The following is a 52,102-nucleotide window of genomic DNA, read 5'->3' as shown; positions in this document are numbered from 1 at the left end:
GCCTTGTCTCCGACAAGTACTTTCGTCGATTCGCTTTTACGCACAGATTTCGCCATACATAAGAATCCAAGCTACGCGGGGGCTTGGCCCCTCCCACGACCGGACTTTCACCGGATAGAAGATGCGTGCTTAGCTGGGCACGCCGAAAAACAAAAAAACCTTTCCACCGAAATAGTGAAAAGGTTCTTGTATACGCGATAATGCTTGATATTAACGTTTGGAGAATTGAGGAGCGCGACGAGCTGCTTTCAAGCCGTACTTTTTACGCTCTTTCATACGAGGGTCACGAGTCAGGAAACCTGCCTTTTTCAAGGAACCGCGCAATTCAGGATCAGCTTTCAGCAATGCACGGGAAATACCGTGACGGATTGCTCCTGCTTGTCCGGAAATACCGCCGCCGTTAGCAATAACCAAAACATCGTATTTGCCCAATGTTTCTGTCAAGTTAAGCGGTTGTTTAACGATCAACTTCAAAGTCTCAAGACCAAAATACTCATCAAGGTTACGTTTATTAATAATGATGCGTCCTTCACCTGGTACCAAACGTACACGAGCTACCGAGTGCTTACGACGACCTGTTCCATAATATTGAACTTGTGCCACAAAACAGCCCTCCCTTTAAATTAACCGCGAAGTTCCCAAACTTCAGGTTGTTGTGCTTGATGCGGATGCTCAGAACCGGCATATACTTTCAATTTTGTCTTCATGCTATCGCCAAGGCGATTTTTTGGAAGCATGCCATGAATTGCGAATTCAAGTACACGTTCTGGTTTTGTATTAAGCAAATCTTGAGCGGATGTTACTTTCAAACCGCCAGAGTACAAAGAGTGGCGATAGTACATTTTGTTTTGCAGCTTTTTACCAGTCAATCTGATTTTTTCTGCGTTAATTACGATTACGAAATCCCCAGTATCAACGTGAGGCGTAAATTGCGGTTTGTGCTTACCGCGGATAATGCTGGCAGCTTCGCTCGCAAGACGGCCCAGAGTTTTATCTGTTGCGTCAATGATGTACCATTTGCGCTCTACTTCATTTGACTTAGCCATATATGTGGTACGCATGAATAGTTCCTCCTAAACAATTGTTCACTTCGTTACTAGTTGGATGAAACGACACAGTCATGTGATGAACATGAAGACATCTGCCATTCCATCATCAATCTATCTGTATCATTCGTTTATAGTTATCGTTAAATTAAGGTTAGCCTTTTCCTTGACCCGGGGCCGTGGGATAGCCGATCAAGAAACGCCAAGTGATATTGTACTATAAAATCTGCGACAAATCAAGTAATGATTGTATCTAGATTATATAATACTTCCCAGAGCATAAGCCCATGAGGCACAGCTGTAGGTCCGGCTTTAGCCCGGTTGCGGGCTGCCAGAATGTCGCGGATCGATTCACTTGAACGTTTGCCTTCTCCCACCTGGATCAAGGTCCCTGCTACGATTCGAACCATGTTGTATAAAAAGCCGTTGCCGGTCAAATATATATGAATGGTAAACGATTGAAGCTGAGGGTCCACAGGTTCACATTCCAGCCTGGCGTCGAATAACGTTCTGACGTGGGACAATTTCGTGGATCTGACGGAGCAAAAGGATGTAAAGTCATGTGTACCGATTAACCATTTGAGCCCTTCTGCCATAGCATCCGTGTTCAAAGCAGTCGGATGGTAAAACTCCATATGACGTTTAAACAGGTCAGGATGACGGCCGCAGCGGATGGAGTAACGATACGTCTTTTGTACAGCTGATCGGGTCGCATGAAAAGATAAATCTACCTCTCTAGCGCCGCTTACGACAATATCATCCGGTAGTCTTGTATTAAGCGCCATACACCATCTCTCGATAGGAATCTTCGATTCTGTATAGAAGTTAATAACTTGACCTCTCGCATGAACCCCTGCGTCCGTCCTGCCCGACGAAGTCAATTTGACCTTTTCTCCGGTTAGAGAGTGCACGGCTTGTTCCAGCACGTCCTGAATCGTATTTAAGTTAGGCTGCGTTTGAAAACCATTGTAAGCTGTCCCGTCATAACTGACGGTCATGCATATATTCCTCACGGCCGTCCTCCATTAAACCGTTCAAGCTTAGGCTACAAAAAAAAGGGTTTCATCAGAATCAAGAGATCCCGTCCACCCTTTCCCATCCTTTTTATGCACGATCTACTAATTCTAAATATACCATTGGCGCTGCATCGCCGCGGCGAGGACCCAGCTTCAAGATTCTGGTGTAACCGCCTTGACGTTCAGCGTAACGTGGAGCCAATTCAGAGAATAGCTTCTGGATCGCGTCTTGATTTTCGTTAGCTGCTTCACGACGAACAAAGGAAGCAACTTGACGGCGAGCATGAAGATCTCCGCGTTTTGCCAACGTAATTAGTTTTTCTGCAATAGAGCGCAGCTCTTTAGCCTTAGCTTCAGTAGTTTGGATGCGCTCATGTATGAACAAGTCGGTTACCAGGTCACGAAAAAGAGCTTTACGTGCGCTGGAATCACGACCCAACTTTTGGTATGCCATTTGTGTGCAACCTCCTTCTGCTTAATTATAACCTGACGTTTTAGTCTTCCATTCGGAGACCAAGTCCAAGCTCTTCGAGCTTCTCTTGAACCTCTTCAAGGGATTTACGTCCAAGATTACGAACCTTCATCATGTCTTCTTCCGTTTTCGTAATCAATTCTTGAACCGTATTAATACCTGCGCGCTTCAGGCAGTTGTAAGAACGAACAGAAAGATCCAGCTCTTCGATCGTCATCTCGAGCACTTTTTCTTTCTTATCTTCTTCTTTTTCCACCATAATCTCGGCATCCTTAGCTTCATCGGTCAAGCCGACAAACAGCATCAAATGCTCTGTTAAAATTTTAGCGCCCAAGCTTACGGCCTCTTCAGGTCGAATACTTCCATCGGTCCAGACTTCGAGGGTTAGTTTATCATAGTTGGTAACTTGGCCGACGCGAGTGTTCTCTACGCTGTAATTCACACGGGTAATCGGAGTATAGATCGAGTCAATTGGAATTACGCCGATTGGCTGATCTTCCTTCTTGTTCTTATCCGCTTGAACGTATCCGCGTCCCCGATTAGCATGAATTCGCATGTGAAGACGTGCATCGGAGGCAAGCGTAGCAATATGCAAATCCGGATTAAGGATCTCCACATCGCTATCACCACGAATATCGCCGGCTACAACGGGCCCTTCACCTTCTGCGTCGATTTCCAACACTTTCTCCTCGTCGGAATGAATCTTCAACGATAGCCCTTTAAGGTTAAGGATAATCTCCGTAACATCTTCCATGACACCAGGTACGGTGGAGAACTCGTGCAGGACTCCGTCGATTTGAACCGAAGTCACTGCTGCCCCCGGCAAAGAGGACAACAGGATTCTGCGAAGCGAGTTCCCTAAGGTCGTTCCATAACCTCTTTCAAGAGGCTCTACAACAAACTTACCGTAAGTGCCATCCTCACTCAATGATACGGTTTCTATTTTCGGCTTTTCGATTTCGATCATTTATAACCCTCCTTCAAAACGTCGTTTCCCTCTGGATAACTTAAGACGCATAGAACGTGCAGTATGCCTATCCAAACAGTATTCACACTTATTGGATATTTATACCACTCTTTTGCAATCCTGAATTAGACACGACGACGTTTTGGAGGACGGCAACCGTTATGTGGAATTGGAGTCACGTCTTTAATCAGGTTAACTTCCAAACCTGCAGCTTGCAGCGAACGAATCGCAGCTTCACGACCAGCGCCAGGACCTTTAACCATAACTTCAACGGCTTTCATACCATGTTCCATTGCTGCTTTAGCTGCGGACTCAGCGGCCATTTGTGCAGCGAACGGTGTGCTTTTACGCGAGCCTTTAAAGCCCAGGTTACCAGCACTTGCCCAAGAAATTGCATTACCGTGCGGGTCGGTAATAGTTACAATCGTATTGTTAAACGTAGAGCGGATATGTGCCACTCCAGAGTCGATATTTTTCCGATCACGACGTTTTGTACGAACAACTTTTTTCGGTTTAGCCATTTAATTGTTAACCTCCTTTACTATTTTTTCTTGTTAGCTACAGTACGACGAGGACCTTTACGCGTACGAGCGTTAGTTTTAGTACGTTGACCACGAACAGGTAAGCCGCGGCGGTGACGAACACCACGATAGCAACCGATCTCAATCAAGCGTTTGATGTTAAGAGCGATCTCACGACGAAGGTCGCCTTCCACCTTAACGGTTTTGTCAATTGCATCGCGAAGTTTACTTACTTCGTCTTCAGTCAGGTCACGAACACGAGTCGATGCGTCAACACCAGTAGAAGCCAGAATTTTCTCGGAAGTTGTTCTGCCAATACCGAAAATGTAGGTCAAAGCAATAACTACGCGTTTGTCACGCGGCAAGTCTACACCAGCAATACGTGCCATTTATAGGAGCACCTCCTTATCCTTGTTTTTGTTTATGCTTAGGGTTTTCGCAAATTACCATTACATTGCCTTTGCGGCGAATGACTTTGCATTTTTCGCAGATCGGTTTGACCGATGGTCTTACCTTCATGTTTATTACCTCCTGTGAGTTTTCGTAAGAAAACTAACTTCGTAAGACTAACTCGTATCTATTTAAAACGATAGGTTATACGGCCTCTGGTCAAATCATAAGGGGAAAGCTCCACAGTCACTTTGTCACCAGGCAAGATCCGGATAAAGTGCATTCTGATCTTTCCGGATACATGAGCAAGTATCTTATGACCATTCTCAAGCTCCACCTTAAACATTGCATTCGGAAGAGGTTCAATCACTGTACCTTCAACTTCAATTACATCTTCTTTGGCCACAGTCATTCTCCTTTCTCATGTGCTTCTGAATTCATTGGATCCACGTACTTCTTCAGTGCGAAGCGTAACTTTCCGTTCGTCACACGACCGCTTTCTTTCAAGCTATCCACTACTTCGCTGCTGATTGTTTGCAGTAACTCGAGATGAATCAAGTTTTTCTTCTTAGGCTGGTCGAACTTCCGTTTGTCGCCGTCGGCAATCCATACGAATCGTTGGTCTTCGACGCTGATTATAACGGCGTACTTCCCGGAGTCCTTACCACGAATGATCCTAACGAGTTGTCCGAGCTGTGGAATGTTTACCGAATCCACTCTATCACCTACCGAGATTTAGTGAGTATTTCATACCCATCCGGGGTAATAGCAATGGTATGCTCGAAATGCGCGCACAGTGTGCCATCCACTGTAACGACTGTCCAGTTGTCCTCTAGGGTTTTGACGTATCGTTCCCCTACATTGACCATTGGCTCAATCGCTAATACCATACCAGGCTTCAATCGAGGTCCTCGATCAGGTAAGCCGTAATTCGGAATTTGAGGTTCTTCGTGAAGCTCTCTACCTACACCATGTCCTACATACTCTCGAACAATTGAAAAACCTTCATTCTCGACGCATTTTTGAATCGCGTGAGAGATAGTGTACAATCGCGCATCCGGTTTGGCTTCCGCAAGACCGGCATATAGAGATCTCTCGGTTACTTCCAACAACTTCTTGGCTGTATCTGAAATATTCCCTACTCCATAGGTCCAAGCAGAGTCACCATGATATCCCTTGTAGTTTGCACCGATATCAATGCTGATGATGTCGCCATCTTTAAGCTTACGCCCACTGGGTATGCCGTGAACCAATTCATCATTGACTGAAGCACAGATGCTGCCAGAAAAACCGTTATAGCCTTTAAAAGATGGGGTAGCGCCCTGACTGCGAATATATTCTTCTGCGATTTGATCCAGCTCTTTAGTTGTAATATCGGGCTGAATGGCCTTTTGCAACAAAAGATGCGTATCGGCCACTATGCGGCCGGCTTCTCTCATTAACTCCAATTCAGCTGCAGACTTACAAATGATCATTCCGCTTGCCCTCGCAATAGTGAAATGATTTGTGTAGTAACCGCACTTATTTCTTGCTCGCCGTTAACCTCACGTAAGTTTCCTTTGTTACGGTAATACGACAATAGAGGTGCTGTTTTGCTCGTGTATTCATCAAGACGGGTGCCTACTTTTTCTTCGGTATCGTCTGATCTTTGATACAATTCGCCAGAACATTTATCACACACATTTTCACGTGCTGGAGGGTTAAACAAGATATGATACGTAGCTCCGCATGCCTTGCAGATTCTTCGACCAGTCAATCTAGCCAAAAGCAGACTGCGGTCTACTTTTAAGTTGATTACATGGTCTATGCTTCTGCCCAAAGAGGCCATGATGTCATCCAGTGCTTCAGCTTGAGAAATGGTTCTTGGAAAACCATCCAGCAAGAAGCCTTTATTGCAATCCGGCTGCTGCAGACGTTCCTTTACGATACCAATGGTGATTTCATCCGGAACGAGCAAACCTTGATCCACATATTTTTTTGCTTCCAAACCAAGCGGTGTTTCCTGCTTCATTGCCAAGCGGAAAGCATCACCGGTCGAGATATGCGGGATTTGAAACTCATTAACGATTCCTTCCGCCTGTGTACCTTTTCCTGCACCAGGAGGTCCCATAAAAATCACGTTCATAATGATTTCCTCCCCATCGCATCAAACGATGCTAACAGCACAATAGGTGCCGATAGCTAATAAATAACTACCAGAACCTATTTGCTATTTATTAATGAAGCCTTTGTAATGGCGCTTGATCAATTGGGATTCGATTTGCTTCATCGTTTCCAATCCAACACCGATAACAATCAGCAAAGAAGTACCGCCGATTCTTACCGAGTTCGGCAAGCCGGCCACACTTCCGAGAAGCATTGGCAGGATAGAAACCGCGGACAGGAACAAAGCACCGGACAAAGTAATGCGAGTCATCACTTTGGTTAAGTAAACCGAAGTCGTCTTCCCTGGACGAATCCCTGGAATGTAGCCTCCGTTTTTCTTCATCTGTTCCGCCATTTGCTCAGGGTTGATCTGAACAAACGTGTAGAAGAACGTGAATCCAATGATAAGCAGCACATACAAAACCATCCCGACAGGATGTGTATAGTTCAAGTTCGTAATGATCCAGTCCGCTACCGGATTGCCTCTCCAGAAGCTTGCGAGCGTTGGAGGGAATACTAGCAGCGAAAGGGCAAAGATAACCGGAATTACGCCTGCTGCATTAACCTTTAAAGGGATATGTGTCGATTGTCCACCATACATTTTACGGCCAACAACACGTTTTGCATACTGAACCGGAATTTTACGTACACCTTGTTGAATAAAGATGACTCCGGCAATCAGTGCGATGACGACGATAGCTATAATGACCATCTTAAGGATGTTCAAGAATAGTGCATCGCCAGCTTCTGCAAACTGAGTTTTGACGATTTGCGAGATTCCGGTAGGAATCGCAGCAACAATCCCCGCAAAGATGATCATGGAAATACCATTTCCAATTCCATTTTCAGTGATTTGTTCCCCTAACCACATCAGAAATGCAGTTCCCGCTGTAAGAACGATCGCAATTAAAGCATATGTTGCGAATGTAGGATTCACAACAAGGCCAGCGTAGATTCGGTTAAATCCGATCGCCAAACCAAACGCTTGAACCAGCCCCAACACGATTGTACCATAACGGGTAATTTGCGCTAACTTCCGTCTGCCTACTTCCCCTTCTTTAGCCCACTGCGCAAACCTTGGTATCACATCCATCGATAATAGCTGAACTATGATCGAGGCTGTGATATAAGGCATAATTCCCATCGCGAAGATGGAGAATTGGAACAGGGCGCCGCCGGAAAAGGTGTTCAGCAAGCCAAATACATCACTGGAATTGGCCTGATCTTGAAGCTTCAAAATATCTGTGTTGATGTTAGGTACCGGAATGAAAGCACCAATTCTGTAGACGATTAAAACCAGTAAGGTGAAAATGATTCTTTTCCGTAAATCGTCCACTTTAAAAATATTGGATATGGTACGAAACATTAAATCACCTCGGTTTTACCGCCGGCAGCCTGAATTTTCTCTACCGCAGATTGAGAGAACTTATTAGCTTTCACGTTCAGCTGTACAGTGATTTCGCCGTTACCCAGAACTTTGATGCCGTCTCTTGCATTTTTCACAATGCCGGATTCAAGCAGCAATTCAGGAGTAACTTCCGTACCAGCAGCAAACTTGTTAAGCTCAGTCAGATTCACAATCGCGAATTCCTTACGGAATCTGTTAGTGAAACCACGCTTAGGCAAGCGACGATATAGAGGGTTTTGACCTCCTTCAAAACCTGGACGAACACCACCGCCGGAACGAGCGTTTTGCCCTTTATGTCCGCGAGTAGCTGTTTTTCCCATTCCACTTCCGATACCGCGGCCTACGCGCTTGCGTGTTTTGCGGGATCCTTCGGCAGAACTAAGTTCATGCAACTTCATCGTTTGCACCTCCTCTAATGCATTTTATTAATCGGATTTATGCTTCGATTTCTTTAACTTCTACCAAGTGACTCACTTGATTGACCATGCCGCGGATAGCAGCATTGTCTTGTTGTGTAACTGTTTGGTGCAGCTTGCGAAGTCCAAGAGTAGCAACTGTACGACGTTGTCCTTCTGGACGACCGATCAGACTGCGCTTGAGGGTAATTTGTAATTGCTTAGCCATGGTTATCCCTCCTAACCTAACAGTTCTTCAACAGTTTTGCCACGCAGTTTTGCAACTTCTTCAGCACGCTTCAGACGCTGCAAACCTTCCAATGTAGCATTAACCATGTTGATGGAGTTAGAAGAACCTAGGGATTTTGTCAAGATGTCGCCTACACCAGCAAGCTCCAATACGGCACGAACTGGACCACCGGCGATAACTCCAGTACCTTTGGATGCAGGTTTCAACAATACGCTTCCTGCGCCGAATTTTCCGATTACCAAGTGAGGAATCGTAGTGCCAACGATAGGTACATGAATCAGGTTTTTCTTGGCATCTTCAATACCTTTGCGGATTGCATCAGGTACTTCACCAGCTTTACCGATTCCTGCGCCTACCCAGCCTTTACCGTCGCCTACAACTACTAATGCGCTGAAGCTGAAACGACGTCCGCCTTTTACTACTTTAGCAACGCGATTAATGTTAACAACTTTTTCAGTTAACTCTAAAGTATTGGGATCAATACGCAAGTGACTTTACCTCCTTGTTTATGTTTTGATTAGAATTCAAGACCTGCTTCACGAGCAGCGTCAGCCAATGCTTGCACACGTCCGTGATACAAGTATCCACCACGGTCAAAAACAACTTGTTGAACACCGTTCTTTTTAGCACGCTCAGCAATCAAAGCTCCGACCTTGCGAGCTGCTTCCACGTTACCGCCGTTACCGATGCTTTCTTTCAACTCTTTATCTTGAGTGGAAGCTGCAGCAATCGTTACACCTTTCACATCGTCGATCAATTGAGCGTACATGTGCTTGGAGGAACGGAAGATATTCAAGCGTGGACGTTCAGTCGTACCTTGAATTTTCTTACGAACACGCAGGTGTCTTTTCAAACGGGCTTTATTTTTATCGCCTTTTGTAATCATTCGAGGTCACTCCTTTCAACTTGGATAAGAAATTATCGCTCTAGGCGACCTTATTTCTTCTTACCTGCTTTACCTTCTTTACGAAGAATACGCTCGCCTTCGTACTTAATACCTTTACCTTTATAAGGCTCAGGCTCACGTACGGAACGTACTTTAGCAGCCGTTGCACCGACTAACTCTTTATCGATACCTTTAACGATGATCTTAGTGTTAGAAGGAACTTCAAATTCGATGCCGTTCTCAGGCTCGATTTCTACTGGGTGGGAGTAACCTACGTTCAAAACCAGCTTGTTGCCAGTTTTGTTAGCGCGGTAACCGACACCAACCAACTCAAGAGATTTCGCGAATCCTTCGGTTACGCCATTAACCATGTTGGCAACAACACTTCTAGTCGTACCGTGTAAGGAGCGATGTAATTTATTATCAGAAGGACGCTCTACAGAAATTTCGTTTTCTGTAACAACCACCTTCATGTCTCTGTGTAATTCACGGGACAATGTTCCTTTAGGACCTTTAACAGTAATTAAAGTATTGTCCAAAGTTACATTAACTCCGCCTGGGATTGTAATTGGCTTGCGACCAATACGGGACATGGTTTGCACCTCCGTTCATTTTAATTCTGTATTACCACACGTAGCAGATAACTTCTCCGCCTGCTTTGGATTGACGAGCTTCCTTGTCGGTCATAACGCCTTTGGAAGTCGAGATAATCGCGATACCCAAACCGCCAAGTACACGAGGTACTTCTTGGCTTTGAGTGTAAACACGCAAGCCCGGCTTGCTGATTCTTTTCAGACCGGAGATAACACGTTCGTTGTTAGGACCGTATTTCAAGAAGAGACGGATAATCCCCTGCTTGTTATCCTCGATATATTCAGCATCACGGATAAAGCCTTCCTTCTTGAGGATCTCAGCGATTTCTCTCTTGATCTTCGAAGCCGGAATTTCAACTGTCTCATGACGCACTACGTTTGCATTACGAATGCGAGTAAGCATATCTGCAATTGGATCTGACATCACCATATTTGTGAACCTCCTTCCCGAAACTAGGGTTATTACCAGCTTGCCTTTTTAACGCCAGGGATCTGGCCTTTGTATGCTAATTCACGGAAACAAATTCTGCAAATTTTGAATTTCCGTAGAACGGAATGCGGACGACCACAGCGTTCGCAGCGAGTATACGCCTGCACCTTGAATTTAGGAGGGCGCTGCTGCTTCACTTTCATCGAAGTTTTTGCCACTTACTTTTACACCTCCGCTTGGTACCGTTTCGATTACTTCGTAAACGGCATTCCTAATTGGGTTAATAATTCACGGGATTCTTCGTCGGTTTTAGCTGTCGTTACGATAACGATATCCATACCACGAACTTTATCCACTTTATCGTACTCGATTTCAGGGAAAATCAATTGCTCTTTAAGACCAAGTGTGTAGTTACCGCGTCCGTCGAATGCTTTGTTGGAAACACCGCGGAAGTCACGAACACGAGGAAGTGCCACGTTGAACAATTTGTCCAAGAAGTGATACATACGCTCGCCGCGCAATGTAACCTTAACACCGATTGGCATATTTTCACGCAGTTTGAAACCTGCGATAGATTTTTTCGCCTTAGTTACTACTGGCTTTTGACCTGCAATAAGTTGAAGGTCTTGAACTGCTACATCAAGTACTTTGGAATTGGAAACCGCCTCACCAACACCCATGTTGATAACGACTTTCTCAATTTTAGGCACTTGCATAACAGTGGAATAGCTGAACTTTTGCATTAACGAAGGAGTAACTTCGTTCAGAAAACGATCTTTTAATCTTGCTGCCATGTTTCATGTACCTCCTTTCCTAACTTATACGATTAGTCGATGACTTCACCGGATTTTTTTGCTACGCGCACTTTTTTACCGTTGTCCAATACTTTGTAACCTACACGGGTAGGTTGGCCGCTCTTTGGATCAACCAGCATCACGTTAGATACGTGAATTGGCGCTTCTTGCGAAATAATACCGCCTTGTGGATTCGCTTGGGAAGGCTTAGCATGCTTCTTGATCATGTTCACACCTTCAACCAACACGCGGTTCTCACGAGGATATGCTGCGATTACACGACCTTTTTTACCTTTGTCCTTACCTGTAATCACGAACACATTGTCATCTTTTTTCACGTGCAATTTATTGTTGTAAGATTCGAGCTTCTTACCTTTGTTTGGCATCGAAATTCCACCTCCTAAGAGTTTTCTCAAGAAAACCCACATCGTAAGACATTTGCTTAGCGTTCCATGAACGCTAACTTCGTAAGTAGCCCCTCCACCGAGGGTCTTCTTTATTAGATAACTTCTGGTGCAAGAGAAACGATTTTCATGAAATCTCTGTCACGAAGTTCACGAGCAACTGGTCCAAAGATACGAGTTCCACGAGGACTCTTATCTTCTTTTACGATAACCGCTGCATTCTCATCAAAGCTGATGTAAGAACCGTCTTTACGACGAGCGCCGCTTTTCGTACGAACGATAACTGCTTTAACTACATCGCCCTTTTTGACAACGCCCCCTGGTGTTGCTTCTTTCACGGAGCAGATGATCAAATCACCGATGTGTCCTACGCGACGGCCAGTACCACCCAATACGCGGATGCACATAAGTTTCTTAGCGCCAGAGTTGTCAGCCACATTTAAACGAGATAGAGGTTGAATCATTGTCTAAACCCTCCTTCCGGAATTGATGCAATTAGCATATCTTAAACGATAATCGCTTTTTCTACAACTTCAACCAGTCTCCAGCGCTTGTCTTTGGAGATCGGACGAGTTTCCATTACTCTTACAACGTCACCGATTTGAGCTTCGTTGTTTTCGTCATGGGCTTTGAATTTCTTAGTATATTTGATTCTCTTGTGGTAAAGATCGTGCTTTTTATAAGTCTCAACAGCAACAACGATAGTTTTATCCATTTTGTTGCTAACGACTTTACCTACCTGAGTTTTACGTTCGTTACGTTCACTCATTGTGAGATCCTCCTCTCTCATTCATTAACTAATGATACCCAGTTCTCTTTCACGCAAAATAGTCTTTGCACGAGCAATCTCTTTGCGGACTTCTCGAATCTGAACTGGGTTCTCCAGTTGACCGGTAGCCAGTTGAAAACGGAGGTTAAAGAGTTGTTCCTTAAATCCGGCAACCTTTTGTTCAATCTCAGCAGTGGTTAAGTTGCGAAATTCACTAGCTTTCATTTGCTTCACCACCTACATCTTCTCTTTTAACAAACTTCGTTTTGATCGGCAGCTTGTGAGAAGCAAGACGCATTGCTTCGCGAGCAATCTCTTCACTTACGCCGGCAAGTTCGAACATGATTTTACCTGGCTTAACAACAGCAACCCATTTTTCCACGTTACCTTTACCACTACCCATCCGGACCTCAAGAGGCTTTTGAGTAATTGGCTTCGCAGGGAAAATTTTGATCCAAACTTTACCACCACGTCTGATATAACGAGTCATAGCAATACGGGCAGCTTCGATTTGACGGTTAGTTACCCAAGCTGGTTCCATAGCTTGCAAACCATATTCTCCGAAATGCACTTCCGTACCGCCTTTAGCACGGCCGCGCATGTTACCACGATGTTCTTTACGGTGTTTTACACGTTTAGGAACTAACATGATTAGTTGCCTCCTTCCGTTACAGCCTTTTTCTTAGCCGTTGGAAGAACTTCGCCACGATAGATCCATACTTTTACACCGATACGACCATAAGTAGTATGAGCTTCCGCTGTACCATAGTCGATATCCGCACGCAATGTATGAAGAGGAACTGTACCCTCGCTGTATCCTTCCGTTCTGGCGATTTCCGCTCCACCCAAACGACCGCTTACTGATGTTTTGATCCCTTTTGCTCCAGCTCTGATCGTTCTTTGGATCGCTTGTTTCATCGCACGACGGAACGAAACACGACGCTCCAACTGTTGAGCAATGCTTTCTGCAACCAAGATTGCGTCCAGCTCAGGATTTTTGATTTCAGAGATATTGATGTGGATTTTCTTACCGTTAGTCAGCTTGGAGATGTAGTTACGAATAACTTCAACCTCAGAGCCACCTTTACCGATAACCATACCAGGCTTCGCCGTATGAATAGTAACATTAACACGGTTCGCAGCACGTTCAATATCAATATGAGAAACAGCCGATTCCTTCAGCTTTTCTTTCAAATACTCGCGGATTTTCACGTCCTCAAGCAGCAGATCGCCGAAATCTTTGCCAGCGTACCACTTGGATTCCCAATCGCGGATAATACCAATTCTAAGTCCTACCGGGTTTACTTTCTGACCCACACGTTATCCCTCCTTATTTTTCAGATACCACTACAGTAATGTGGCTGGTACGTTTATTGATACGGCTCGCACGTCCCATAGCGCGAGGACGGAATCTCTTCATTGTTGGACCTTGGTTAACAAAGGTTTGGGAAATCACCAGGTTGTTAGGGTCCATAGAGTAGTTATGCTCAGCATTAGCGATAGCGGAGTTCAATACCTTCTCCACAATCGGGGATGCTGCTTTCGGCGTATGACGCAGAATCGCAATAGCTTCTCCTACTTGCTTGCCGCGGATCAAGTCGATAACCAATTGCACCTTACGAGGAGCAATACGTACGAATCTTGCAATGGATTTTGCTTCTGGCATGGAAGTACCTCCTCTCATTGACACTCATATTACCAAACGCTACGATTAGCGCTTGCCTGTTTTCTTGTCGTCATCATGACCTTTGTAAGTACGAGTTGGAGCAAACTCACCCAGTTTGTGTCCAACCATATCTTCCGTTACATACACCGGTACGTGCTTTCTGCCATCATACACCGCAAAAGTGTGACCAATGAATTGCGGGAAAATGGTAGAACGGCGAGACCAAGTTTTGATGACTTGTTTTTTCGTAGTATCACCTTGCGCTTCGACTTTCTTCAAAAGATAGTCATCCACGAAAGGACCCTTTTTTAAACTGCGACCCATGTTTCGTTCCTCCCTTCAATAATCGTGACGAGATTCATATTACTTCGTACGACGACGAACGATATATTTATCAGAAGCTTTACCTTTTTTACGAGTTTTATAACCCAGAGTCGGTTTACCCCATGGAGACATCGGGGATTTACGTCCGATTGGAGCGCGGCCTTCACCACCACCGTGAGGGTGATCGTTAGGGTTCATTACTACCCCGCGCACTTCAGGTCTTTGACCCAACCAGCGGGAACGTCCAGCTTTACCGATCTTAACCAATTCGTAGTCTTCGTTACCTACGGAACCGATTGTAGCGCGGCAAACTTTCAGTACTTTTCTTACTTCGCCGGAAGAAAGACGAACTGTTACATACTCATCTTCTTTACCAAGCAATTGAGCTTCTGTACCAGCTGCACGAACCAATTGTCCGCCTTTACCTGGCTTCAGCTCTATGTTGTGGATAACCGTACCTACAGGAATGTTCTCAAGCGGCAATGCATTACCGATTTTGATATCCGCATCTGCGCCGGAGAAAATTTGGTCTCCCACTTTCAAACCTTTAGGAGCGATGATGTAACGTTTCTCACCATCCGCATAATGAATCAAAGCGATATTAGCCGAACGGTTTGGATCATACTCGATTGTAGCAACGCGTCCAGGTATTCCGTCTTTGGTCCGTTTGAAATCGATAATCCGGTATTTACGCTTGTGGCCACCGCCTTGGTGACGAACCGTAATTTTACCTTGATTGTTGCGGCCCGCTTTCTTGCTAAGTGGAGCCAACAATGATTTCTCAGGTGTTGAAGTTGTAATTTCTTCGAATGTAGAAACCGACATAGCACGACGTGCTGGTGATGTTGGTTTATATTTCTTGATTGGCACTTGGATTCCCTCCTTACTTCAAAAAATTAGATTACGCGTTCTCGAAGAATTCGAGTTCTTTGCTGTCTGCGCTCAAGGAAACAATCGCTTTTTTCCACTCGGATGTATATCCGGAATGACGACCGTAGCGCTTAGGCTTAGCAGGCATTCTCAATGTGTTAACATTCGTTACTTTCACTTTGAAAATAGACTCAATGGCCTGTTTAATTTCCGTCTTGTTCGCACGGAGTTCCACTTCGAAGACATATTTCTTCTCGGCCATCATATCACTCGTACGTTCAGTGATCACAGGGCGCTTAATAATGTCGCGAGGGTTCTTCATTACGCAAACACCTCCTCTACCTTCTGTACCGCATCCTTAGTAATGATCAGCTTGTCATATACCATAACATCAAGCACGTTAATTCCTTCAGCCACCACAAATTTGATGCCAGGAATGTTGCGTGCGGACAATGCCACGTTTTCTTCGTAACCAGCTGTTACTACCAAAGCTTTACGATCCACTTTCAAGTTGCTAAGAATAGCTGCGAATTCTTTCGTCTTAGGTTGAGTCAATTGCAATTGATCCAACACGATGATTTCATTTCCGATTACCTTGGAAGATAATGCAGATTTAATCGCAAGACGACGTACTTTCTTCGGAAGTTTGTAAGAATAGCTGCGCGGAGTCGGACCAAATACGGTACCGCCACCTTTCCATTGAGGAGCGCGAATACTACCTTGACGAGCACGGCCTGTACCTTTTTGTTTCCAAGGCTTACGACCGCCGCCGCGAACTTCAGAACGACCTTTTACTTTATGTGTACCAAGACGAAGGGAAGCACGTTGCATCAACACTGCTTCGTTCAAAACGTGAGCGTGCGGCTCGATACCGAATACGGAATCCGACAACTCAACTTCTCCCACTTGGGAACCACTAACGTTGTATAATGCTACTTTTGGCATCTGTTAATCCTCCTTTCCTGCTTTACTTATTTCTTAACTGTAGATTTCACGCTAACGTAGCTGTTTTTAGCACCAGGGATGGAGCCTTTAACCAAGATAACGTTACGATCAATGTCTACTTTGATAACTTCAAGATTTTGCAAGGTTACTGTTTCGCTACCCATATGTCCTGGCAGGTTTTTACCTTTAGGAACGCGGTTAGCTTGGATCGAACCCATGGAACCTGGACCGCGGTGATAACGGGAACCGTGAGCCATTGGACCTGTGGATTGATTATGTCTTTTGATAACGCCTTGGAATCCTTTACCTTTGGAAGTACCTGTTACGTCAACGAACTCGCCAGTCGCGAACAAGTCAGCTTTAATTTCTTGGCCAACTTCAAATCCGGACATACCGCGAATTTCTTTTACGTAGCGCTTAGGTGTTGCGCCCGCTTTTTTCGCATGGCCCAACTCAGGCTTAATTGCGTTCTTTTCTTTTTTATCGTCGAAGCCGATTTGGATCGCTTCGTAACCGTCATTTTCAGCATCCTTCTTTTGCAGCACTGTGCAAGGACCTGCTTGGATAACCGTTACTGGAATCACCAAACCTTCTGGAGTAAACACTTGGGTCATTCCAAGTTTTTTCCCTAAGATACCTTTCATCGTTGACACCTCTTTTCCTTATATACGCTCATTTATTTATTCACAATGTGAATTATAGTTTGATTTCGATGTCCACACCGGACGGCAGATCCAAACGCATCAAAGCATCTACTGTTTGCGGCGTTGGATTAACAATATCGATCAAGCGCTTATGTGTGCGCATTTCGAATTGCTCGCGAGAGTCTTTGTATTTGTGAACTGCACGAAGAATCGTGATGATTTGCTTCTCCGTTGGCAGCGGAATCGGACCCGATACGCCTGCACCGGAACGTTTCGCAGTTTCTACAATTTTCTCAGCGGATTGATCAAGTACTCTGTGATCATAAGCCTTCAAACGAATACGAATTTTTTGCTTTGCCATAGTATTCCCTCCTTCTATCGCCCAATTTAGTATCGGACATACTCAGTGAAAATCTCCTGACGCCGTCCCTATGGCAAAGGGGCCGGGTGTGTCAGCAACCTCTCACTTCATCGCAACGTCACAGACCAACGCTCACTATTATATAAAATATGAAACAAAATAGCAAGCAAATCTTTATGTTTTTGCCTAAAAAAATAAATCCCCTCATCTTATAGAAGATGAAGGGATTCTTTCTATCAAAAATTACTTGCTGATGGTAGCAACCGCGCCCGCACCAACAGTACGTCCGCCTTCACGAATCGCGAAGCGAGTACCTTCTTCGATAGCGATTGGGGAGATCAGTTCAACCGTAACGGTGATGTTGTCACCAGGCATAACCATCTCAGTACCTTCAGGAAGGTTGATGATACCAGTTACGTCAGTTGTACGGAAGTAGAACTGAGGACGGTATCCAGTGAAGAAAGGCTTGTGACGGCCACCCTCTTCTTTAGTCAAAACGTAGATTTGAGCAGAGAAGTTAGTGTGAGGTTTAACCGAACCCGGTTTAGCCAAAACTTGTCCACGCTCGATATCTTTACGGTCTACACCACGAAGCAATGCACCGATGTTGTCACCAGCTTGAGCGGAATCCAGCAATTTGCGGAACATCTCAACGCCAGTTACAACGGATTTGCGAGTTTCTTCAACAAGACCAACGATTTCGATCTCGTCTTGAACTTTAACAGTACCGCGCTCTACACGACCTGTAGCAACTGTACCACGGCCAGTGATGGAGAATACGTCCTCGACAGGCATCAAGAAAGGCTTGTCAGTGTCGCGCTCAGGAGTTGGGATGTAAGTATCGATTTGCTCGAACAGCTCAACGATTTTGTCAGCCCAAGGACCGTCTGGGTTTTGCAAAGCTTCACGAGCTGCGCCGCGAACGATTGGAGTGTCGTCGCCTGGGAACTCGTATTCGTTCAACAGGTCGCGAACTTCCATTTCAACCAATTCAAGAAGCTCTTCGTCTTCAACCATGTCGCATTTGTTCAAGAATACAACGATGTAAGGAACGCCTACTTGGCGGGACAACAGGATGTGCTCGCGAGTTTGCGGCATTGGGCCGTCAGCTGCGGATACAACCAGGATTGCTCCGTCCATTTGTGCAGCACCAGTGATCATGTTTTTAACATAGTCAGCGTGACCTGGGCAGTCAACGTGTGCATAGTGACGGTTAGGAGTTTCATACTCAACGTGTGCGGTGGAGATAGTGATACCGCGCTCGCGCTCTTCTGGAGCTTTGTCGATTTGGTCAAATGCTACTGCAGCACCGCCGTATCTTTTGGACAATACAGTTGTGATAGCAGCTGTCAAAGTTGTTTTACCGTGGTCAACGTGACCGATGGTACCAATGTTAACATGGGGTTTATTACGTTCAAATTTCGCTTTTGCCATGGTTAGATTGCCTCCTTAAATAGACATTTATTATTAGGCGCCTTTGTGCTTTGCAACAATTTCTTCTGCAATGGACTTAGGCACTTCTTCATAATGGGAAATTTCCATAGAGTATACGCCGCGACCTTGTGTTCTGGAACGCAAAGTAGTGGAGTATCCAAACATTTCAGAAAGAGGTACCTTCGCACGAATGATTTGTGCACCGTGACGGGTGTCCATACCTTCGATACGTCCGCGGCGGGAGTTCAGGTCGCCCATTACGTCGCCCATGTACTCTTCCGGTACGGTAACTTCAACCTTCATGATTGGCTCTAGCAATGCCGGACGGCATTTTTCAGCAGCTGCTTTCAAAGCCATGGAGCCGGCAATTTTAAACGCCATCTCACTGGAGTCAACATCATGGTAAGAACCGTCAACGACAGTTGCTTTGATATCAACCAGCGGGAAGCCAGCGTATACGCCGTTCTTCATGGACTCTTCAATACCAGCTTGGATCGGAGCAATGTATTCACGAGGAATAGCACCACCGACGATTTTGCTTTCGAACTGGAAGCCAGTTCCCGGCTCAAGAGGTTCGAACTCAACCCAACAATGTCCGTATTGACCACGGCCACCGGATTGACGAACGAATTTACCTTCAACTTTAGCCGCTTGACGGAATGTTTCACGGTAAGCAACCTGTGGTTTACCCACATTGGTTTCTACCTTGAACTCACGAAGCATACGGTCAACCAAGATCTCCAGGTGAAGCTCACCCATACCGGCGATAATCGTTTGACCTGTCTCTTCGTCCGTGTGAGCACGGAAAGTTGGATCCTCTTCAGACAGTTTTTGCAAAGCGATACCCATTTTGTCTTGGTCAGCCTTGGTTTTAGGCTCAACAGCAAGCTGGATAACCGGCTCTGGGAAGTTCATGGACTCCAGGATTACCGGATGCTTCTCATCGCAAAGTGTGTCACCGGTTGTCGTATCTTTCAAACCAACGGCTGCCGCGATATCACCGGAGTAAACTTCGCTGATTTCTTGACGGCTGTTAGCGTGCATCTGAAGGATACGGCCGATTCTTTCACGTTTGCCTTTAGTGGAGTTGATTACGTACGAACCGGAGCTCAAGATACCGGAATATACGCGGAAGAATGTCAATTTACCTACAAACGGATCCGTCATGATCTTGAACGCAAGAGCAGCGAACGGTTGATCGTCAGCAGATTTACGAGTAACTTCCGTACCGTCCTCCAAAGTTCCTTTAATGTCAGGAACGTCGATAGGAGCTGGCAAATAATCCACAACAGCGTCAATCATCAATTGAACGCCTTTGTTACGGTAAGAAGAACCGCAAACAACAGGGAAGATCTTAACTTGGCAAACGCCTTGACGAAGAGCTTTTTTGATCTCTTCAACAGTCAATTCTTCACCCTCGAGGTATTTCATTGTAAGCTCTTCATCAAGCTCAGCAACTTTCTCCACGAGTTCAAGGCGAAGCTCTTCCGCTTTTGCTTTGTATTCTTCAGGGATTTCAACGATTTCGACTTCTTTACCCAAATCGTCTTTAAACATGTGGGCAACTTGTTCAACCAAGTCGATAATACCAACGAAATCACTTTCAGCACCGATCGGCAATTGGATAGCTACTGCATTTGCGCCAAGTCTTGCACGCATTTGCTCAATTACACCCAAGAAATCCGCGCCGATGATGTCCATTTTATTTACGTATGCAATACGAGGAACTCCGTAACGATCAGCTTGTCTCCAAACTGTCTCGGATTGAGGCTCAACGCCTTCCTTCGCACTGAACACACCTACTGCTCCATCCAACACGCGCAGGGAACGTTCAACTTCAACAGTGAAGTCAACGTGTCCCGGGGTATCGATGATATTGATGCGGTGACCTTTCCAAGAAGCAGTCGTAGCGGCAGACGTAATTGTAATACCGCGCTCTTGCTCTTGTTCCATCCAGTCCATCGTTGCAGCACCTTCGTGCACTTCACCGATTTTATGAGTACGGCCTGTGTAGAACAAGATACGCTCCGTTGTAGTCGTTTTACCCGCATCAATATGCGCCATAATCCCGATATTACGCGTATCTTTTAAGGAGAACTCTCTAGCCATTAGGTTGTCTCCTTCCTATTATCAGGAATTGAATTTTACCAACGATAGTGCGCGAACGCTTTGTTGGCTTCTGCCATTTTGTGCGTATCTTCACGTTTCTTAACGGAAGCACCTGTGTTGTTGCTGGCATCAATAATTTCTTGAGCCAATCTTTCTTCCATCGTTTTCTCACCGCGAAGGCGGGAGTAGTTTACCAACCAGCGAAGACCCAAAGTCGTACGACGATCTGGTCTTACTTCGATAGGTACTTGGTAGTTCGCACCACCTACACGACGGGCTTTTACTTCAAGAACAGGCATGATGTTTTTGATGGCTGCTTCAAACACTTCCATCGGCTCTTTACCTGTACGTTCTTGAATCAGATTGAAGGCGTTATAAAGGATTGTCTGAGCGACACCTCTTTTGCCATCGATCATAATGCGGTTGATCAAACGAGTTACCAGCTTGCTATTGTAAATAGGATCTGGCAATACGTCTCTGCGAGTAACTGGACCTTTACGAGGCATAGTTATCCCCCTTTCTCAAAAAGTTCATTCTATTTTGGTTTTTAGGACTTTTTCGCTTTTGGACGCTTCGTACCGTATTTCGAACGAGCTTGCATACGGTTGTTAACGCCGGATGTATCCAAAGCACCACGAACGATGTGATAACGTACCCCTGGAAGGTCTTTTACCCGGCCACCACGGATCAGAACAACACTGTGCTCTTGCAGGTTGTGTCCGATACCTGGGATGTAGGCAGTAACCTCTACACGGTTAGTCAAACGCACACGAGCGTATTTACGAAGTGCGGAGTTCGGTTTCTTCGGTGTCATTGTACCTACACGAGTACATACACCGCGCTTTTGAGGAGCGCTCAGGTCTGTAGCTTCTCTTTTCAGAGCGTTAAAACCTTTTTGAAGAGCCGGAGATTTCGATTTTTCGACTTTTGCTTGACGTCCTTTACGAACGAGCTGGTTAATTGTTGGCATGTCGCCACCTCCTTCCAAATTTGCGTTTCATGATTTAAGCCCACAGATCCAGGCGAATCGTAAATGAACAAAGTAAAAGTTTTTGCCATCATCACATCGCTGTTCTGCAGACAAAAACATCAGTTTGACTCATTCACTACAGCTGCCATTGCAGCTCCAACTTCAATACCACACGCCTTACCTAACAACTTCATGGAATCAACGTATGTTACCTTAACCCCCATTTTCTTGCAGAGGTTAACCATCTTTATCGTTATTCGCGGATCTGCATCTTGAGCAACAAAGACCTCTGTGGCCTTGCCTAGCTCCACCATTCTTGTCGCTTGCTTCGTGCCTATGCTTATGTTCGCTGCCTGTTTCACTTTTTCATAAGACATAAAAACATCCTCCAAAGCACAGGTGACTATTATAAATTGGCACACTTCGATATATTAGCATCCCATGAACACTGTGTCAAGAAAATTGCTTGTCTTCACAAAAAGAAAATAATTCACATTTTCTTAGGTGAAGACAAGCATTTATCCATTCTCTATTCGACATCAAGTGTCTAGTAGGCTTCTTGCTATTATTCTACCGTAACAGTTTCCATCTCTACGGACAGATTCTCATCGGTTTCCGGTTCATTCGGGTTCGTAATACGGATATTGCGGTATCTCGGCATCCCTGTTCCCGCAGGAATGAGCTTACCGATGATAACATTTTCCTTCAAGCCGAGCAGCTGGTCGACCTTGCCTTTGATAGCGGCGTCAGTCAATACGCGTGTCGTTTCCTGGAAGGATGCCGCGGACAGGAACGAATCCGTCTCAAGGGATGCTTTGGTAATACCTAACAGCACCGGCCTTGCAACGGCTGGTTCTAGGTCTGCGAACAGAGCAACTTTGTTCGCTTCCTCGTATTCATGAATGTCAACGAACGAGCCTGGCAGCAGAGTTGTATCTCCAGCGTCAACGATACGGATTTTGCGAAGCATCTGGCGAACCATAACTTCGATATGCTTATCGTTGATTTCAACGCCCTGGTTACGGTAAACGCGTTGAACCTCTTGAAGGATATAGTTCTGCACGCCGCGGATACCCTTGATACGCAGCATTTCTTTAGGGTCGATGGAGCCTTCCGTCAGCTCGTCACCGGCTTCAACGTGCTGGTTCACCGATACACGGATACGGGATCCGTAAGGTACTGCATACGTTTTGGATTCAGCTTCGCCATGGACTTCGATTTCACGACGGTCTTTCGCTTCACGGATATCTTTAATAGTACCATCAATTTCCGTGATGATCGCTTGACCTTTCGGATTTCTAGCCTCGAACAGCTCCTGGATACGCGGCAAACCTTGCGTGATATCGTCTCCCGCAACGCCCCCTGTATGGAACGTACGCATCGTCAACTGAGTTCCCGGTTCACCGATGGACTGAGCGGCGATAATACCGACAGCTTCCCCGATTTCCACGTGATTGCCTGTCGCCAGGTTACGGCCGTAGCATTTTTTGCAGACGCCGTGTCTGGAGCGGCAGCTGAGTACGGAACGGATTTGCAGTTTTTCGATACCAGCTTCAATGATTCTGTCAGCGATATTTGCTTCGATCAATTCATTGCGGCCGATAATAACCTCGCCGGTTTGCGGATCGCGAATCGTTTCGAACGCGTAGCGGCCTTCGATACGATCGTACAGATCTTCGATGACCTCTTTACCGTCTTGAATACGGCTAACCATAAAGCCTTTATCGGTACCGCAATCTTCGTCACGAACGATAACGTCTTGCGCAACGTCGACGAGACGACGAGTCAAGTAACCGGAGTCCGCTGTACGAAGCGCCGTATCCGCCAGACCTTTACGAGCACCGTGCGTGGAAATAAAATACTCCAAGACCGTCAAACCTTCACGGAAGTTCGATTTGATTGGCAACTCATAGATACGTCCGGTTGGCGTCGCCATCAGACCGCGCATACCGCCCAGCTGTGTAATCTGCGATTTGTTACCCCGTGCTTTGGATTCCACCATCATGTTGATGGAATTATATTTATCAAGGGACTTCATCAGGATATCCGTGATTTCATCCTTCGTTTTACTCCAGATCGCAATAACGCGGTCATACCGTTCGTCGTCCGTAATCAGACCACGGCGATATTGGTTCGTTACCACATTAACTTTATCTTCCGACTCTTTCAGAAGCGCATCCTTCTCAGGTGGAACCGTTACGTCGGATACAGCGATCGTAATCCCCGCTTTGGTCGAGTAGGTAAAGCCCAGCTCCTTGATGCGGTCCAAAATAACCGACGTTTGAGTCGTATGATATTTGCGGAAGCATTCGGCAATAATGGAGCCTAAGTACTCTTTGCCGATGGCTTTACACTCAGGCAGCTCTTCCATGATCTTACGGATGTTCGCGCCCTTTTCAAATACGAAATAGCGGTCCGACGCACCGTTCAACAGGTTAGTCTTAGTCGGCTCGTTGATATACGGGAAATCGGAAGGGTAAATTTCGTTGAAAATGACTTTACCGATCGTCGTAATGAGCATAGCTTCCTGCTGCTCAGGCGTAAAGCTCGTTTTATTGAGCACTTTCGCCGGGATCGCAATACGCGCGTGCAGTGCAGCAGCTCCGCGTTGGTATAAGGAAACCGCTTCGTGCACAGAACGAACGATAGTCAAAGCGCCTTTAGCAAACTTGTTATCCGTGGTCAGATAGAAGCTGCCCAAGACCATATCCTGCGAAGGTGTAACAACCGGCTTACCGTCTTTCGGGTTCAAGATGTTACCCGATGCAAGCATGAGCACTCGTGCTTCTGCTTGTGCCTCAGAGGACAACGGTACGTGAACGGCCATCTGGTCACCGTCGAAGTCCGCATTATACGCCGTACATACGAGCGGATGCAGCTTGATGGCGCGGCCTTCTACCAGGATCGGTTCGAACGCTTGAATACCTAGTCTGTGCAGCGTAGGGGCACGGTTCAGAAGAACTGGATGCTCCTTGATTACTTCTTCGAGAACATCCCACACCTCAGGGCTTACACGCTCAACTTTACGTTTTGCGCTTTTGATATTGTGGGCAAGACCTTTGTTCACAAGCTCTTTCATAACGAAAGGCTTAAACAGTTCCAATGCCATTTCCTTAGGAAGACCGCATTGGTACATTTTCAAGCTTGGTCCTACTACGATAACGGAACGACCGGAATAGTCAACCCGTTTACCGAGCAAGTTTTGACGGAAACGCCCTTGCTTACCTTTGAGCATGTGGCTCAAGGATTTCAACGGACGGTTACCAGGACCAGTTACAGGACGGCCACGGCGGCCGTTGTCGATCAACGCATCGACAGCTTCCTGCAGCATGCGCTTCTCGTTCTGAACAATGATGTCCGGTGCGCCGAGATCCAACAAACGCTTCAAACGGTTGTTCCGGTTAATAACACGGCGGTACAAATCGTTCAAGTCGGAAGTGGCAAAACGTCCGCCATCCAATTGAACCATCGGGCGAAGCTCTGGCGGGATGACCGGAAGTACATCCAGAACCATCCACTCCGGCATATTTTTCGAATTGCGGAATGCTTCCATAACTTCAAGACGCTTAATGGCACGATTACGACGCTGCCCTTGCGCGGTCTTAAGTTCTTCTTTCAGCTGTTCAACCTCTTTATCGATGTCGATATCCTGAAGAAGCTTTTTGACCGCTTCTGCACCCATTCCAGCTTGGAAAGCATACCCGTATTTCTCACGGTAGCTGCGGTATTCTTTCTCGGACAGCAGCTGCTTTTTCTCAAGCGGTGTATCTCCTGGATCGGTTACTACATAAGATGCGAAATAGATAATCTCTTCAAGCGAACGAGGAGACATATCCAAAGCCAAGCCCATGCGGCTCGGAATCCCTTTGAAATACCAGATATGGGATACCGGCGCCGCCAGCTCAATGTGACCCATCCGTTCGCGACGGACCTTTTGACGGGTAACTTCCACGCCGCAGCGATCACAAACTACGCCTTTATAACGAACGCGTTTGTATTTGCCGCAGTGACATTCCCAGTCCTTTGTAGGGCCAAATATTTTTTCACAGAACAAGCCTTCCTTCTCAGGCTTCAACGTTCTGTAGTTAATTGTTTCCGGCTTTTTGACTTCCCCACGGGACCATGAACGAATCTTTTCAGGAGAGGCCAAGCCTATTTTCATGAATTCGAAGTTGTTAACGTCCATCAAGGAGCAACCCTCCTTAAAGTTTTGTGGAACAAAACTGCATTGTAAGCATAAGCCTTATTAAGGCTGCCTCTGTAGAGCCTGACGGTCTCACGAACATTGCGTTATTCTACACCTAACTCCGCGCCTTCGAGATTAAGGTTCAGCTTATCGCTAGTTACCTCGTCTTCGTCGTCCATTTCCTTCATTTCGATTTCTTGCTCGTCTCCAGAGAGGATCTTAACGTCCATACCCAAGCTCTGAAGCTCTTTGATCAATACTTTAAAGGATTCCGGAACACCAGGCTCAGGAACGTTTTCACCTTTTACAATCGATTCATATGTTTTGACACGACCGACAACGTCATCGGATTTCACGGTCAAAATTTCTTGCAGTGTATAAGCGGCACCATAAGCTTCCAACGCCCAAACCTCCATCTCCCCGAAACGCTGTCCGCCGAATTGAGCTTTACCTCCCAATGGCTGCTGCGTGACAAGAGAGTAAGGACCAGTAGATCGGGCATGGATTTTATCGTCAACCATATGCGCCAGTTTAATCATGTACATGATCCCAACGGTAACTTCGCGTTCGAACTCTTCACCCGTACGACCATCATACAGTTTTGTTTTACCGCTGCGGTTCATACCTGCTTCTTCCATCGTATCGAATACGTCATATTCACGAGCACCGTCGAATACCGGTGTAGCTGTATGAATACCAAGCAAGTTGGCAGCCATACCCAAGTGAACCTCGAACGCCTGACCGATGTTCATCCGCGAAGGAACGCCCAGAGGGTTCAAGACGACTTGAACAGGAGTTCCGTCCGGCAAGAACGGCATGTCCTCTTCCGGCAGAATGCGCGCGATAACCCCTTTGTTACCGTGACGTCCGGCCATTTTATCGCCTTCGGAGATTTTCCGCTTTTGAGCGATATAGACACGAACCAGCTGATTTACGCCCGGAGGCAATTCATCGCCGTTCTCACGGGTAAATACTTTCACGTCAACGACGATACCGTCGGTTCCGTGCGGCACACGAAGGGACGTATCACGAACTTCACGGGCTTTTTCACCGAAAATTGCATGCAGCAAGCGCTCTTCCGCCGTTAGTTCCGTAACCCCTTTAGGTGTTACTTTACCAACAAGAATATCACCTGCGCCGATTTCGGCACCGACACGAATAATACCGCGCTCATCCAGATTCTTCAGCGCATCCTCACCTACGTTTGGAATATCGCGCGTAATTTCCTCCGGTCCAAGCTTCGTATCTCTCGCTTCGGATTCGTATTCCTCAATATGAATGGATGTGTACACATCCTCTTTAACTAGCTTTTGGCTAAGCAAGATAGCATCCTCGTAGTTGTAGCCTTCCCAAGTCATGAACGCTACGACCACGTTGCGGCCCAATGCCAATTCGCCCATTTCCGTAGATGGTCCGTCAGCCAAAATATCTCCGACACGAACCTTCTCGCCTTTATGGCAAATCGGACGCTGGTTGATGCAAGTACCTTGGTTGGAACGCATAAACTTATGAAGCTTATGCTTGATCAAATCTCCGTTTACGAGCTTGCCATCTACCATCTGCTGACGGCGGACCCAAATCTCGTTAGCCGTTACACGCTCAACAACACCGTCTACTTTGGATACGATACATACGCCGGAATCCTTTGCCGCTTTATGCTCCATTCCCGTACCTACGAGAGGCGCTTTAGGGATAAGCAAAGGCACTGCTTGCCGCTGCATGTTCGAACCCATGAGGGCGCGGTTGGAGTCGTCGTTTTCCAGAAACGGAATCAGAGCCGTAGCGACAGACACAACCTGTTTCGGAGAAACGTCCATATAGTCAACGCGTGCTTTAGGCAGCGTCAAAATATCATCCTTGTAACGAACGATTACAGAATCATTCGCAAACAGACCTTCTTCGGTAAGCTCGGCATTCGCCTGGGCAACAACGTAGTTATCTTCCTCGTCCGCCGTCAAATAAGCGATTTGCTCCGTGACGACTCCCGTCTTCGGATCTACCCAACGGTATGGTGCTTCAATGAAGCCATACTCATTGATTCTCGCAAAAGTGGACAAGGAGTTGATCAACCCGATGTTCGGACCCTCCGGAGTCTCGATAGGACACATACGGCCATAGTGAGAGTGGTGAACGTCGCGGACTTCAAAGCCAGCGCGCTCTCTCGTCAAACCGCCGGGACCCAATGCGGACAAACGACGCTTGTGCGTCAGCTCAGCCAACGGGTTCGTTTGGTCCATAAACTGAGACAGCTGGGAGCTTCCGAAAAACTCTTTAATCGAAGCGATAACCGGTCTGATGTTGATCAGAGCCTGCGGCGTTATCACGTTAGCGTCTTGAATGGACATACGCTCACGAACTACACGCTCCATACGGGACAAACCGATACGGAATTGGTTCTGCAGCAATTCGCCGACGGAACGCAAACGTCTGTTGCCCAGGTGGTCGATGTCATCGGTGCTGCCAATGCCATGCAGAAGATTGATGAAGTAGTTAATGGATGAAATGATATCTGCAGGCGTAATGTTTTTGACCGACTTATCGATCTTGCCGTTGGCAATGACTTTTACGATCTTGCCGTCTTCGATAGGAGAGTACACATTGATGCATTGGAAAGGAATACGCTCCATCTCCGTTACACCGTTAACTGCCGTATACTCTTTGAATCCAACGTTATTCTCCAAATAAGGGAGAATCTCGTCAAGAAGACGACGGTCCAGCAATTGACCTGCTTCTGCAATGATTTCACCGGTTTCGGAATCCACCAAGGTTTCAGCCAATCTCTGATTGAACAATCTATTCTTGATGTGAAGCTTTTTATTGATTTTATAGCGACCGACATTAGCCAAATCGTAGCGCTTCGGATCGAAGAAACGAGCTACCAGCAAGCTTCTCGCATTATCCAGCGTAGGCGGCTCGCCCGGACGCAGACGTTCATAGATTTCAATTAACGCTTTATCTGTAGAATCGGTATTATCCTTATCCAGCGTATTCCGGATATACTCATCGTCACCGAGCAGGTCCAAGATTTCCGCGTCCGTACCAAAGCCAAGAGCTCTCAGCAGAACAGTAACCGGAATCTTCCTAGTACGGTCAATACGAACATAAATGATATCTTTGGCATCCGTCTCTAACTCCAGCCATGCGCCGCGGTTAGGAATAACGGTAGCCGTATATGTTTTCTTGCCGTTTTTGTCCACTTTCGTGCTAAAATAGACGCTAGGAGAACGAACCAGCTGACTGACGATAACCCGTTCGGCACCATTGATAATAAAAGTCCCTGTTTCCGTCATCAAAGGGAAATCTCCCATAAATACTTCTTGTTCTTTGACTTCACCAGTTTCCTTATTGATCAAGCGCACTTTCACACGAAGCGGAGCTGCGTAAGTAACATCACGTTCTTTGGACTCGTCAACCGAATACTTAGGCTCTCCTAAGCTGTAATCGATAAACTCCAATACCAAATTCCCCGTAAAATCCTGTATCGGGGAAATATCCTGAAACATTTCACGCAATCCTTCTTCCAAAAACCACTCGTATGATTTTTGTTGGATTTCAATCAAGTTTGGAACGTCCAGAACTTCATGAATCCGAGCGTATGACCTGCGTTTGCGTCGACCTAATTGAACAAGATGACCCGCCAACTTTGATTCACCCCTCATGTCTACTCAATAGAACAAAATAAAAGCCTCTCCTGAAGCCTTCTCGAGTAAATACTGTTGAAGTGATACTTCTTTTGGAAGCTTCTAAATGCATCAACTTTCATGTTACCATAATTTTCTCCATACCTTGTAGGTTTTACCTAAAATTTAAACATTATACGTCGAATGCTTAAACTTTATTCACCCGGGTACGAAAAAATGTCTTGACATTTTAGCATACTAAAGACATATAACCCAATCTTAATGCTGACATTTTATAATAATACCACATACAAAATGTCAAGTCAACATAATTGTCATACAGCCCACTTATTTCACCGCTTTATAGATCCGATAGCCCTTATCCTTGTCCACTTCCGCTACTTTCGAAAATAGACTCTCCAGCTTGGCGAAGGCTGAAGGGGCTCCCTGCTTCTTCTGAATGACGACCCACAATGCACCGCCAGGATTCAGAACCTCATATGCCTGCTCAAAAATTTGATGTACCGTCTCTTTCCCCGCCCGAATAGGAGGGTTCGTCAGAACAACATCATATTTGCGGTCGAGCACTTCTGCCAGCTTATCGCTTTGCAAAATTTCCACATTGGTGATGTGGTTGCGCTGGGCGTTGGAACGAGCCAGCTCTACTGCTCTTTCGTTAATATCTACAAGAGTTACCTTCCCTCGAGGCACACACATCGCAGCGGCAAGCCCGATCGGTCCGTATCCGCAGCCCACGTCAAGCACCTGAGCATCTTCAGGCAGCTGCATTGCAGCTATTAACACCTTGGACCCATAATCGACCCCCTTTTTGGAAAAGACTCCGGCATCGGTACTAAAGGTAAACTTGTGTCCTCTCAGTGTCTCTTCCACTGTGTGTACGTCATGTGCCGCAGTCGGCTTTTGTGAATAATAATGGTCGTTGATTTCCCTCACCTCCCTAGACGTTCTTATCTATCGTCCGTGCTGTGGCCACCCCGATGAAGATAGAGAAAACCCCCTGAAGTAACAAGCTCCAAGGGGTTTAATGGAAACAGAAACTATTTTACTTCTACAGATGCGCCAGCTTCTTCAAGTTTAGCTTTGATAGCATCAGCTTCTTCTTTGCCCACTTTTTCTTTGATTGGTTTTGGAGCGCCGTCAACCAAGTCTTTAGCTTCTTTCAAACCAAGACCAGTGATCTCACGAACAACTTTGATAACGTTGATTTTGGAAGCGCCAGCGTTAGCCAGAATTACGTCGAATTCTGTTTGCTCAGCAGCTTCAGCAGCAGCGCCGCCGCCAGCTACAACAGCTACTGGAGCTGCAGCAGTTACGCCGAATTCTTCTTCGATTGCTTTAACAAGATCGTTCAATTCCAAAACTGTCATGCCTTTAATGGCTTCCAAGATTTGCTCTTTACTCATGGTATATATACCTCCAATAATTTATTGTTTTACGAGATTAAAATTGAAAGAAGCTTAAGCTTCTTGCGCGCCGCCGTCTTTTTCTGCCACAGCTTTAACCGCAAGGGCGAAGTTGCGAACAGGAGCTTGGAGCACGCTGAGCAACATGGACAGCAAGCCTTCTCTGGAAGGAAGCTCGGCCAGTGCCTTGATTTGGTTTACATCAACAACTTTACCTTCTACTACACCTGCTTTAACGTTCAGATGCTCGTTTTTCTTTGCAAAAGCCGTCAAGATTTTTGCAGGAGCAACGATATCGTCTTTACTGAAAGCGATGGCTGTAGGACCTGTAAGGTACTCATTCAACTCGCTCAGTTCAGCACTCGCGGTAGCACGTCTAGCCAAAGTGTTTTTCAATACTTGGAATTCAATGCCTGCTTCGCGCAGCTGCTTACGAAGCTCAGTAACTTGAGCCACGTTCAAACCGCGGTAGTCAGCAACGATCGTGCAAGAGCTGCCTTTCAGCTTCTCGGTTACTTCCGCAACCTGCTGAGATTTTTGCTCAAGAATTTTCGCGTTTGCCATTTTTGCACCTCCTAAAGTTTTCGTGAGAAAACGGTCTCCGTCATCAAAAAGTAAGTTTTCAAAGAAGAAAACGGACTCGTCAGTTACCGTATCAACTTAACTCGTAAACATTCCGCTAGTTACCGTTCCATACGTTCTATCGGTCATGTCTGCGAAGGATTCCGCTTAAAGCAAAAATGCCTTCGCAGACAATGCGAAGGCATGATGATTCACGTTTCTTTGTGTTGAAGCAAAGAAAACCGATTCTATATCATAACACCTCGGCAGGAAATTAAGCTGTTCACCAGCACCTGCTGTCTACGGTAAGTCATATTCGATTATCAACTTAGATAGGTTAGCATGTGCGACTTAAAAAGTCAACTGCCAAGCTTATCCTTATCTAAAGGTTTGTACGTTTACACGCGCGCTAGGTCCCATAGTCGAGGAAACAGCGATGTTTTTCAGGTATACACCTTTAGCAGCCGCAGGCTTCGCTCTGTTCAAAGCATCAACCAATGCACGGAAGTTGTCAGCCAGCTTCTCAGCATCGAAGGATACTTTACCGATAGGAGCATGGATTTGACCAGCTTTATCCAAGCGGTATTCGATTTTACCAGCCTTGATCTCCTGAACCGCTTTAGCTACGTCAAACGTAACTGTACCGGCTTTAGGGTTAGGCATCAAACCTTTACCACCCAAGATACGTCCCAGCTTACCCACTTCACTCATCATGTCAGGGGTCGCTACGCACACATCAAAGTCGAACCAACCTTGTTGGATCTTGTTAATCATGTCTTGATCGCCAACGAAGTCAGCGCCAGCAGCTTCCGCTTCTTTTGCTTTTTCGCCTTTAGCAAATACAAGAACACGTTTCGTTTTACCAGTGCCGTGCGGCAATACAACTACGCCACGAACAGCTTGGTCTTGTTTACGCGGGTCTACACCCAAACGCACTGCAACTTCAACGGTTTCGTCAAACTTAGCAGTCGCCGCTTTTTTTACAAGCTCAATAGCTTCCAACGGTTCGAAAACCGCGTCAGCATCAATAAGCTTAGCAGCTTCTAAATACTTTTTACCGTGTTTAGGCACTTTGTTTGTCCTCCTCTGTGGTATTAGCGGAATATCCTCCCACTGATAGTGCAACTGTTACATCATATCTATGATGTCAGTTGTCACTGATAGTGCAATCGTTACATGATATAAATCATGTCGATTGTCACTCGTTGTGCAACCATTACATAGCCAAAGCTATGCCGGCTGGCACTCGTTTTTCCTGGAAACAGGAATTAGTCCTCGATAACAACACCCATACTGCGAGCAGTACCTTCGACCATGCGCATTGCAGCCTCAACGGATGCAGCGTTAAGATCGGGCATTTTTTGTTCAGCGATTTCACGGACAGTTGCACGTTTCACTGTAGCAACTTTCTTTTTGTTAGGCTCGCCGGAACCTTTTTCGATTTTTGCAGCAACACGCAGCAATACAGCAGCCGGTGGAGTTTTGCAAATAAACGTAAAGGAACGGTCCTCGAATACTGTGATTTCAACCGGAATGATCAAACCAGCTTGGTCTGCAGTACGAGCGTTGAACTCTTTACAAAAAGCCATGATGTTAACACCTGCTTGACCCAAAGCCGGACCGATTGGCGGAGCCGGATTCGCTTTACCAGCAGGAACTTGAAGCTTAACAATCTTGATAACCTTTTTTGCCATTGTGTGACACCCCCTTGTACGTAGTGTGGCGGACCTCTACGACCTAGAGCTTTTCTACCTGGTGGTAATCAAGCTCCACAGGCGTTTCCCGCCCGAACATGTTTACATGTACCTTCAGCTTTGCCTTGTCGATAAGAATTTCTTCTACAGACCCGACAAAATTCGCAAAAGGTCCCACTTTCACACGAACGGTTTCTTTCAGTTCGAAGTCAATCTTCGGCTTCGGCTCTTCGATGCCCATATGCTTGAGAATAGCATCCACTTCTTCAGGAAGCAATGCCGTTGGCTTCGAACCCGATCCTGTCGAACCGACAAAACCGGTTACTCCCGGCGTATTACGCACAACATACCACGAGTCATCGGTTTGAATCATTTCGACCAAAACATAACCCGGGTACACCTTACGCATAACCGTCTTCTTCTTGCCGTCTTTATTCACAAGCTCTTCTTCCATCGGAACCAGAACACGAAAGATCTTGTCCTTCATATCCATTGATTCAACGCGCTTCTCCAAGTTTGCCTTGACCTTATTCTCATACCCGGAATAGGTATGTACGACGTACCATCTTTTTTCCATTTCCATATTAGCCACCTATGCTCCCGTTTTATTAAAAACAAGACGAAGCAGCTCAGAAATGCCCAAATCAAGTACGTAGAAGTAAATGGTCGTGAAGACAACCGTAAACAGAACGACAAGCGTGTAGCTGGTCAATTCCTTACGACTTGGCCACTTCACCTTTTTCAATTCGGACCAGCTGTCCACAAAAAAAGAAAACGTGTTGCCGAATCCTTGCCTCATTCTAGCCAAAAAGGACACAACTACACCTCCAAGAAACTACCTAGTTTCGCGATGAGCGGTATGTTCATTGCAAAACTTGCAAAACTTCTTCAACTCCATGCGGTCTGGATGGTTGCGCTTATTTTTATTGGACGTATAGTTTCTTTGCTTGCAGTTCGTGCACGCTAACGTGATAATAACCCGCATGATGTACACCTCCTACGGACCAGCCTCAATTTTTTAAACCTTAAAGGTTCAGCAAAAAAACGCCTTACAGTTTTAAGGCTACCTATGTACTTTAGCACAGCGCCATTTAGGTGTCAAGGGAAACCTATTACTACCATACCGCTCCATTCGCCTTCGCCTATAAGTACCAGTATGGACCAAGGTACGATTCTGTAAACCTGTATCGAAAAGGAATGCTATCATTACCGGGCCAGAGCTTTCCGGATAAAAAAAAAATAAAGCACCCTGCCTATGCCATGGGGTGCCTTCTATGCGTCTCTAACTTCCAAATATCGTTCCAACTTTCTCTTAACGCGCTGCAAAGCATTATCAATCGACTTCACATGACGGTCCAAATCTACCGCTATTTCCTGATAGGAACGGCCATCCAAATAAAGCATCAGCACTCTGCGTTCAAGATCGCTCAGAATCTCTCCCATCTTGTCTTCCAGACCGCTGAACTCTTCTTGATTGATGATCAATTCTTCCGGATCCGTCACGCGGGTACCGCAGATCACATCAAGCAAGGTTCGGTCAGAGTCTTCATCATAAATGGGCTTGTCCAGCGATACGTAAGAATTAAGAGGAATATGCTTCTGGCGTGTAGCGGTCTTAATAGCCGTGATGATCTGCCGGGTGATACATAACTCCGCAAAAGCCTTAAAGGAGGCGAGTTTATCCCCTCGAAAGTCCCGGATCGATTTATATAAACCTATCATACCTTCCTGTACGATATCTTCCCTGTCCGCTCCTATCAAAAAATAAGAGCGCGCTTTGGCTCGAACGAAGTTCTTGTACTTGTTAATCAAGTACTCCAATGCGTCGCTGTCTCCGTCGCGAACCGCATCGACAATGTCTTCATCTGCCTTGAGGTCATATTCGTACATTCTCAGTTCTTTGAGGTCGACACTCACGGACAATCCCTCCGGCCTGGCAAGACTACGATTCCTTATTTCCCATGAAAGCTAGGATAAGTATACATTATGTAATCTAACATCGTCAACCAAATTCCATAGACCCAAAGACCGGAAATAGCCGATTATGACTGGCCTCTCCGCCATTTTTCGAACAGAGCCTTCATGTCGCCCTTCAAATTACTGTCAAATGTGTTTCTTTTTCCAGTAGGTTCATGCTGTATCTTGTGCTGAATTTCCCGTTTGGACTGCTTAACCTTGTTGAGAAGCTCTCCGGCCGGCACACGAAATGCTCCCTTGCCAAAGATCACGTGCTGTTCGGTCATATCGGAGGTCGCCACATAAATTTGCTTGCGGCGCCCGATATGTTCGGTTACGAGCCGCTCGATGAGCTCGTCCGCCGTTTCTTTTTCCTTGGTATAAAACACAGACAGCTTGCTTTGCAAATATTTACCGCCGAGGCCCGGCACGAAGTAAGCGTCAAACACAAGCAGCACCCTGGTTCCCGAAAAAGACTGATATTCCGCCAACAGCTCAATAAGCCGGTCGCGCGCTTCCTCCAGGCTGATATCCTTTAGCTTTTGCAGCTCCGGCCAGGCACCGATAATGTTATATCCATCTACAATAAGGATTTCCTGGATCATGTTTCCAGCCGTCTATTTCGCGGTTAAACGTTGGCGTACAACCTCGTACATAAAGACGGACGCCGCCACCGACGCATTCAACGAATTGATGTGCCCGAACATCGGAAGCTTCAGCAGGAAGTCGCATTTTTCCTTGATGAGTCTGCCCATGCCTTTATTCTCGTTTCCTATGACCAGAGCGAGAGGCATGTTCAGGTTAGTTTGGTACAGCGGCTGCTGCGCGGCGACGTCGGTACCGGCCACCCAGATGCCCCGCTCCTTGAGCTGCTCTATCGTCTGGGCCAGATTCGTTACCCTAGCCACACGCACGTATTCTACTGCGCCGGCCGAGGTTTTGGATACTGTGGCAGTCAGGCCTACGGATCTGCGTTTCGGTATAATCACGCCATGTACTCCGGTACAGTCGGCTGTACGCAGAATCGAGCCCAGGTTATGGGGGTCCTCGATCTCATCGAGAATCAGGATGAAAGGCTCCTCGCTGCGGCTTTGGGCGTATGCCAGAATGTCCTCCACTTCCACATAATCATAGGCGGCCACTTGTGCTACTACACCCTGATGCTGCACATCGTTGACCATTTGGTCCAGCTTGCGCTTATCGGCAGTCTGGACGATGACCCCGTTTTGCTTCGCTTCGGCAATAATAGGCTGGGTCAGCTGTTTTTGCGCATTTTCGGCAATCCATATCTTGTTGATGGTTCTTCCGGAGCGAAGCGCCTCCAGCACGGAATGCTTGCCAGCGATAAATTCCTCCATACGTTGTCTCTCCTTCTTTTGACGATCGGCTTTTGCCCTGCTATACTTTGCCCTCATCGCGTTCCAGGGACAGCATGAGCAAATAATGAAGTCTTTCCAATCGTTTCGTGTAATACAAATATCCGATCAAGCATTCAAAGGCGGTACTGTGGCGATATTCCAGAATGTCCGCGTTTTTGGCAGACGTTCCGGATTTAGCATTGCGGCCCCGCTTCACAACATCCGTTTCCTCTTCGGTAAGCAAAGGAAGCCATGCCTGCAAAGCCTTGGCTTGCGCCCGTGCCGACACATATTGGGTAGACTGCTTATGCAGGTGGTTAGGCCGATGATTCGCTTTTGAGATGACATACTGCCGAATGAACATTTCATAGACCGCGTCTCCAATATATGCAAGCACGAGAGGGTTTAACTGCTGCGGGTCTTTAGCCGGCGGAAAACAGAACAGATCGGAATCGAAAGGGATGGGATCTTTCATCATTTTCTCCGCCAACGGATACCCTGTGCCGTATCTTCCAGCAGGATGCCGCGCTCGGTCAGCAAATTGCGAATCTCGTCCGCACGCGCCCAGTTTTTGGACTTTCTGGCCTCGGTACGTTCCACGATCAGCTGCTCAATCTCCTCATCCAGCAGCTCTTCTTCCACTTTGGATAGTATGCCCAGGATGCTGTCCATCTTTTCAAAATGCTCCAGCAGCAGGTTGAGCGTTCCTTGTGTGACGTTCTCCAGTTGAACGTAAGGATTCGCGATATTGACCAGCTCGAACACGGAAGTGATAGCATCCGGAGTGTTGAAATCGTCGTTCATTTTGGCTGTGAATTGATTCAAAACCTCTGCGACGGAGCGAGCCACCTCCTCAGACGCCGCTCCTTCTGCCGCGTTGGCAAGTCGATGCTTAATGTTAGCGATGCAATTGTCGATACGCGCCAATCCGTTCTTGGCCTGCTCTATCGTCTCATCGCTGAAGTTAAGCGGATTGCGATAATGCGCGGACAGCATGAAATACCGGATGACCTGCGGGCTGATCGTCTTCAGCAGCTGATTCACATTCACGCCGTTGCCGAGTGACTTGGACATTTTTTCATTATTGATGTTAATGTATCCGTTGTGCATCCAGTAATTGGCCATCGTATGGCCGGTATAGCACTCCGACTGGGCAATCTCGCACTCATGATGCGGGAATTGAAGATCCTGGCCCCCGCCGTGAATATCAATTGTATTCCCCAGATACTTATGCACCATCGTGGAGCATTCAATATGCCAGCCCGGTCTTCCTTCACCCCATGGGCTTGACCAGGAAATTTCACCCGGCTTCGCCGCCTTCCACAAGACGAAGTCCTGCGGATTTTCCTTGCGATCGTCCACCTCAACACGAATGCCGAACTGAAGCTCCTCCAGGTTTTGGTGGGACAGCTTACCGTATTCATCGAATTTCGTCGTACGGAAATAAACGTCTCCGCCATTCTCATAAGCATAGCCCTTCTCAACCAGCCCGTCGATAAAAGCGATGATTTCATCGATGTTTTCCGTTACACGCGGATTCAAGGTCGCTTTCCGGACGCCCAGCCCTTCCGTATCCTCGTAAAACTTCTGGATGAACATATCCGCTACTTCCGGAACGGTGAGCTCCATTTGAGCCGCTCGTTTGATCAGCTTATCATCCACATCGGTAAAATTTACAACGTAGGTAACGTTATAGCCGATAAACTCAAGGTAACGTCTAACCACATCGAAGAAAATGACAGGACGGGCATTGCCGATGTGGATATAGTCGTAAACCGTTGGGCCGCACACATACATTTTGATCTTTCCCGGCTCTAGCGGTTGGAACGTCTCCTTCGCTCGAGTCAGTGTATTATAAATTTTTAGCGCCATGATTCGTTAACGCCTCCATTCTGGTTCTTTAATTCTTGAACTTGCTGCTTCAAATCATCGATTTGCTCTTGCATTTGACGGAACATATCAACGACCGGGTCAGGCAGATTATTATGGTCCAATCTTCCGACACGAACGCCATCCCGCTTCACAATCCGCCCCGGATTGCCTACCACCGTACAATTCGGAGGAACCTCCCGAAGAACAACCGCATTGGAGCCTACGTTGGAGTTGTCACCTACCGTGAAGGAACCAAGCACCTTGGCGCCGGAGCCGATGACGACATTATTGCCGATCGTCGGATGGCGTTTCCCTTTCTCCTTCCCTGTTCCCCCGAGCGTGACGCCTTGGTACAAAACGACATCATCGCCGATTTCGCAGGTTTCCCCAATAATCACACCCATCCCGTGGTCTATGAAAAACCGGCGGCCGATGACAGCTCCCGGATGAATCTCAATCCCTGTCATGAAGCGGCTGAACTGGGAGATGATTCTCGCTGTCGTAAACCATTTTCTCTTATAAAGAAAATGGGCCACACGATGCGCCCAGAGCGCATGCAGACCGGAATAGGTAAAAGCTACTTCAAACCAGCTGCGGGCAGCAGGGTCGTTCTCAAAAATCGTTTCGATATCTTCTTTCATCGACTTGAACATGATGACTCACCTTTCTCCTCATCAAGCTAGATGCAAGCAACCCCATGAAATGAAAAAAGCCCCTACAGCCTGTAAAAGGCTGCAGAGGCGTAAAAATTGCGCGGTTCCACTCTGCTTCGGACCCAATTCTCGTCCATCTCGGCGTTCGTAACGTGAACGTGACGGCATGACTACCCTGTTTTCCCATGGGGAAAAAGCTCGTCAGTGCGGCTCCCAGGTGCAATTCGGATTAACGGGAATGGATAACTTCCAGCACAAGCCCCGCTTTTACGCGGCAAGCCCGGTCACCCTCTCTGCAAATCCCTGTTCAATCGTACTCTCCTGTTCAACGCCATCATCAATTATTAATGTTACTTAGTATAACGAAAAACCGTAAGGTTTACAATAACTTCTTCAGTCGGGCAATGACCTTATCCTTGCCGAGCAAATACAAGGACATGTTCAAATCCGGCCCGTGAACTTGACCCGTCAGAGCGACGCGGATCGTCATAAACAGCTGTTTCCCTTTATAGCCGGTTTCCTTCTGCACTGCTTTAAGCAATCCGGGAATGTTCTCCACCGCGAATGACTCTGCTTCCTCTACTTGCTTCAGGAAGCTTCCCAGTACGACAGGAACGTATTCCTCCGCAAGAACGGCCTTCGCCTCCTCGTCCTCCACCGTTACATTCTCTTGGAAAAAGAGGTCGGAAAGCTTCACGATTTCGGCGGCATATTGCATTCTGTCCTGGTTAAGCCCGATAAGGCGGCTCACCCATTCCTGCTGCTCGGCCGTAAGCTCCTGCGGAACGCGTCCCGCTTTTTGCAGATGCGGAAGTGCCAGCTCCACTACGCGCGAAGGCTCCGCTTTCTTCAAATAATGATTGTTCATCCAGTTCAGCTTGTCCATATCAAAGACAGCCGGACTCTTGGAGAGTCGATCCAGATCGAACTGAGCGATCAGCTCCTCCTTGGTGAAGATTTCTTCTTCCCCCTTCGGTGACCAGCCAAGCAGCGTAATAAAGTTCAATACCGCTTCAGGCAAGTAACCCAGCTCCTTATATTGCTCAATGAACTGGATGATAGATTCGTCACGCTTGCTCATTTTTTTGCGGTCCTGATTCAAGATCAGCGCCAAGTGGGCGAAATCAGGTACAGGAAGACCCAGAGCCTCATACATCATAATTTGTCTCGGCGTATTGGACAAATGCTCCTCGCCGCGAATAACGAGAGTGATGTTCATCAAATGATCGTCTAGAATAACCGCGAAGTTGTACGTCGGAATGCCGTCCGGTCGCACGATGATGAAGTCACCGATGCCGTTGGATTCAAACTCGACATGGTCGCGGATAAGATCCTCGAACGCAATGATCTTGTCTTCCGGCACGCGGAAACGGATGGAAGGCTTGCGTCCTTCCGCTTTAAATTGCTCTACCTGCTCCAGAGTCAAATGACGGCATTTGCCGGAATAACGAGGCATCTCGCCTCGAGCCTCCTGTTCTGCCCGCTCCTGCTCTAGATCCTCTTCGGAACAATAGCAGTGGTACGCATGACCGTTTTGCAGCATTTTCTCGACAAACGGACGATAAAGGCCTAGACGCTCGGTTTGACGGTAAGGGCCGTAAGGACCGCCTACGTCCACGCTTTCGTCCCAGTCGAGGCCAAGCCACTTCAACCCGTTCAGCTGGCTGTCGATTCCCGATTCCAAGTGACGGGTTTGGTCCGTATCCTCAAACCGGATGATGAACTGCCCGTTCTTCTTACGGGCGATCAAATAGTTGAATAAAGCCGTACGCGCGCCACCGATATGAAGATGGCCCGTCGGGCTTGGTGCATATCTTACGCGAAATTGTTCTGACATTGCTGATGCTCCTCTCCTATCTGCAAAAACCGTTAAACCCTATAGGTAGTAGTTATGATAGCACACCTTGAATCAAACAAACAACCGATTGTGCGGCGATTCCTTCTCCCCGTCCGGTAAAGCCGAGCTGCTCCGTCGTCGTCGCTTTGACATTCACTTGAGAAGGGTCTGCCTCGAGCGCTTCCGCAATTCTTTGAACCATAGCCGGAATGTGCGGAGCCATCTTAGGCTTCTGGGCAATGATCGTCGAGTCGATATTTCCGAGCCTATATCCCGCTTCCTTCGCCAGCTTCCATACGTCCAGCAGCAGCTTGTAGCTGTCTGCATCCTTGTATTCCGCCGCTGTATCCGGAAAATGCTTACCGATATCGCCCTGCCCGAGAGCGCCGAGTATGGCATCGCTGATGGCATGCAGCAGCACGTCGGCGTCAGAGTGGCCCAGCAATCCTTTTTCATATGGGATCTCTACGCCCCCGATAATACATTTACGCCCTTCTACTAATTGATGCACGTCAAATCCTTGTCCCACTCGAATCATGATTTGTCCTCTCCCCTGACATTTTGTATGATCCACGACGCCCATGGAAGATCCTCGGGAGTCGTTATTTTAATATTATAATAATCCGCTTCCACAACCTGCACCGGCGTGCCGATCCTCTCTACCAGCATAGCGTCGTCCGTCCCTGTAAAATGGTCCTTCTCAGCCCGCTCATAGGCCTCAAGCAATAAGGAAAAACGAAAAGCTTGTGGGGTCTGAATCGCCCACAAGCTGCGCCGGTCCGGGGTGGACTGGATCGTTCCCTCCGGATCGACTACTTTAATGGTATCTTTAACTGGAACGGCCAGCACGGCGGCCTCGGTCTCCTTGGCTTTACGCCAGCACGCCATGATGTGCTCCTCTGCAGCAAAAGGGCGTACCCCGTCATGGACCATAACCCATTCCACGCTTCCTTTAAGCGCCTGCAGCCCCCGGTACACCGAATCCTGCCGTTCCTTGCCGCCGACAATGATATGACGCACTTTATGAAGCCCGTACTGTTCCACGTAAGCCTTGCAGCGTTCCACATCGTTTGCCCCTGTGACCAATACGATCGTATCGACATGGGCAATTCGTTGGAACAGCGCCAGCGTATGTACCAGGATCGGTTTACCGTCCAATTCCAAATATTGCTTGCTTTCCTCGGTCCGCATCCGCGAGCCTTTCCCTGCCGCTACGATTACGACTCCCAGCTGATTCATAGCCTTCACCTACTACTTATCTTTACGATGCACTCTTCCTATCATATACGTTTTAGAGCGCTTTTTCCAATAGTTTCGGTTTGGCAAAAATCATTCTTCCCGCAGATGTCTGCAGCACGCTCGTAACAAGAACATCCAGAGTCGTTCCGATGAAATCACGGCCTCCCTCGACCACGATCATCGTTCCGTCATCCAAATAAGCAACGCCTTGCCCGTGCTCCTTGCCGTCCTTAATGACCTGAACCAGGATTTCTTCACCCGGCAGCACGACCGGCTTGACGGCATTAGCCAAATCATTAATATTCAGTACGGAGACTCCTTGCAGCTCGCATACTTTATTCAAATTGAAATCGTTCGTGATCACTTTGCCCTGCAGCACTTTAGCCAGCTTCACCAGCTTGCTGTCCACCTCGGAGATTTCTTCAAAATCCCCTTCATAGATCAGCACCTTCACTTCGAGCTCCTTTTGAATTTTATTCAAAATATCGAGCCCCCGTCGCCCTCTGTTCCTTTTAAGCAAGTCTGACGAATCCGCAATATGCTGCAGCTCTTCTAACACAAACTCGGGAATGACCAGTGTCCCTTCAATGAATCCCGTCTTACAAATATCCGCAATACGTCCGTCGATAATCACGCTGGTATCGAGAATCTTATGCTCCTCGAAGCCCTTTCCTTCATTGGAGCCTCGTTCTTTGCCTGAACTGCTTTTGGTGAGCAGCACGATAAGCTCTTCTCTCTTCACATAGCCAAGACGAAAGCCAATAATCCCGAACATTACCGTGAAAATCACTTGAAGGAGCGGCGAGAATAGTCCTGCTTGCTCGAACGGGGTCAATAGCATCACACTCATCAAGAATCCAAGGACCATCCCTAATGTTCCTGCGATTATATCCGCAATAGGCATTGCCGATACTTTCTCTTCGCTAGCTTGCATCATTTGCAGCCCATAATTCACTGTCCAGGAACTAACCAAATAAAAAAGCGCTACTCCGGCAAACATCATCCAGTAAGCTTCTCCGCTTACCTGCTCCAAACCGAACACCGTTTCTATGATTTTAAAAAATGGTTGTCCGACGGTATCACTCCACTCATATCCCAACACGCCCCCGATAACTGCAAATAAACATTGCAACCATCTTTTCATCATAGAATCACCTCCAAAACGTTGAAATTAAAAATACCTCGTTACAATTATGAACCAAAAGTTTCCTGCCTAATCGTTCCAGCTCAAGAAAAAAATAAAAAAAGCATTTACTTCCCTTTTCAAGGAAAATAAATGCTTTTCATTTTCGCTGTTCTTACATAGATCTGGTTTCGGAATTGGCCTCGTCTCTGGAGTTGTTCTTTCTTCTCCGTTTCGGCAGGAGGCGTTCAACGTTTTTTTTTAAGCCGTACAGTGCATATAACAGCAGCGGTACAAAGATCATTTTGGATAAGGTGCCCGGAAATTTATAAGCTACGAATACGGCGATAGCGACGACTATCGGTGTAATCCAGATGGCTTTTTTCGGAATACCGACTTTTTTGAAGTTAGGATATTTCACAGTACTAACCATTAAGTACGATAACAACAGGGTGCTCAACACCAAAATAATCGTGTTCAGTTCGGTATGGAACAACGCCAGCGTACAAAGAACGCCTCCGGCTGCCGGAATCGGAAGACCGATAAAATACCCCGGAACACCGGCTACCACATTAAACCGAGCCAAGCGAAGCGCGCCGCAAATCGGGAAGATCGCTGTTACGATCCAGGCAGCCGCAGCAGGCATGTCGGTAAAAGCGACTACATACATAATAAAAGCCGGAGCAACACCGAACGAAATGACATCCGACAAAGAGTCCAGCTCTTTACCGAATTCGCTCTGGGCATTCAGCGCTCTTGCTACGCGACCGTCCAAGCCGTCACACAGCATGGCAATAATGACCATAATCGCCGCCCACTCCGCTTCCTTGTTAAAAGCAAGAATGATTGATATAAATCCTAAAAACAAGTTCCCTAATGTAAAAAGATTGGGAATAGATTTAGTTAGCATTATTTGTCCACCTCTGGTTATACTGTACCCTAATATAACTTATTATATTAGGCTACTTTCTGATTGTATGCAAGTTAAATATGTCTGTCAATGAGTACTTGATCTTGAATTCGTTTCAGACCCTCTTTGATCGCACGTGCCCTGACTTCCCCAATACCGTCGACTTCATCCAGTTCGTCGATGGTAGCCATCATCAAATGAGGCAGCTGACCGAATTTCTCCACCAAATTTTGGATAATCACCGACGGGAGACGTGGGATCTTGTTCAGCACACGGTAACCCCTAGGCGATACCGTATCCTCAGCGCTGATGCTGGCATGAGGGTAGCCGAGAATCCGGGCGATATGAGAATGATCCAGCATTTCATCCGTTGCAAGACGTCTTAGGCTGTGGTGGACATCTTTAACCTTATCCTCATTCAATTCTCTGACGTAGTCTTTGATCAAAAGAAGCGCCTCGTGCTCCGTTGCACCGACAAGCTCTTCCAGCTGCATACTAATAAGACGGCCTTCGGTTCCCAACTCATTAATGTACCGCTTAATCTCGGATTTGATGCGCAGCACCATCTCGATGCGCTGCACCACATTCGTTACATCATGCAGCGTAACCAGCTCTTCAAATTCGGATGCGCCCAAATTGGTCAGAGCCTGGTCAAGCACCGACTTGTATTTCTCCAGCGTCTGAATCGCCTGGTTCGCCTTGGTCAGGATGACTCCCATGTCTTTCAGCGCATACCGCAAATTCCCCTGATACAGCGTAATTACATTTCGTCTCTGGGAGATGGACACCACGAGCTTGGAGGTTTGTTTGGCCACGCGTTCTGCCGTTCTGTGTCTAATCCCCGTTTCGGAAGAGGTTATGGAGGAATTCGGTATCAGCTGTGTATTGGCGTACAGAATACGCTTCAAATCTTCGCTTAGAATGATCGCGCCGTCCATTTTCGCAAGCTCGTACAAATAGTTCGGCGAGAAGTCACAGTTAATAGAGAAGCCTCCATCCACGATTTCCATCACTTCCGGACTGTAACCGACGACGATCAACGCGCCTGTCTTTGCCCGGAGCACGTTCTCGAGCCCTTCCCGGAAAGCGGTCCCTGGCGCTACCATCTGCAGAAGCTGGCTCATATCTCTTTTGGTTTCTTCCTTGCTCATGTTGTCCCTCCTAAGGACTTTCCGTAGGAAAGTCTACTTCGTAAGCATTCTCTTCGGGTTTTCCGTAGGAAAACCTACTTCGTAAGCTTTGCTTGGACTTTCCGACGGGAAAGTCAGATTTCTATGAAAGCTGTAATAGCTCCGGTCTCCAGGTGGCAGCCCCCTATCGGCCGCTGTTGTTATCAGGAAATTCATATTATATATCCCGACAGCGGACGCTCACGTTTCCTAGGGGTCCCCCGTATCACTTTACGCTTTCCGTATGGATCGGTTTCCAAAATACCATTTTATCCCAATGCAGCCTTTAACGCCTCGGCTACCGTATTGACGCCTATGACTTCTATCCCGTTTGGAGGAGTCCAGCCCTTCAGGCTTTTTTCCGGAACGATGACCCGCTTAAATCCAAGCTTCTCCGCTTCCTTTACCCGCTGATCGACCCGCGAAACGCCTCTTACTTCACCCGTCAGCCCCACCTCGCCGAATACCACATCGAACGGCTGGGTAGGCTGTTCCCTTAAGCTGGAGGCTATGCTGACCGCTATAGCGAGATCGACAGCCGGTTCATCGAGCTTTACCCCTCCGGCCACGTTAACGTAAGCATCCTGATTTTGCAAAAACATGCCCATCCGCTTCTCAAGTACGGCTATGATTAATGCCAGCCGATTGTGGTCGATCCCGGTTGACATTCTCCGAGGGGAAGGAAAATTAGTCGAAGAGACCAGCGCCTGCAGCTCAACGAGCACCGGCCGGGTTCCCTCCATACTGGCTACAACAGTAGAGCCGGATACTCCGAGCGGCCTCTCGGACAAAAACAGCTCCGAAGGGTTGTTGACTTCAACTAGTCCGCTCTCCTGCATTTCGAAAATGCCGATTTCATTCGTTGAACCGAAGCGGTTTTTGACCGCGCGGAGCAAACGATAGGAATGGTGACGCTCCCCTTCAAAATAAAGCACGCAGTCCACCATATGCTCCAGCATTCTCGGGCCTGCGATGGCCCCCTCTTTGGTCACATGCCCGACAAGAACGGTCGCAATGCCTTTGATCTTGGCAATTCGCATGAAATGACCCGTGCATTCCCTTACCTGCGAAACGCTTCCCGGGGCCGAGCCGATAGCAGGATGATATACCGTCTGTATCGAGTCGATAACGACAAAATCAGGCTGCACCTCTTCAATGGCGGCTTCAATTAATTCCAGGTTCGTTTCGCACAATACGAACAATTGTTCGGATGCTGCGTTTAGCCGATCTGCCCTCAGCTTGGTCTGCCTAACCGATTCTTCACCCGATACGTACAGTACCTTTTGATTACTTAGGGTCAAATCATGCGAGGTTTGCAGAAGCAGCGTAGATTTGCCTATCCCCGGGTCTCCGCCGACAAGCAGCAGCGATCCCGGCACCAGGCCTCCGCCGAGAACCCGATTTAGTTCTTTGTTCCGTGTTACGATACGCTGTTCTTCGCTGCTCTTAATATTTATGATCGAAACAGGCTTTTCTTTCGACTTCAGTAAGGAAGAAGAGATGCCTTGCGTTTTGGTGACGGTCTCCACTTCTTCCACAAATGTATTCCATGCTTGACAGCCGGGGCATTTCCCCAGCCATTTCGGCGATTCATAGCCGCACTCCTGGCAGCAAAATTTCGTTTTTTGTTTGGCCATTGATTATTCTCCTAGCTGATGTTCCATCCGTTGCCTATCGTATCTTATCAAAGTTTACCATTTCGTGGGGGTAAAGAAAACCCTTATCCCCCATAAAACGCAAAAACATCCTGCACCCGAGTCAGGGTACAGGATGTATAACGCAAAAGCTTATTAAGATGTTGCAACGCCTTGATTGCGAGTCACGGTCAATTCCCCGTCCTGCTCGTCGATCGTCAACGTATCGCCCTTGGAAATATGTCCGCGAAGCAATTCTTCAGACAGCCGATCCTCGATATGCTTCTGAATGGCTCTGCGCAGCGGTCTTGCTCCGTAAGTCGGATCAAAGCCTTCTTTAGCCAGGAATGCCTTGGCGTTATCCGTCAAGACAAAGTCCACTTCCTGCTCTTTCAGGCGCTTGCGAAGATCCTCGGCCATCAGGGTTACGATTTCGGCGATGTGTTTTTCCTCCAGGGAGTGGAACACGATGATTTCATCAATCCGGTTCAAGAACTCCGGACGGAAGCTCTTTTTCAGCTCGCCCATCACTTTGTCTTTCATATTGTTGTAATCCTTGCCGGCATCATGCATTGCTGTGAAGCCAAGCGAAGAATTTTTCTTGATGGTGTCGGCTCCGACGTTGGAGGTCATAATGATCAGCGTATTGCGGAAGTCCACTGTGCGGCCTTTGGAATCGGTCAGACGTCCGTCCTCGAGCACCTGCAGCAGGATGTTGAATACTTCCGGATGCGCTTTTTCAATTTCGTCCAGCAGAACGACGGAGTACGGCTTGCGGCGAACCTTTTCGGTTAACTGGCCGCCTTCTTCGTAGCCTACATATCCCGGAGGAGCCCCTACGAGACGGGAGGTCGAATGCTTCTCCATATACTCGGACATATCGATCCGAATCACGGCATTCTCGTCACCGAACAAGGATTCGGCCAAAGCGCGTGCCAGCTCGGTTTTACCAACCCCTGTAGGTCCCAGGAAGATGAAGGAGCCCATCGGGCGCTTAGGATCTTTCAATCCGGCTCTAGCGCGGCGAATAGCCCGGCTGACGGCTTTAACGGCTTCCTCTTGCCCGATCACGCGATCGTGCAGGATGGATTCCATTTTCAGCAGACGCTCGGTTTCTTCTTCCGCCAGCTTCACTACCGGAATGCCGGTCCAGCTTGCCACAACCTGAGCAATATCATCAGGTGTAACTTCGGAATCGGTACGTCCCTGTTTTTCTTTCCATTCATTTTTGGTCGAATCCAGCTCTTCACGCAGCTTTTGCTCTGTATCCCGCAGGGAAGCCGCTTTTTCGAACTCTTGGCTTTGAACCGCCGCGTCCTTCTCCTTGCGAATATCTTCGAGCTTGCTTTCCAGCTTTTTCAGATCTGGCGGTACCGTGTAAGAGCGAAGCCTTACTTTGGAGCTCGCCTCGTCGATCAGGTCGATCGCTTTATCCGGCAGGAATCGATCTGTGATGTAACGGTCGGATAGTTTTACTGCTTGTTCGATCGCTTCATCGGTAATTTTCACACGGTGATGCGCTTCATAACGATCACGCAGTCCGTGCAAGATTTGAATCGCTTCTTCCGGAGAAGGCTGATCCACCGTAATCGGTTGGAAACGTCTCTCCAGCGCCGCGTCTTTCTCGATATACTTACGGTACTCATCCAATGTAGTAGCACCGATACATTGCAGCTCGCCTCTAGCCAGCGCCGGCTTCAGAATGTTGGAAGCATCGATGGCGCCCTCGGCTCCGCCTGCACCGATCAATGTATGAAGCTCGTCGATGAACAGGATGATGTTACCCGCTTGGCGAATCTCATCCATAATTTTTTTCAGACGGTCCTCGAATTCGCCGCGGTATTTCGTACCGGCAACGACCGAGCCCATATCCAGGGTCATAACCCTTTTATCTCTTAACGTTTCAGGAATTTCGTTATTAATAATTTTTTGTGCAAGTCCTTCGGCAATCGCTGTCTTACCAACCCCCGGCTCCCCGATCAGGACCGGATTGTTCTTGGTTCTGCGGCTAAGCACTTGAATCACGCGCTCGATTTCTTTACTGCGTCCAATCACAGGGTCCAGGTTGCCTTCTTTGGCATAGGCCGTCAAATCTCTAGCCAATCCGTCCAGCGTAGGTGTATTCGCGTTAGCGGTGTTACCATGGTTCGTAGACACCACTTCGCTGCTTCCTAGCAGCTGAAGGACTTGCTGGCGGGCCTTATTCAGGCTAACCCCGAGATTATTCAGAACGCGGGCTGCGACGCCTTCTCCTTCACGGATGAGTCCCAACAGAATATGTTCGGTTCCTACATAGGTGTGACCCAGCTTGCGGGCTTCATCCATCGACAGTTCAATCACTTTTTTCGCGCGCGGCGTATAAGCGATATTCGTCGGCTGTTCTTGCCCTCTGCCGATTAATGCCTCAACCTCGTCTTGAATCTTCTCAAGTCCCAACCCCAAAGCGATAAGCGCCTTGGCTGCGATACCATCGCCTTCACGAATCAGCCCCAGCAAAATATGCTCGGTGCCGATATTATTATGACCTAAACGAACGGCCTCTTCTTGTGCCAAAGACAACACCTTTTGCGCTCGTTCCGTAAATCTGCCAAACATCATGTGTAACACCTCCATGAAAGAATAAATTGATCGAAAGCACGCCGGAAGAGTGCGTTAATTAGCATGAAGCTTTCTCCTGCGAAAATTTCTCGCGTATCAACTGCGCTCTTCTTATGTCTCTTTCTTCAGGAGTAAGCTTTTCTCCTGCATATTGCTGTAAAAAACCCGGCTGGGTCATGACCAAAAGCTCATTCATGACTTGCGTAGGGACATTCTTGATGATTCCCAAATCAATGCCCAATCGAACGTCAGAGAGGCGCTGAGCGGCTTCCTTGGAATCCATAATAGCCGCATAGGACATAATCCCGTAGGAGCGGCTGATACGGTCCAGAAGCTTCGCCTTCGTTTCATACTGGAGCTTCTCTCTGGCAGCCCGTTCGTGCTCGATAAGCTGTCTTACAACTCCGTGCAGGTTGTCTATGATCTCCTGCTCGGATTGCCCTAGCGTAATTTGGTTCGAAATTTGGAACAGGTTGCCCAGCGCCTCGCTGCCTTCGCCATACAAACCGCGAACCGCAAGCCCCACCTGTGTTATCGCCGATAAAATACGGTTAATTTGTTGGGTTAGAACCAGTGCCGGCAAGTGAATCATGACGGAGGCCCGAATACCCGTTCCCACATTCGTCGGACAGCTGGTCAAAAAGCCTCTTTTCTCATCAAATGCGTAGTCCAGCTGTACCTCAAAAATATCGTCAATCTGGTTCGCCATATCCCAGGCCTCTTTGATTTGAAAACCCGGGCACAAGCATTGTATTCGCAAATGGTCCTCTTCATTCACCATAATGCTGATCGATTCGTTGTCGCTCAGGATGACAGCTCCGTTACGGGATTCGTCAGCCAGAGCCGGGCTGATCAGATGCTTCTCAACCAGCACCCGCTTTTCCAGCTCGTTCAATTCATCCAGCGGGACCAGAGAAAAATGACTGATGGTATGAAGATCTTCGTTGCTTAGAACTTTCGATACTTGATCCAGTACTTCCTTGGACTGCTGGTTTGTAGCCAGCATAGGGAAAGGGTAAGACTGCAAATTTCTTGCAATGCGGATTCTGCTGCTAATGACAATGTCCGAATCCGGTCCGTCACCTTTCATCCAATCGCTTAGAGCCTGCTCTGTAAATCGTTTTGCTGTCATAATTCCACCTCCCTACTCAAAAAGGAATTCAGCCTTCGGCTACCTTTTTTTCCAGATCGCGTATGACGTCCCGCAGATGAGCCGCTTCCTCGAACTCTTCTTTCTCAATTTTCACCAGCAGCTCTTTCTTTAAGGTTTCGATTTCTCTCTTATGCTTAATTAACCCACCGGAACGTTTTGGAACCTTTCCCGTGTGGCTAATATTTCCATGTACTCGTTTAAACAAAGGATCAAGCTTTTCTCCAAAATACTTATAGCAGGAGCTGCATCCAAACCGTCCCAGCTTGCTGAATTGCGAGTAAGTCAATCCGCATTGCTCACATCGGCTTGGAGGCGTCTTGGCCGCCATAGAGTTATGAGAGGACGGTTCAAAATCAAGAAGTCCCGATAAAAGGTTGTGAATGGAAAAGCCGTTCGGCGTTCCTGGAATCAGCTCCCCCTTTTCACGGGCACATGATTCACAAATATGGAACTCGGTCTTTTCACCATTCAAGATTTTGGTGAAATGCAGTGTAGCTTGTTTTTTACCACATTCCTGACAAAGCATACAAGTCCCTCCTTATTTACTCAACAAGGATATCAGCATAGCCTTTAACATTTTTGCCCGGATCTCATCGCGCAGCGGCAACTTCAAAACCAGCACTTCCCTCGCTATCGCGGCTCTCATAATCGCTGCTTCCCTAGGGGAGAGATAGCCGTTCTCCTCTAGCTGATACAGTAAGCCTTCCGAAGCGGTTTGATCGATGTGGGTGCCGATGGTTTTGAAAATGTGGTCGTGCACCGGCCCATGGGTCTTGAGCTCGATTTTCTGGATGCGGATATAGCCTCCGCCACCGCGTTTACTTTCGACGATGTATCCTTTTTCCAAAGTAAACCGTGTACTGATAACGTAGTTGATTTGGGAAGGGACACAGTCGAATTGATCCGCCAGCTCGTTGCGCTGAATTTCCACAATCCCGTCAGTGCTCTGCTGGATGATCTGTTTCAAATAGTGTTCAATGACTTCAGAGACATTACGCATCAATTCATCCTCCTTCCCAGAAGTAAATTGACTTTGACTTTCTTTGACTTTAATATCATTATAGCAGTTTTCTGAAAATTTGCAACTATGGAGCTCACTCAATTTATTGTTGACTCTTCATTTTTTTTTATGCCCTGTGGCAAGGTCGTTTCATGCAAAAGATGCTGTAAATGCAAAAAAGCCTTCCCGAATTATACGGAAAGACTTTTGGATTTGCTTGGCGACGTTCTACTCTCCCAGGACCCTTCGGTCCAAGTACCATCGACGCTGGAAGGCTTAACGTTCGTGTTCGGTATGGGTACGCGT

Annotated in this window: 66 protein-coding genes, 1 rRNA gene and 1 other annotated feature; all 67 genes read right to left on the bottom strand. The window is 47.2% G+C overall.

The window, feature by feature from the left end; translation table 11 throughout:
• Positions 1 to 210: 210 nt before the first annotated feature.
• On the bottom strand, positions 211 to 603 hold the full coding sequence (gene rpsI / locus GGC63_RS32970; RefSeq protein WP_028552486.1) for a 30S ribosomal protein S9: 393 nt from the start codon (positions 601 to 603) through the stop codon (positions 211 to 213).
• Positions 604 to 623: 20 nt separating this feature from the next.
• Positions 624 to 1,061 (bottom strand): 50S ribosomal protein L13, encoded by a 438-nt coding sequence (gene rplM, locus GGC63_RS32965; protein WP_079914961.1) that lies wholly within the window; start codon positions 1,059 to 1,061, stop codon positions 624 to 626.
• Between the two features lie 221 nt (positions 1,062 to 1,282).
• On the bottom strand, positions 1,283 to 2,059 hold the full coding sequence (gene truA / locus GGC63_RS32960) for a tRNA pseudouridine(38-40) synthase TruA (RefSeq protein ID WP_192705835.1): 777 nt from the start codon (positions 2,057 to 2,059) through the stop codon (positions 1,283 to 1,285).
• A 91-nt stretch (positions 2,060 to 2,150) separates the two neighbouring features.
• On the bottom strand, positions 2,151 to 2,516 hold the full coding sequence (gene rplQ / locus GGC63_RS32955) for a 50S ribosomal protein L17 (protein ID WP_028552489.1): 366 nt from the start codon (positions 2,514 to 2,516) through the stop codon (positions 2,151 to 2,153).
• 40 nt (positions 2,517 to 2,556) lie between these two features.
• Entirely contained in the window at positions 2,557 to 3,501 is a 945-nt protein-coding gene (locus GGC63_RS32950; RefSeq protein WP_079914963.1) for a DNA-directed RNA polymerase subunit alpha, read from the bottom strand.
• Positions 3,502 to 3,626: 125 nt separating this feature from the next.
• Positions 3,627 to 4,022 carry a 30S ribosomal protein S11 gene (gene rpsK, locus GGC63_RS32945; protein WP_013921137.1) on the bottom strand — a complete coding sequence of 132 codons (396 nt, stop codon included), beginning with the start codon at positions 4,020 to 4,022 and terminating at the stop codon, positions 3,627 to 3,629.
• Positions 4,023 to 4,042: 20 nt separating this feature from the next.
• Positions 4,043 to 4,411 carry a 30S ribosomal protein S13 gene (gene rpsM / locus GGC63_RS32940; protein ID WP_079914964.1) on the bottom strand — a complete coding sequence of 123 codons (369 nt, stop codon included), beginning with the start codon at positions 4,409 to 4,411 and terminating at the stop codon, positions 4,043 to 4,045.
• Between the two features lie 16 nt (positions 4,412 to 4,427).
• A complete protein-coding gene (gene rpmJ, locus GGC63_RS32935) occupies positions 4,428 to 4,541 on the bottom strand; it encodes a 50S ribosomal protein L36 (RefSeq protein ID WP_003333770.1) in 114 nt (37 codons plus the stop codon).
• A gap of 58 nt (positions 4,542 to 4,599) precedes the next feature.
• Positions 4,600 to 4,818: a translation initiation factor IF-1 gene (infA, locus tag GGC63_RS32930; protein WP_009676800.1), complete on the bottom strand. Its 219-nt coding sequence runs from the start codon at positions 4,816 to 4,818 to the stop codon at positions 4,600 to 4,602.
• Positions 4,819 to 4,820: 2 nt separating this feature from the next.
• A complete protein-coding gene (locus tag GGC63_RS32925) occupies positions 4,821 to 5,129 on the bottom strand; it encodes a KOW domain-containing RNA-binding protein (RefSeq protein ID WP_079914965.1) in 309 nt (102 codons plus the stop codon).
• Between the two features lie 8 nt (positions 5,130 to 5,137).
• On the bottom strand, positions 5,138 to 5,887 hold the full coding sequence (gene map / locus GGC63_RS32920) for a type I methionyl aminopeptidase (RefSeq protein ID WP_079914966.1): 750 nt from the start codon (positions 5,885 to 5,887) through the stop codon (positions 5,138 to 5,140).
• Positions 5,884 to 6,537: an adenylate kinase gene (locus tag GGC63_RS32915; RefSeq protein WP_079914967.1), complete on the bottom strand. Its 654-nt coding sequence runs from the start codon at positions 6,535 to 6,537 to the stop codon at positions 5,884 to 5,886. The genes map and GGC63_RS32915 overlap by 4 nt, the downstream gene beginning before the upstream one ends.
• Positions 6,538 to 6,621: 84 nt before the next feature.
• Entirely contained in the window at positions 6,622 to 7,923 is a 1,302-nt protein-coding gene (gene secY / locus GGC63_RS32910; RefSeq protein WP_079914968.1) for a preprotein translocase subunit SecY, read from the bottom strand.
• Entirely contained in the window at positions 7,923 to 8,363 is a 441-nt protein-coding gene (rplO, locus tag GGC63_RS32905) for a 50S ribosomal protein L15 (protein WP_079914969.1), read from the bottom strand. Before rplO ends, secY begins: the two co-directional genes overlap by 1 nt.
• Positions 8,364 to 8,400: 37 nt before the next feature.
• Positions 8,401 to 8,589 carry a 50S ribosomal protein L30 gene (gene rpmD / locus GGC63_RS32900; protein WP_079914970.1) on the bottom strand — a complete coding sequence of 63 codons (189 nt, stop codon included), beginning with the start codon at positions 8,587 to 8,589 and terminating at the stop codon, positions 8,401 to 8,403.
• 11 nt (positions 8,590 to 8,600) lie between these two features.
• The gene (gene rpsE, locus GGC63_RS32895) at positions 8,601 to 9,098 is read right to left on the bottom strand and encodes a 30S ribosomal protein S5 (RefSeq protein WP_028552000.1); all 498 of its coding nucleotides are present in this window, start codon (positions 9,096 to 9,098) and stop codon (positions 8,601 to 8,603) included.
• A gap of 29 nt (positions 9,099 to 9,127) precedes the next feature.
• Entirely contained in the window at positions 9,128 to 9,496 is a 369-nt protein-coding gene (gene rplR / locus GGC63_RS32890) for a 50S ribosomal protein L18 (RefSeq protein WP_079914971.1), read from the bottom strand.
• 50 nt (positions 9,497 to 9,546) lie between these two features.
• A complete protein-coding gene (gene rplF, locus GGC63_RS32885) occupies positions 9,547 to 10,089 on the bottom strand; it encodes a 50S ribosomal protein L6 (protein WP_079914972.1) in 543 nt (180 codons plus the stop codon).
• 31 nt (positions 10,090 to 10,120) lie between these two features.
• Positions 10,121 to 10,519, bottom strand: a complete 399-nt coding sequence (gene rpsH, locus GGC63_RS32880) for a 30S ribosomal protein S8 (protein ID WP_028552003.1) — start codon at positions 10,517 to 10,519, stop codon at positions 10,121 to 10,123.
• Positions 10,520 to 10,551: 32 nt separating this feature from the next.
• The gene (locus GGC63_RS32875) at positions 10,552 to 10,737 is read right to left on the bottom strand and encodes a type Z 30S ribosomal protein S14 (protein ID WP_026326663.1); all 186 of its coding nucleotides are present in this window, start codon (positions 10,735 to 10,737) and stop codon (positions 10,552 to 10,554) included.
• A gap of 33 nt (positions 10,738 to 10,770) precedes the next feature.
• Positions 10,771 to 11,313, bottom strand: a complete 543-nt coding sequence (gene rplE / locus GGC63_RS32870; protein ID WP_079914973.1) for a 50S ribosomal protein L5 — start codon at positions 11,311 to 11,313, stop codon at positions 10,771 to 10,773.
• 32 nt (positions 11,314 to 11,345) lie between these two features.
• Entirely contained in the window at positions 11,346 to 11,699 is a 354-nt protein-coding gene (gene rplX / locus GGC63_RS32865) for a 50S ribosomal protein L24 (RefSeq protein ID WP_079914974.1), read from the bottom strand.
• Between the two features lie 113 nt (positions 11,700 to 11,812).
• Positions 11,813 to 12,181: a 50S ribosomal protein L14 gene (gene rplN / locus GGC63_RS32860; RefSeq protein ID WP_079914975.1), complete on the bottom strand. Its 369-nt coding sequence runs from the start codon at positions 12,179 to 12,181 to the stop codon at positions 11,813 to 11,815.
• 41 nt (positions 12,182 to 12,222) lie between these two features.
• Positions 12,223 to 12,486, bottom strand: a complete 264-nt coding sequence (gene rpsQ / locus GGC63_RS32855) for a 30S ribosomal protein S17 (RefSeq protein ID WP_079914976.1) — start codon at positions 12,484 to 12,486, stop codon at positions 12,223 to 12,225.
• 24 nt (positions 12,487 to 12,510) lie between these two features.
• The gene (gene rpmC / locus GGC63_RS32850; RefSeq protein WP_079914977.1) at positions 12,511 to 12,711 is read right to left on the bottom strand and encodes a 50S ribosomal protein L29; all 201 of its coding nucleotides are present in this window, start codon (positions 12,709 to 12,711) and stop codon (positions 12,511 to 12,513) included.
• A complete protein-coding gene (gene rplP, locus GGC63_RS32845; RefSeq protein WP_079914978.1) occupies positions 12,701 to 13,135 on the bottom strand; it encodes a 50S ribosomal protein L16 in 435 nt (144 codons plus the stop codon). Before rplP ends, rpmC begins: the two co-directional genes overlap by 11 nt.
• A 2-nt stretch (positions 13,136 to 13,137) precedes the next feature.
• Positions 13,138 to 13,803, bottom strand: a complete 666-nt coding sequence (gene rpsC / locus GGC63_RS32840; RefSeq protein WP_079914979.1) for a 30S ribosomal protein S3 — start codon at positions 13,801 to 13,803, stop codon at positions 13,138 to 13,140.
• A 13-nt stretch (positions 13,804 to 13,816) separates the two neighbouring features.
• A complete protein-coding gene (gene rplV / locus GGC63_RS32835; RefSeq protein ID WP_079914980.1) occupies positions 13,817 to 14,152 on the bottom strand; it encodes a 50S ribosomal protein L22 in 336 nt (111 codons plus the stop codon).
• A gap of 45 nt (positions 14,153 to 14,197) precedes the next feature.
• On the bottom strand, positions 14,198 to 14,476 hold the full coding sequence (gene rpsS, locus GGC63_RS32830; protein WP_079914981.1) for a 30S ribosomal protein S19: 279 nt from the start codon (positions 14,474 to 14,476) through the stop codon (positions 14,198 to 14,200).
• A 39-nt stretch (positions 14,477 to 14,515) separates the two neighbouring features.
• Positions 14,516 to 15,346: a 50S ribosomal protein L2 gene (rplB, locus tag GGC63_RS32825; protein WP_079914982.1), complete on the bottom strand. Its 831-nt coding sequence runs from the start codon at positions 15,344 to 15,346 to the stop codon at positions 14,516 to 14,518.
• A 31-nt stretch (positions 15,347 to 15,377) separates the two neighbouring features.
• Positions 15,378 to 15,668 (bottom strand): 50S ribosomal protein L23, encoded by a 291-nt coding sequence (gene rplW / locus GGC63_RS32820; RefSeq protein WP_028552014.1) that lies wholly within the window; start codon positions 15,666 to 15,668, stop codon positions 15,378 to 15,380.
• Positions 15,668 to 16,291, bottom strand: coding sequence for a 50S ribosomal protein L4 (gene rplD, locus GGC63_RS32815; RefSeq protein ID WP_192705834.1), 624 nt, complete (start codon positions 16,289 to 16,291; stop codon positions 15,668 to 15,670). The genes rplW and rplD overlap by 1 nt, the downstream gene beginning before the upstream one ends.
• 26 nt (positions 16,292 to 16,317) lie before the next feature.
• Positions 16,318 to 16,935: a 50S ribosomal protein L3 gene (gene rplC, locus GGC63_RS32810; protein WP_192705833.1), complete on the bottom strand. Its 618-nt coding sequence runs from the start codon at positions 16,933 to 16,935 to the stop codon at positions 16,318 to 16,320.
• 52 nt (positions 16,936 to 16,987) lie between these two features.
• On the bottom strand, positions 16,988 to 17,296 hold the full coding sequence (rpsJ, locus tag GGC63_RS32805; RefSeq protein WP_006212922.1) for a 30S ribosomal protein S10: 309 nt from the start codon (positions 17,294 to 17,296) through the stop codon (positions 16,988 to 16,990).
• A 243-nt stretch (positions 17,297 to 17,539) separates the two neighbouring features.
• On the bottom strand, positions 17,540 to 18,730 hold the full coding sequence (gene tuf / locus GGC63_RS32800; RefSeq protein WP_079914985.1) for an elongation factor Tu: 1,191 nt from the start codon (positions 18,728 to 18,730) through the stop codon (positions 17,540 to 17,542).
• 33 nt (positions 18,731 to 18,763) lie between these two features.
• Positions 18,764 to 20,839: an elongation factor G gene (gene fusA, locus GGC63_RS32795; protein WP_079914986.1), complete on the bottom strand. Its 2,076-nt coding sequence runs from the start codon at positions 20,837 to 20,839 to the stop codon at positions 18,764 to 18,766.
• 35 nt (positions 20,840 to 20,874) lie between these two features.
• A complete protein-coding gene (gene rpsG / locus GGC63_RS32790) occupies positions 20,875 to 21,345 on the bottom strand; it encodes a 30S ribosomal protein S7 (RefSeq protein WP_079914987.1) in 471 nt (156 codons plus the stop codon).
• A 41-nt stretch (positions 21,346 to 21,386) separates the two neighbouring features.
• Complete coding sequence (gene rpsL / locus GGC63_RS32785) at positions 21,387 to 21,809, bottom strand: 30S ribosomal protein S12 (protein WP_079914988.1); 423 nt, start codon at positions 21,807 to 21,809, stop codon at positions 21,387 to 21,389.
• A gap of 119 nt (positions 21,810 to 21,928) precedes the next feature.
• Positions 21,929 to 22,186, bottom strand: coding sequence for a ribosomal L7Ae/L30e/S12e/Gadd45 family protein (locus GGC63_RS32780; protein WP_079914989.1), 258 nt, complete (start codon positions 22,184 to 22,186; stop codon positions 21,929 to 21,931).
• A gap of 188 nt (positions 22,187 to 22,374) precedes the next feature.
• Positions 22,375 to 25,998, bottom strand: a complete 3,624-nt coding sequence (gene rpoC, locus GGC63_RS32775) for a DNA-directed RNA polymerase subunit beta' (protein WP_079914990.1) — start codon at positions 25,996 to 25,998, stop codon at positions 22,375 to 22,377.
• Between the two features lie 101 nt (positions 25,999 to 26,099).
• Positions 26,100 to 29,636, bottom strand: a complete 3,537-nt coding sequence (gene rpoB, locus GGC63_RS32770; RefSeq protein ID WP_079914991.1) for a DNA-directed RNA polymerase subunit beta — start codon at positions 29,634 to 29,636, stop codon at positions 26,100 to 26,102.
• A 327-nt stretch (positions 29,637 to 29,963) separates the two neighbouring features.
• Positions 29,964 to 30,560, bottom strand: a complete 597-nt coding sequence (locus GGC63_RS32765; protein WP_192705837.1) for a class I SAM-dependent methyltransferase — start codon at positions 30,558 to 30,560, stop codon at positions 29,964 to 29,966.
• Positions 30,561 to 30,673: 113 nt separating this feature from the next.
• The gene (rplL, locus tag GGC63_RS32760; protein ID WP_079914992.1) at positions 30,674 to 31,039 is read right to left on the bottom strand and encodes a 50S ribosomal protein L7/L12; all 366 of its coding nucleotides are present in this window, start codon (positions 31,037 to 31,039) and stop codon (positions 30,674 to 30,676) included.
• Positions 31,040 to 31,093: 54 nt separating this feature from the next.
• A complete protein-coding gene (gene rplJ / locus GGC63_RS32755; RefSeq protein WP_192705831.1) occupies positions 31,094 to 31,603 on the bottom strand; it encodes a 50S ribosomal protein L10 in 510 nt (169 codons plus the stop codon).
• Between the two features lie 162 nt (positions 31,604 to 31,765).
• Positions 31,766 to 31,924 (bottom strand) — a sequence feature (ribosomal protein L10 leader region).
• Between the two features lie 54 nt (positions 31,925 to 31,978).
• Positions 31,979 to 32,671: a 50S ribosomal protein L1 gene (rplA, locus tag GGC63_RS32750; protein ID WP_079914994.1), complete on the bottom strand. Its 693-nt coding sequence runs from the start codon at positions 32,669 to 32,671 to the stop codon at positions 31,979 to 31,981.
• Between the two features lie 197 nt (positions 32,672 to 32,868).
• Entirely contained in the window at positions 32,869 to 33,294 is a 426-nt protein-coding gene (gene rplK, locus GGC63_RS32745; RefSeq protein ID WP_079914995.1) for a 50S ribosomal protein L11, read from the bottom strand.
• 43 nt (positions 33,295 to 33,337) lie between these two features.
• Positions 33,338 to 33,871 carry a transcription termination/antitermination protein NusG gene (gene nusG, locus GGC63_RS32740; RefSeq protein WP_192705830.1) on the bottom strand — a complete coding sequence of 178 codons (534 nt, stop codon included), beginning with the start codon at positions 33,869 to 33,871 and terminating at the stop codon, positions 33,338 to 33,340.
• 15 nt (positions 33,872 to 33,886) lie between these two features.
• Positions 33,887 to 34,111, bottom strand: a complete 225-nt coding sequence (gene secE / locus GGC63_RS32735) for a preprotein translocase subunit SecE (RefSeq protein WP_079914996.1) — start codon at positions 34,109 to 34,111, stop codon at positions 33,887 to 33,889.
• A gap of 18 nt (positions 34,112 to 34,129) precedes the next feature.
• Entirely contained in the window at positions 34,130 to 34,279 is a 150-nt protein-coding gene (gene rpmG / locus GGC63_RS32730) for a 50S ribosomal protein L33 (protein WP_079914997.1), read from the bottom strand.
• A 287-nt stretch (positions 34,280 to 34,566) separates the two neighbouring features.
• On the bottom strand, positions 34,567 to 35,211 hold the full coding sequence (gene sigH, locus GGC63_RS32725) for an RNA polymerase sporulation sigma factor SigH (RefSeq protein ID WP_028552032.1): 645 nt from the start codon (positions 35,209 to 35,211) through the stop codon (positions 34,567 to 34,569).
• A gap of 125 nt (positions 35,212 to 35,336) precedes the next feature.
• Complete coding sequence (locus tag GGC63_RS32720) at positions 35,337 to 35,855, bottom strand: NYN domain-containing protein (RefSeq protein WP_079914998.1); 519 nt, start codon at positions 35,853 to 35,855, stop codon at positions 35,337 to 35,339.
• Positions 35,856 to 35,867: 12 nt separating this feature from the next.
• A complete protein-coding gene (rlmB, locus tag GGC63_RS32715) occupies positions 35,868 to 36,608 on the bottom strand; it encodes a 23S rRNA (guanosine(2251)-2'-O)-methyltransferase RlmB (protein ID WP_079914999.1) in 741 nt (246 codons plus the stop codon).
• A gap of 40 nt (positions 36,609 to 36,648) precedes the next feature.
• Complete coding sequence (locus tag GGC63_RS32710; protein WP_225948665.1) at positions 36,649 to 37,086, bottom strand: Mini-ribonuclease 3; 438 nt, start codon at positions 37,084 to 37,086, stop codon at positions 36,649 to 36,651.
• Positions 37,083 to 38,480, bottom strand: a complete 1,398-nt coding sequence (gene cysS / locus GGC63_RS32705) for a cysteine--tRNA ligase (protein ID WP_192705829.1) — start codon at positions 38,478 to 38,480, stop codon at positions 37,083 to 37,085. Before cysS ends, GGC63_RS32710 begins: the two co-directional genes overlap by 4 nt.
• Positions 38,471 to 39,133, bottom strand: coding sequence for a serine O-acetyltransferase (gene cysE, locus GGC63_RS32700; RefSeq protein WP_079915002.1), 663 nt, complete (start codon positions 39,131 to 39,133; stop codon positions 38,471 to 38,473). The genes cysS and cysE overlap by 10 nt, the downstream gene beginning before the upstream one ends.
• Positions 39,134 to 39,512: 379 nt before the next feature.
• Complete coding sequence (gene gltX, locus GGC63_RS32695) at positions 39,513 to 40,970, bottom strand: glutamate--tRNA ligase (protein WP_192705828.1); 1,458 nt, start codon at positions 40,968 to 40,970, stop codon at positions 39,513 to 39,515.
• A 52-nt stretch (positions 40,971 to 41,022) separates the two neighbouring features.
• Entirely contained in the window at positions 41,023 to 41,508 is a 486-nt protein-coding gene (gene ispF, locus GGC63_RS32690; RefSeq protein ID WP_192705827.1) for a 2-C-methyl-D-erythritol 2,4-cyclodiphosphate synthase, read from the bottom strand.
• A complete protein-coding gene (gene ispD / locus GGC63_RS32685; RefSeq protein WP_192705826.1) occupies positions 41,505 to 42,209 on the bottom strand; it encodes a 2-C-methyl-D-erythritol 4-phosphate cytidylyltransferase in 705 nt (234 codons plus the stop codon). Before ispD ends, ispF begins: the two co-directional genes overlap by 4 nt.
• Positions 42,210 to 42,261: 52 nt before the next feature.
• Complete coding sequence (locus GGC63_RS32680; protein ID WP_192705825.1) at positions 42,262 to 43,356, bottom strand: PIN/TRAM domain-containing protein; 1,095 nt, start codon at positions 43,354 to 43,356, stop codon at positions 42,262 to 42,264.
• A gap of 151 nt (positions 43,357 to 43,507) precedes the next feature.
• Entirely contained in the window at positions 43,508 to 44,242 is a 735-nt protein-coding gene (gene pssA, locus GGC63_RS32675; protein WP_079915007.1) for a CDP-diacylglycerol--serine O-phosphatidyltransferase, read from the bottom strand.
• Between the two features lie 74 nt (positions 44,243 to 44,316).
• The gene (gene disA, locus GGC63_RS32670; protein WP_079915008.1) at positions 44,317 to 45,393 is read right to left on the bottom strand and encodes a DNA integrity scanning diadenylate cyclase DisA; all 1,077 of its coding nucleotides are present in this window, start codon (positions 45,391 to 45,393) and stop codon (positions 44,317 to 44,319) included.
• 287 nt (positions 45,394 to 45,680) lie between these two features.
• Positions 45,681 to 47,048, bottom strand: a complete 1,368-nt coding sequence (gene radA / locus GGC63_RS32665; RefSeq protein WP_192705824.1) for a DNA repair protein RadA — start codon at positions 47,046 to 47,048, stop codon at positions 45,681 to 45,683.
• A 153-nt stretch (positions 47,049 to 47,201) separates the two neighbouring features.
• A complete protein-coding gene (gene clpC, locus GGC63_RS32660; protein WP_192705823.1) occupies positions 47,202 to 49,643 on the bottom strand; it encodes an ATP-dependent protease ATP-binding subunit ClpC in 2,442 nt (813 codons plus the stop codon).
• 58 nt (positions 49,644 to 49,701) lie between these two features.
• Entirely contained in the window at positions 49,702 to 50,775 is a 1,074-nt protein-coding gene (locus tag GGC63_RS32655; RefSeq protein ID WP_079915011.1) for a protein arginine kinase, read from the bottom strand.
• 28 nt (positions 50,776 to 50,803) lie between these two features.
• The gene (locus GGC63_RS32650; RefSeq protein WP_192705822.1) at positions 50,804 to 51,322 is read right to left on the bottom strand and encodes a hypothetical protein; all 519 of its coding nucleotides are present in this window, start codon (positions 51,320 to 51,322) and stop codon (positions 50,804 to 50,806) included.
• A 12-nt stretch (positions 51,323 to 51,334) separates the two neighbouring features.
• Positions 51,335 to 51,796 (bottom strand): CtsR family transcriptional regulator, encoded by a 462-nt coding sequence (locus tag GGC63_RS32645; protein WP_079915013.1) that lies wholly within the window; start codon positions 51,794 to 51,796, stop codon positions 51,335 to 51,337.
• Positions 51,797 to 52,011: 215 nt separating this feature from the next.
• Positions 52,012 to 52,102: ribosomal RNA gene (gene rrf, locus GGC63_RS32640) — 5S ribosomal RNA — on the bottom strand; the annotation flags it as partial.

The sequence above is a fragment of the Paenibacillus sp. OAS669 genome, assembly GCF_014873645.1.
Lineage (GTDB): Bacteria > Bacillota > Bacilli > Paenibacillales > NBRC-103111 > Paenibacillus_S > Paenibacillus_S vulneris.
The sequence above is the reverse complement of the archived record's forward strand: the minus strand, read 5'-3'. Positions and strand labels throughout refer to the sequence as shown.

Excerpts from the sequence above, each read along its gene's own strand:
- fusA (WP_079914986.1), bottom strand. The coding sequence starts at position 20,839 with ATGGCTAGAGAGTTCTCCTTAAAAGATACGCGTAATATCGGGATTATG.
- rplR (WP_079914971.1), bottom strand. The coding sequence starts at position 9,496 with ATGATTACAAAAGGCGATAAAAATAAAGCCCGTTTGAAAAGACACCTG.
- rplP (WP_079914978.1), bottom strand. The coding sequence starts at position 13,135 with ATGTTAGTTCCTAAACGTGTAAAACACCGTAAAGAACATCGTGGTAAC.
- rplM (WP_079914961.1), bottom strand. The coding sequence starts at position 1,061 with ATGCGTACCACATATATGGCTAAGTCAAATGAAGTAGAGCGCAAATGG.
- GGC63_RS32720 (WP_079914998.1), bottom strand. The coding sequence starts at position 35,855 with ATGATCCAGGAAATCCTTATTGTAGATGGATATAACATTATCGGTGCC.
- GGC63_RS32680 (WP_192705825.1), bottom strand. The coding sequence starts at position 43,356 with ATGATGAAAAGATGGTTGCAATGTTTATTTGCAGTTATCGGGGGCGTG.
- GGC63_RS32650 (WP_192705822.1), bottom strand. The coding sequence starts at position 51,322 with ATGCTTTGTCAGGAATGTGGTAAAAAACAAGCTACACTGCATTTCACC.
- rplF (WP_079914972.1), bottom strand. The coding sequence starts at position 10,089 with ATGTCCCGTATTGGTCGCAAGCCAATTACAATCCCAGGCGGAGTTAAT.
- pssA (WP_079915007.1), bottom strand. The coding sequence starts at position 44,242 with ATGCTAACTAAATCTATTCCCAATCTTTTTACATTAGGGAACTTGTTT.
- nusG (WP_192705830.1), bottom strand. The coding sequence starts at position 33,871 with ATGGAAAAAAGATGGTACGTCGTACATACCTATTCCGGGTATGAGAAT.
- radA (WP_192705824.1), bottom strand. The coding sequence starts at position 47,048 with ATGGCCAAACAAAAAACGAAATTTTGCTGCCAGGAGTGCGGCTATGAA.
- cysE (WP_079915002.1), bottom strand. The coding sequence starts at position 39,133 with ATGTTCAAGTCGATGAAAGAAGATATCGAAACGATTTTTGAGAACGAC.
- rplW (WP_028552014.1), bottom strand. The coding sequence starts at position 15,668 with ATGAAGAACCCTCGCGACATTATTAAGCGCCCTGTGATCACTGAACGT.
- disA (WP_079915008.1), bottom strand. The coding sequence starts at position 45,393 with ATGAGCAAGGAAGAAACCAAAAGAGATATGAGCCAGCTTCTGCAGATG.
- rplN (WP_079914975.1), bottom strand. The coding sequence starts at position 12,181 with ATGATTCAACCTCTATCTCGTTTAAATGTGGCTGACAACTCTGGCGCT.
- rpsL (WP_079914988.1), bottom strand. The coding sequence starts at position 21,809 with ATGCCAACAATTAACCAGCTCGTTCGTAAAGGACGTCAAGCAAAAGTC.
- rplV (WP_079914980.1), bottom strand. The coding sequence starts at position 14,152 with ATGCCAGAAGCAAAATCCATTGCAAGATTCGTACGTATTGCTCCTCGT.
- rpsH (WP_028552003.1), bottom strand. The coding sequence starts at position 10,519 with ATGGTGATGTCAGATCCAATTGCAGATATGCTTACTCGCATTCGTAAT.
- GGC63_RS32915 (WP_079914967.1), bottom strand. The coding sequence starts at position 6,537 with ATGAACGTGATTTTTATGGGACCTCCTGGTGCAGGAAAAGGTACACAG.
- rpmG (WP_079914997.1), bottom strand. The coding sequence starts at position 34,279 with ATGCGGGTTATTATCACGTTAGCGTGCACGAACTGCAAGCAAAGAAAC.
- ispD (WP_192705826.1), bottom strand. The coding sequence starts at position 42,209 with ATGAATCAGCTGGGAGTCGTAATCGTAGCGGCAGGGAAAGGCTCGCGG.
- rplD (WP_192705834.1), bottom strand. The coding sequence starts at position 16,291 with ATGCCAAAAGTAGCATTATACAACGTTAGTGGTTCCCAAGTGGGAGAA.
- rpsG (WP_079914987.1), bottom strand. The coding sequence starts at position 21,345 with ATGCCTCGTAAAGGTCCAGTTACTCGCAGAGACGTATTGCCAGATCCT.
- rplC (WP_192705833.1), bottom strand. The coding sequence starts at position 16,935 with ATGAAAGGTATCTTAGGGAAAAAACTTGGAATGACCCAAGTGTTTACT.
- rpsK (WP_013921137.1), bottom strand. The coding sequence starts at position 4,022 with ATGGCTAAACCGAAAAAAGTTGTTCGTACAAAACGTCGTGATCGGAAA.
- map (WP_079914966.1), bottom strand. The coding sequence starts at position 5,887 with ATGATCATTTGTAAGTCTGCAGCTGAATTGGAGTTAATGAGAGAAGCC.
- rpmJ (WP_003333770.1), bottom strand. The coding sequence starts at position 4,541 with ATGAAGGTAAGACCATCGGTCAAACCGATCTGCGAAAAATGCAAAGTC.
- ispF (WP_192705827.1), bottom strand. The coding sequence starts at position 41,508 with ATGATTCGAGTGGGACAAGGATTTGACGTGCATCAATTAGTAGAAGGG.
- GGC63_RS32780 (WP_079914989.1), bottom strand. The coding sequence starts at position 22,186 with ATGTCTTATGAAAAAGTGAAACAGGCAGCGAACATAAGCATAGGCACG.
- gltX (WP_192705828.1), bottom strand. The coding sequence starts at position 40,970 with ATGTCAGAACAATTTCGCGTAAGATATGCACCAAGCCCGACGGGCCAT.
- rpsM (WP_079914964.1), bottom strand. The coding sequence starts at position 4,411 with ATGGCACGTATTGCTGGTGTAGACTTGCCGCGTGACAAACGCGTAGTT.
- clpC (WP_192705823.1), bottom strand. The coding sequence starts at position 49,643 with ATGATGTTTGGCAGATTTACGGAACGAGCGCAAAAGGTGTTGTCTTTG.
- rpsJ (WP_006212922.1), bottom strand. The coding sequence starts at position 17,296 with ATGGCAAAGCAAAAAATTCGTATTCGTTTGAAGGCTTATGATCACAGA.
- tuf (WP_079914985.1), bottom strand. The coding sequence starts at position 18,730 with ATGGCAAAAGCGAAATTTGAACGTAATAAACCCCATGTTAACATTGGT.
- rplX (WP_079914974.1), bottom strand. The coding sequence starts at position 11,699 with ATGCCAAACAAAGGTAAGAAGCTCGAATCTTACAACAATAAATTGCAC.
- cysS (WP_192705829.1), bottom strand. The coding sequence starts at position 38,480 with ATGGCGCTAAAAATTTATAATACACTGACTCGAGCGAAGGAGACGTTC.
- rpmC (WP_079914977.1), bottom strand. The coding sequence starts at position 12,711 with ATGAAAGCTAGTGAATTTCGCAACTTAACCACTGCTGAGATTGAACAA.
- rplK (WP_079914995.1), bottom strand. The coding sequence starts at position 33,294 with ATGGCAAAAAAGGTTATCAAGATTGTTAAGCTTCAAGTTCCTGCTGGT.
- rplL (WP_079914992.1), bottom strand. The coding sequence starts at position 31,039 with ATGAGTAAAGAGCAAATCTTGGAAGCCATTAAAGGCATGACAGTTTTG.
- GGC63_RS32655 (WP_079915011.1), bottom strand. The coding sequence starts at position 50,775 with ATGACAGCAAAACGATTTACAGAGCAGGCTCTAAGCGATTGGATGAAA.
- GGC63_RS32950 (WP_079914963.1), bottom strand. The coding sequence starts at position 3,501 with ATGATCGAAATCGAAAAGCCGAAAATAGAAACCGTATCATTGAGTGAG.
- rplO (WP_079914969.1), bottom strand. The coding sequence starts at position 8,363 with ATGAAGTTGCATGAACTTAGTTCTGCCGAAGGATCCCGCAAAACACGC.
- rplQ (WP_028552489.1), bottom strand. The coding sequence starts at position 2,516 with ATGGCATACCAAAAGTTGGGTCGTGATTCCAGCGCACGTAAAGCTCTT.
- rplE (WP_079914973.1), bottom strand. The coding sequence starts at position 11,313 with ATGGCAGCAAGATTAAAAGATCGTTTTCTGAACGAAGTTACTCCTTCG.
- rpmD (WP_079914970.1), bottom strand. The coding sequence starts at position 8,589 with ATGGCTAAGCAATTACAAATTACCCTCAAGCGCAGTCTGATCGGTCGT.
- rplJ (WP_192705831.1), bottom strand. The coding sequence starts at position 31,603 with ATGGCAAACGCGAAAATTCTTGAGCAAAAATCTCAGCAGGTTGCGGAA.
- rpsS (WP_079914981.1), bottom strand. The coding sequence starts at position 14,476 with ATGGGTCGCAGTTTAAAAAAGGGTCCTTTCGTGGATGACTATCTTTTG.
- rlmB (WP_079914999.1), bottom strand. The coding sequence starts at position 36,608 with ATGGAGGAATTTATCGCTGGCAAGCATTCCGTGCTGGAGGCGCTTCGC.
- secY (WP_079914968.1), bottom strand. The coding sequence starts at position 7,923 with ATGTTTCGTACCATATCCAATATTTTTAAAGTGGACGATTTACGGAAA.
- GGC63_RS32710 (WP_225948665.1), bottom strand. The coding sequence starts at position 37,086 with ATGATGAAAGATCCCATCCCTTTCGATTCCGATCTGTTCTGTTTTCCG.
- rpsQ (WP_079914976.1), bottom strand. The coding sequence starts at position 12,486 with ATGAGTGAACGTAACGAACGTAAAACTCAGGTAGGTAAAGTCGTTAGC.
- GGC63_RS32645 (WP_079915013.1), bottom strand. The coding sequence starts at position 51,796 with ATGCGTAATGTCTCTGAAGTCATTGAACACTATTTGAAACAGATCATC.